The organism is Fibrella aquatica (assembly GCF_041321135.1).
Classification (GTDB): domain Bacteria; phylum Bacteroidota; class Bacteroidia; order Cytophagales; family Spirosomataceae; genus Fibrella; species Fibrella aquatica.
Genome location: NZ_JBGGWF010000015.1, coordinates 61,050 through 118,720 on the forward strand (window position 1 = coordinate 61,050; position 57,671 = coordinate 118,720).

A 57,671-nucleotide genomic window follows, 5' to 3' on the forward strand; every position below is an offset into this window, starting at 1 on the left:
GCCTTCTTCGGTTTTGTTCGACGCAACCGGGTGTTGTTGACCGTAACCTTCTGCCTCCAGGCGGGTGACTGCTACACCCAGGCGCACCAACTCGGCAACAACGGATTCAGCACGGCTCTGCGACAGGTTTTTATTGTCGGCGGCATTACCCGTATTGTCGGTATAGCCCCCGATTTTGAGCGCCACAGCCGGGTACGCTTTCAAAATGGCGGCCATATTTTGTAATTGCTCCCGCGATTCGGGTCTCAGTGTGGCACGGCCCGTTTCGTACAGCAGCCGGTCGAAATTGAACCAGGTCGTTTTATCTACCCCCTTCAACGAGTCTTCAATGAAGGCTATCAAACAACTAGAGCCACAGGCATGGCCTTTAAGCTACCCCGTCACGCTGTCGATATAGGCAGGCGTATGACGACTCGGTACGCTACCCGCCCCAATCGCTAACCCGGCAGGCATCAATGCGACAACCGCCTCACGCTGACTCCCCGGCAAACCAATAAGTGCGAACAACGCTATTTTGCACTATCTTACAAAAAAGTTAGCAGATTCGAAAGTTAAAGCAATTTGCTATTAAGCGAAAGTTCTATATAAATAAAGTACAATGTCACCAAAAACGTTTATGCTTCTAAGAAATGACCGCTTAGCGGGAGAAGCTATTAGCCATTTTTTATTGACTAAAGGATTACAGTGCTTAGGCACTCACACTGACCAAAACGATGCGTACCAAGCTGCCATACGCACCACTCCTGATTTCTTTATAACGGAAGCAGACCTTATCGGTACTAATGGCTACGAATTAGTAAGATTATTAAAAACTCAACTAAAAATAGATTGCATTATTTGTGTATCATCATCAGCAACTTATAAATATGAAACTTTTAATATAAACATGAGTGGATATGTATCACCGGAAGGTGGGATTCAGGAAATCCTGGAATGCATTCACACTATACAGCTTGGGAAACGTTATATTAGTTCTTACCTATCCGAGATACTAATGCCTCAAACGGCTTTACCTCTATTACGACGAATGGGCGATCAAGAAATAAATGTACTAAGGTTACTGGCCTGTGGGTTAGAGAATGAAGACATTGCATCTAAATTGAACATTAAGCTATTTACACTAAATACTCATTTCAAAAATATTAAGACGAAGTTGAATTTATCAACAACTCGTCAACTAGCAATTTTCGCGGCTCAGAATTTTTTAAAAAAGCCGATAACATCTACTATAAAATAGTAATAGTACGTATTGAATACTATTTACGATTAATGAATAATAGGTATAACGAATTTATAGTATTGTTGGCAGTAAGCATCATCAGTGATCTTTGTTGTGTACAAATCAGGGCCCATATCGCAAATCCCAGATCTGATGTACTACACTAAATATTCACTCACAAATCGTAAACTGCTATGAATTTCATTAAAAAGAAAACACTCAGTAACTCATGGCTGCGTTTAGCCATTCTTATTCCGATCATTAGTTTCATAAACGTATCTTGCAAAGAAACTTCATACCGGGATCAGGATATACCTCCCCAACTGCTACCCGAGGTCGCCACACTAATTTCTCCTTTTTCAAAAGCGCAGATCGATAACTTTGCTTTCGCGCTCCATTCGTACGTAAAAATTCAATCTGAGTTAAAAGGTAAATCTGCGGATGTAGTTGACCAAGCTTTTCGTCAACGCATGGAGATGCAAGGAACAGTGAGCAAAGCAACAATCATGGAGGTATCCGAAATTGCGAAAGCACTTTTGCCTGTACGCGGCAATTCGTCCTCCAGGTTGATTACCAATGGCCAACCTGTTGTAAACTCAAGTTCATCTCAAGAGGCAGAAGCGTCATCTGATAACTTATCCTCGGGGGTTCAATCGGCTATCAACTTCACGACTAATGCATTAAATAGCGTGGCAGGACCGTCGGAAAGTGTAAGCCCAGATGACTTTTCGATGGTAGGACGCCTTCAAAACCAGATCAATATTGCGGCAAGTAATGCTCAATCCATATATCATAATGGTGGAATGACGCAGGAGGAACTCACCGTAACGCTTGAAGCAATGTATGGGGCGCAAGCAAATCTGGAGGCGATATACCACTTCATCACCTTTAATTACAACGCAATGGAGGACGGAACTGCTGAGGTAGAAGGCTACCCGAGTAGTCGTAGAGGGGCATGCTGGCGTTGTTTCTGGCGTGCTGTAGCTCGTGTTGCTGTAGCGATTGTTGTTACTGCCGTGATTGTGGCTATACCCGTTGCTGCGATGGCGGCAGCGAAAGGGCTGGCCCTTTTCGGAAAAGTAAGTGTTATGAGCTCTATTAAAACCAGTCTAGTGAAAGGAGTGCTGATCCAAGAACTTAAAGTCACTGCCGCGCTCGCCTCTGGTTTTGCAGCAGGAATTAAGAATGCAGCGCAGAACTGGAATTTTGGCTGGAAAGGTATTGCCGAGTGGAAGTTCGGGGTAAAACTAACCCCAATAGCCTACCATTAACTGTTCAAATTTAGTCGGACCTATCGAGTACATATAACATATGAATTCGATAGGTCCCATCATTTTAAATCAAAAAATGATATGAAATATATACTCGGTCTCGCTCTTTTTTTGTCACTTTTAGAAACGTCATTTGCTCAGCAATGCAACGTAATCAAACAAGTCAGTCCAATAGATACGGTAACTGTTGAATCTGTAAATGGCAGAATAAAGGACTTAACGATCTACAAAAATCATCTCGACTCGAGTTCGTTCCTGTTCAGAATGGATTTAGTAGGTGATAAGAATATATATACCAAACTTGGGGACAGTTTAGTATATACACTAGAAAATAATCAAAAGGTTACTATACTCTGTGTGCAGGAGAGTAGTAGTAGACCAACGACTGAGCGTGTTCCATATAGAATTGACTATTACTCTATCTATTTTATTGGCTCGATAAACCGAAACGATTTACGGACTCTTGCTGCTAATAAACCCAAACTGACGACCCTTTATCTATCACTCGTCCCCAATTCAAGGAGTTACAAAACGGATATCCTTACTCGTATGACCTACAAAGTTGAGTATGGCGATACATTTGTCATATTAACCACAAAGGAAAAAAGAAAAGCCTACATGAGGAGGATTCAGGAAGCGGCTAAATGTGCCTTATCCTCCTTATAAACCGACTTTCCAGACTATTTCTTCATCACCCTCACAGCGGTGCGGCGGTTTTGGGCGCGGCCTTCTTCGGTTTTGTTCGACGCAACCGGGTGTTGTTGACCGTAACCTTCTGCCTCCAGGCGGGTGACTGCTACACCCAGGCGCACCAACTCGGCAACAACGGATTCAGCACGGCTCTGCGATAGGGTTTTGTTGTCGGCGGCATTACCCGTATTGTCGGTATAGCCCCCGATTTTGAGCGCCACAGCCGGGTACGCTTTCAAAATGGCGGCCATATTTTGTAGTTGTTCCCGCGATTCGGGTCTCAGTGTAGCGCTGCCCGTTTCATACAGCAGCCGGTCGAAATTGAACCAGGTTGTTTTATCTACCCCCTTCAACGAGTCTTCGACAAAGACGATCAACTTGTTCTCGATGCCATTGGCGGGTAGGTTCAATTCAATACCATCGGGCAGTTTTTTGGGGCTGAACGTACCCAGTGCGACGTTGGCCAGCGAATCGCTTAGCGCTTTTTTCGCCAGGGCCACATCGGCCGAATCGACCAGGACGGCGGGATTGGCGGCCACCGAATCGTCAACAACCGTAGCATCTGATACCGAAGCCGACGTGGTGTCGTTGGTGATTGTGTTGATGGTATTGCTGTCAGAACTGCCGTTTCTCGTCAGCAGGAAAAACAAGCCAACGGCGGCAACGGCGGCCAACAGCCACGGCCAAACCGGGCGGCCTTTGCGGCCATCGGTTATGCTGTCACTATAGGCCGGTGTATGACTTGTGGTGACCGGCCTGCTCTCCGAACGAACCGCCAACCCGGCGGGCATCGACCCGGCAACCGCCTCGCGCTGACTCGTCAGCAAGGCCGACAGGCCAACCGGCGTGCCGTCGCCCTGACTTGTTATCTGCCCCCCGATCAGGCCCATTATGACCGAACCGGCCAGGCTTAACAAACTGGTCGCCGAGGCTTTTTTTACGCCCGAAAACTGAGCAAGCGCCTCGCTAATAGAATCGGTCTTTGCCGCAAAGACCGCGTTAATCGGCTCCTTTCCGCTGGTAATCAACACCGCCGGGTCGTTGGCGTTGGTAGCGTCAGCGGCCGAATGAGCCATAAACCGGTCCACCATTCCCGATAGTTGGGCAACGCCATCGGGTGTGTTGATCCGCGACAGCATACCATTCAGAAAAAGGGGAAAAGCTCCGGTCAGCGCTTTCTGAATAGCTTCCGGACTTTCGTTCAGCAAACCACTCAGGCGGCTGATAACGGCATCGGTTACAAAACTTTTTGCCTGTTCAAGTAAGTTGACGGTCATAACAAAAGGGGAGTCAGGTGTACGATTAGGTACGTTATCAAGCAAAAATGCGGTTCATTCAGATAGAAAACGGGCGGCGTAGCTCATAAAGTAATAATGTTCGCTTATTGTTCGCTACCAGAAACCGGGTTGTACGCTTAAATAGCTAATTTTCGTCTCCTATTCCAACCCATTTCTGTGAGTCAACGTCTGAAAACCAGCCTATCTATCTGGCTCCTGCTGCTTGGCGGCTCATTGCACCAATTGACCTATGGGCAACGCATTCAGGTGGGTGCCCTGCCCCGAACCTTTTGCGCCGGAGCCACCATACCCATCAGTTTTACGGTTAACGAACCCTTTGAAGCCGGAAACACCTTCCGCATCGAATTGCTCAACCAGTTTGAACAGATCCTGATTACCACCACCGAAAACGTACTACCCAGCGGCACATTCATTCGCATTCCGCCTACGTTGGCTTCCAACCCCATCGAGTACACCATACGGGTGGTAGCCACTAAACCCGTTGCCTACAGCGACGGCGTGCCGCTGATCTTCAACAACGTACCCAGCGCCACGCTGCTCCCCGCCACGGCCAATGCAGTACTTAATCCCGGTGAACCGTTCAACGTGCCGGTAGCGCTGACCGGCGGCGGGCCGTACTCGCTCAGTTTCACCGACGGCACCACCCGCGACATCGACGATCTAAGTCAGACAACACTACAGCTTTACCCCGACCAGACAAAAACCTACCAGTTGGCCTCGGTCACCAATCGATGCGGAACAGGTCAGGTGAGCGGAACGGCCCGCGCCCTTGTGCAGTCGGCCGGTTTGCTGGTTACCCGCCTGTCGACCACAGAGCCATGCGCGGGCAAACCTCTCGACATCTTCTTTTCGACCGACCGCCCCCTACCCGCCAACACCCGGTTTAAGGTTGATTTTCAACCCCTTACGCCCCAGGCCCAGGCCTACACCATTTCGGCCACGGGCAACACCAGCCCACTTCGCATTCAGGTACCCGCCAATGTAGCCGGCCGTGGTGCCTATCAGCTCCGCCTCTATTCGGAAGACGCCAATGTATCGGCCTACTACCGCAATTCGCTTGGCGATATAGCCAGTCCGGTTTTGGTACAACCCGCTCCCAGCGTGCGACTGTCGGGCAACAAACAAGTCCGTTTCGGCGAAATCGGTTATCTGTCGGCCAGTGTAACGGGTTTGGGCAACGGGACTATCACCTTGAGCGATGGCACCGTTGCAACCCTGTCGACGCTGGAGCAGGATGGCGAACGGCTTTTACCGGTCAATCCAGCCCAAACCACAACCTACACGGTTCGGTCGGTCAGCACGGGTTGTGGCGTGTATGGGCCGGAAGCGGGTAGTGGCAGCGCCGTGGCGACGGTTCAACCTGGTTACCGAATCGACTCTCTATCGAGCCTGTCGATCTGTGCCGGTCAACCGCTTCGGGTATTTTTCTCGACCAGTGAAGCCGTTTCTCTCGATGCGGGCAGTTACCGGTTTCGGGGCGGCACGCAGTTCAGCAACAACCAACTGGGCGGCGCATCCATTGATTTTACGGTGCAGCAGGTGGTAGCAGGCAGTCGACCCGGCACCGGCATCCTCACCGTTTCGCCCCGTTCGCTCCCCGCCGACTACCTCACCAATAGCGCGTATGGCGTAACGAGCCAACTGGGGGCGGGGCAGTTTTATAGTCAGTTAAGCCGTAACGGACAGGCGGGGAATGTATACGACAAACCATTGGCGGTAGCCGACAAACCGCAGCTTTTTCTACAGGAAACACCCTTCAACGTAACCCGCCCCCAAGTAATTGCCTTACCAGCCCAACTGGTCAGCCATGCCAGCCCTACCAACGTCGTACTATCTGACGGTAGCCAGCTGAGCGTGCGGGGCGAGATTGGTTTCGGCCAGAAAAGCAGCCTCGTTTTACTGGAAGTCATTGCCAGTCAGTCAGGTACGTTCCGGGCAGTTTCGGTGCAAAACAGCTGCGGAACCGGCACGGCTCAGGGCAGCGTATCGGTGCAGGTACGTAGCGACACCGCCGGTTTGTTCATGCGCCCCATTCCAAACCAGCTTTGTTCAGGTTCGTCGGTGGCCGTATCGTTTATGGCGGTGGGTAACCTGGGGGCGGTAGCCAGCTACCGGGTCGAGATGATGGACGATGATGGCCTGTATCGGGGCAACTACCTCGCCACCGGAACCGGCAGTCCCATCACCGTGACCATACCGGCGGGACGTCTGCTCTACAACCGCATTCAACTACGCGTGGTGAGCAGTCCGGCTTCCGGAACGGTGGTGTGGCAAAGTGCGTCCCGGGCCTTTACGTATCTGGATGCCGCGCAGTTGGTTCGGCTATCGGTAGCCGGAACGGGCGGTACCGAAACGGTGATCCGGCCGGGTGAAGCGGCATCACTCCGGCTTTTTTCGGGAACCGGTAGTGTAGCCACACCAACGCGGGTAACCCTGTCGGACGGGCAAACGATTGCGTTCAGCGCCGTGGGTATCGACGTACCCGTGCGGCCAGGCCAAACCACGACCTACACCATCCGGTCGGTACAGAACAGTTGCGGGGCAGCAGCGGGCGTCGGTACGGTTACCGTGCGGGTGCAGCCGTTCAGCGTTCATCCATTGCTTCAGAAACGTGTTTACTGCGAAGGCGATTCGTTGCAGGCGGCCTTAGTCATTCAGGGCGACATACCCGCTCAGGCCAGTCACGGGCTTCAACTGCTATTAAACGGGAACGTGGCGCAGACGATCCCCGCCCGGCTTACCGACAATCGGCTCACCGCCAGCCTGCCAACCTCCTTATCAACTGGCACTTCATATACCATTCGGGTGCTGTCGACGGTAGGTAACGACCAGTTTTACAGCACACCCAGCACAACTACTTTCCAGACATACCGCCAGCCACGCCTGCAACTAACGCCACCCAACAACCAAACGGCGGTGGTACTGGAGGCGCAACAGGCCAGCCTGACGGTGCAGCTTACCAGTTCCACCGCAACCACAACAACGCTGTTGCCAACGCGCTACCACTACCGAATCAATAACCAAACCTATAGCTCGATCGACAACGTACCGGCTTCGGTTCCGTTGTATGCCACCAGCACCACACCAGCCTCCTACAGCCTGTCGGCGGTATACGATGCGTATTGCGGATTCGGGATCGCCACGGGGGCGGTGCGCATTTCGTACCAGCCGGGCTTGCGGTCGCTGACGGTCAACAAAACCCAGTTTTGCCGGGGCAACGATCAGTTAGTGGTTAGCTACGAAGTGGCCGGTGATTTTGGGGCCGATACCCGCTTTCCTGTTTTCCTGACCAACGCCGCCGGGGTGCGTACCCGTGTGGCTGAATCGGCCAGACAGGCCGATCGGCTCACGGTGCCTATCGATAACTCCCTGGCTCCGGGTACGTATCGGGTGTCGGTCACATTACCATCCGGCCTGCCCGCCTATTCTGATTTTCCGACCATCACCATCGGCGACCGGCCCACGGTGATCATTGCCGGAGGCAACAGCGTGCAGTACAGCGACCAGACCGTATCGGTAGGCATCCGGGTGCTCACAGGCTTTCTTCCCGTGTCGATGACGCTGACCAACGGCGTTACCCAAACCCTGTTCGAGACCGATAATCTGTTTACGTTTTCGCCTCAGCAAAATACCAGCTACCAGATTGCGCAGGTACGTAACGTATGCGGCACAGGCCAGGCGAGCGGGGTGGCATCGGTGACTATATTGCCACCCCTGGCCAACGAAATACGGGTGGCCTCGGTAGGGCCGCAGGGAGAGGTTACGGGCATTTGTCAGGGTGGGTCTATTCGGGTGGGTATCACGCTGAAAGGGACATTTGCTCCCGGCAACCAATTCACCATTTACCTTTCCGACAGTACCGGACAAAACTACCGGCCGCTTCCAACCCAAACACTGGATGCCAGCACTTTAACGGCCGCACTACCCGACAATGCGTTGCCCGGCACCGGGTACCGCGTACGGATTGGTGCCTCTAATCCCGCTTTGCTGGGTGCTTCCTCAGGTACGTTCCTGACCATTCGGCCCGGTTTGGTGGCTACCATTTCGGGCAGTAAAAACATTCTGCGCGACGAACTGACGCCGGTCATTTTCACGATCAATAATACAGGGCCGTGGTCGGTTTCGCTCAACCACAGCATTTACGGCTTTGAAACCGCCGTTATCGACAGCTCTCCTTTTCTGTATCAGGTACGTCCCGACGCCACAACCACGTACACGCTCCTGGGCGTTTATAGTCCGCAATGCGGCAACGGGAAAGTATCCGGGCAGGTTACGTTCACCGTTTCTGACCCGCTGTCGGTCGACCCGCTGCTGCCGGTTTCGGTTCGGCTGATGCCCAATCCAACGCGCGGACGGGTACATCTGGAGGGAACATTGCCCCTACCGCGTGTTGTTACCATTCGGCTCACCGACGCAACGGGCCGCACCCTGCAAACGCACTCACCCGGTCTAATCAACTACCTAAGCCACGACCTCGACATGGGTGAGTATGCCGCCGGTCTTTATCTACTTACGGTAGAAGCCGACGACCGGCGAACCGTATTCAAGGTGGTGAAACAGTAAATATGAACAAGAACCTACATAACCGGCGGGGTTTTCTCCGAAAAAGTGCCCTGGCTACGCTGACTACACTGGTGGGTGCCGAGGTTGTTTTTGCCGACAATATGCCCCGTCATTATCGGCCGCTGGGTTTCGATTACAACCCGCTCGACGGTAAAAGTCCCGATATGAAAGTGCTGGGCGATAAACCCTGGAACGTAGAAACGCCCATTCATTTGCTTGATGATGCCGTGACGCCAACCAGTAAAATGTTTATACGCAACAACGGCCTAATTCCCGAAGCCCCCGCCGACGTAAACGCCTGGACGCTGACCATCAACGGCGAATCGGTGAAGGCCCCCAAAACCTACACGCTGGCCGAACTGAAAAAACGCTTCAAACCCTATACCTATCAGTTGGTGCTGGAATGTGGCGGTAACGGCCGGTCGGGGTTTGAGCCGCAAACATCGGGTAACCCCTGGGATCAGGGCGCGGTGAGTTGTGCCCAATGGACGGGTGTTCGGCTGAAAGATATTCTGGCCGATGTGGGTCTGAAAAACGACGCCGTGTACATTGGCTACTATGGAAAAGACCCGCACCTGAGCCTCGACCCGGCTAAAGTGGCCATTTCGCGGGGGGTACCGATCAAAAAGGCGCTGGAAGACGAAACGTTGATTGCCTGGGCCGTAAATGGGCAGGATATTCCGTTGGCCCACGGTCATCCGTTGCGGCTGGTCATCGGCGGCTGGCCCGCGTCGGTATCGGGCAAATGGCTGCATACGCTGGCCGTACGCAACAAAATTCACGACGGAGCCAAGATGGAAGGCCATAGCTACAAGGTGCCGGTGAGGCCGGTACAGCCCGGTGAGAAAATTCCCGAAACGCCCGAAAACTTCCGCATCATCGAGTCAATGCCGGTGAAGTCGCTGATTACAGCCCCGGCTACGGGGGCGATTTTCGACGTTAAAAAGCCGTTATCTCTCCGAGGCCACGCCTGGGCGGGCGACCGGGCGGTGTCGAGGGTAGAAACATCCATCGATTTCGGCGTTAGCTGGCAGTCAGGTACGTTGCAGCCTCCCAAAAATCGACTGGCCTGGCAACGCTGGACTGCCGACATTGCGTTTCCTAAAGCAGGCTATTACGAAGTCTGGGTACGTGCCATCGACAGCGCCGGCGTTACACAGCCCATGGTTATTCCACAATGGAACCCCGGCGGGTACCTGAACAACGCCTGCCACCGAATTGCGGTGAAGGCGGTGTAGAAGTGCGCCATCATCAGAGGTAAAAAGAGCTATAACACAGAGTTGCACAGAGGTCCACGGAGTTACACAGAGAATTATTTTATGCTGGCGTAAAAGAGGTATAACAGCGTATCAAGTTAGGGCTTACAAAAAAACTCCGTGGACCTCTGTGCTTCTCCGTGCAACTCTGTGTCAAAACCCCTTTTCTCCGTGTCAAAAACCCTCTTACGCCAGAGCAAACTAAACCTCCCTGTAACTCTGTGGACCTCCGCGTAACTCTGTGTTATAGCCCTTTTTCCCAACCAACTATGAAACCGTTCCATCTGCTCATTCCCCTCCTGCTAATCACCGCGTTGGCCAGTTTTCGGGACGTACCTGCACCGATACGTACCCAGCCTGTCATGATGGCCGATACTGTAAAAATTGATCCCGAAAGTGGCCTGATCGATGCCCCTAATCTGATAATGGTGAAGGCGCAGTGCACTTCATGCCACTCGACCAAACTGATTTTACAGCATCGTTTCACCCGCGCGGGCTGGACCGAGCGTATTCGCTGGATGCAGAAATACCATAAACTGTGGGATCTGGGCGAAACCGAGAAACCCGTGCTCGATTACTTGTCTACCCATTACGGCCCCGCCCCTGCCAGAGCACAAGGCCGTCGGGCACCGCTCCAGAACGTAAAATGGTATACGTTGTAACACGGACTTCAGTCCGTAGACTACTTGCTAACAAATTAACCTTTGTTCAGTGACAGCTAGTATACGGACTGAAGTCCGTGTTACAACGTGTACTGAATTGGAATACGCACGCGGATGATGGTGCCGGTACCGGAGCGCGTTTCTACATCGAGGCTGGCGTTCAGTAACTCGCAGAGGCGTTTCACGATATAAAGGCCAATGCCTTCGCCTTCACCGGCTTGTGCCGACATGGGGCCTATGGCCGGGGCCGGGCGCGGGCCCGGCAAAATATCGGGTGTGTTCTCGTTAAATACCGCGGTAGACTCTATGGCTGGTCGTAACTGATCAGAGAGCCACAAGGCAGACCCCGCCGACAAACCGGGACCAGTATCCTGAATACTGAGCATCCACCGGAATTGATTCTCCCGCGACCAGGAAACCGACACCCGGCCCTTGTTGGTGCTCTTCAGTGAGTTGGTCAGCAGATTCTGCACAATACGATCTACCTTGGTTTGATCGCCCATTACGAGTAATTGATCGGGACCATCGCCGTTCAGAAACAGATTACGCTCGCGGGCCAGTGGCTGAGCCGCTTCGACCAGATTCCGAAGCAACGCCGCTGCATCGAACGGTTTCACCTGTAGCCGCTCCCGACCAGCTTCCAGGCGGGCCAGATCCATCAGTTCGGTGAGCATCGAGGCGAGCCGGGGGAAATTTCGGTTCAGAATCTGCAACATCTCTGTACGTTCCTGCTCCGTATTGTCGGGCATATCGAGCAGGGAAGCCGCGCCCTGAAGCACACTGAAACTACTCCGCAGATCGTGCGACGCCACCCGCAGTATAGCCCCGCGCTGCCTCACCAGCTCGTTTACATTGTCTAAAGCCCGTTGCAGATTGACGGCTCGTTCAACGGCTTCTGCCTTCTGAAACTCATCGTACTGGGCAATACTGCCACCGATGGCCTCGTGCATCAGCGAACTTAACCGCTGATGTGCACTCAACAACACACCCGCATCGGTGGTCGGATGCTGTTCCCAAAAGAGGCGCAACTCAGCCTGAAGACTTTCGTGCAGATGGGCAATTTCGCTCAGTAGTTCATGCAGTGAGTAGCCCTTATGCCACCGATGAAGGCCATGCTCCTGCGCAATCTGGTAAGGTGATAGCCCCTCTTCATCTGAGTTCAGAAGCCGTTCCAGCGCGTTCAGCATCGAAGGCACCTGATCGGTAAACTCTTCCCGGGTCAATCCTTCAACAATACGCAGGCTGGTGTCACCTTCGCAGATCATCCGCCAGTTAGTTAGAATTGCCTCTCGTCTGCTGAATAAAAACGTGGCCAGTTGCGCTAGTTGGGCACTTTGTGTAGGTGCTTCCTGAAGCATTAGATAAGTATAAAGTTAGTATACATGAATGGCCAGTTCTATGAGGCTGTATTTATAGAACTGTTAACTAAGTTACAAGAAAAAATACTCATGTACTGTTAAAATTTTGACTCGCCTAACCGGGTCGCCATGCTTTTTTTAGCAGTGTGTTTGTCTCTATAGATGCCAGTGCGGAGTATTCAAAGCTAATAAAGACCCGTTATATTTGCTTAACACCGTCAACCTAAAGGGCTCCAAGTATCTGCGTCCCGTTCACTTTTTTAACGTGTATCACTACCTGTGAATTCTAACAATCGTAACCAGACCTTATTAGTTGTTGAGGATAACCCTGATCATCAGGTGCTTCTCCGTTATGTTATTCAGCGTAGCCTGGCCAATACCACTCCCGTATTTACCGATTCTGCCGATGAGGCACTCGCTTATTTAAATGAGTGCGTGACCAACAAAGTATCTACGCCTAAATTAATCTTGCTGGATTTGTACCTTCCTAAGGCCGAATTTGGCTGGCAGTTCCTCCGGCAGGTCAAGAAAATGCCCGCTCAGGTACGTCCGCCCGTTGTGGTCTTAAGCATCTCACGCGAGGAAGATGACATTGCGCAGGCTTACCAGTTAGGCGCCAGTTCATTCATCTCAAAACCCATCGGTGAAGCCCAATGGCTCAACTATTTCGAAACCATCCGCCGCTATTGGTGGGAAACCGTGGTGTTGCCGAATCAATAAGTTCTAAGTTTCAAGTTCCAGGTTTCAGGTTTCAAGTGCGTTGCTAATCCAACCTAAAGCGAATGTAGCAGCGCACCTGAAACTTGAAACTCCCTTCTTCCATGAAAAACCTCCTCTTTCTCACCCTTCTGCTTGCGGGTTGCCAGCCGGGTTATCACCTGACGAAGCAACAGAACAACCGACTGGCGGTAGATGCTTCTGTTGCCGCCGATAGCAGCACTGTGCGGTGGTTGATGCCTTACAAGCAGAACCTCGACAAAAGCATGAACGAAACGCTGGTTACGTTCACTGAGCGGCTGGAGAAAAAAGCCCCCGAATGTGCGCTCGATGATGTGTTGGCCGATGCGCTGCTGTCTCAGGCCAGTAAACGGTATGGTAAAGCCATCGACGTATCGCACCTGAACTATGGCGGCATTCGTAACGGGTTACCCGCCGGGGGCGTTACAACGGGCCATATTTTCGAGGTCATGCCTTTTGACAATCAACTGGTGGTGCTCACCCTGACCGGCACGCAATTGATGCAATTCCTGAACCACTTTGCCGCCAATGAAGATGCCCTGGTGGTAGGCGGCGTGCGGGTGCGAATGGCCAATAAAAGCATTAAAAACGCCACCCTTGATAACGGACGAGTCATTGTGCCCGGCGACACCTACGCCGTGGCCATGAGCGATTATATTGCCAACGGCGGCAGCGGAGCCGAATTTCTGAAAACAATTACCGCCCGCGACAACGTCAACTACCTCATCCGCGATGCCCTGATCGATTATTTCCGCGAACAGGGCAAAGCCGGTAAAGCCTTATCTCCCCAAGCCGATGGACGCATTACACTCGAATAGACGTCAGTTTCTGAAACACGTGGGTGCGGCGGCGGTCGTAAGCGCCCTACCCCTGACCGATTTACTGGCTGGCAGTAACAAAGCGCCCACCTCGCTGACCATTTTACACACCAACGACGTTCACAGCCGAATAGACCCGTTTCCGATGGATGGAGGCCGAAACGCTGGTCGCGGGGGCGTTGCCCGGCGTATGACCCTGGTACAGCAGATACGTACCCAGAATCCCAACGTGCTACTATTCGATGCGGGCGATATTTTTCAGGGAACGCCTTATTTCAACCTGTATAAAGGTGAGCCGGAAATTCTGGCCATGAACCGACTTGGCTACGACGCGGGCACCATTGGCAACCACGATTTCGACGGCGGTATCGACAATATGCGCGACCAGTTCGGCAAAGCGACATTCCCCTTCCTGATTGCCAACTACGATTTCAAGAACACGGTCATGGACGGACGTACCCAGCCGTATCGGGTGTTTAAGAAAGGGGGTGTTCGGATTGGTGTGTTTGGCCTCGGTATTCAACCCAAAAGCCTGATTCCCGATAACCTTTACAAAGAAATGCGCTATATCGACCCCATCGAAACCAGCGCCGACATAGCCCGTACCCTCCGCACTAACGAACGCTGCGACTACGTGATCTGCCTGTCGCACCTCGGTTATAAGTACCAGGACAGTACGGTGTCAGATCTGGTGCTAGCCTCGAAAAGCCAAGATATAGACTTGATTATCGGTGGGCACACGCATACTTTCCTCGATGCGCCTGTTTCGGTTAAAAACGCCGACGGCCAGCCTATTTGGGTAAATCAGGTCGGTTTCGGCGGCATCAACCTCGGCCGCATCGACCTCACCTTCGAAAAAGGCAAAGCCACCGTTACTAATGGGCAGGCGGTGTCGGTGGGGTGATTTGTAGTCTAAAAAAGTCGGCAGTTCAAAGTCTGGAAAGTCGGTTTAGTGTTGCTTACGCGTGAGCAATTCGCTTGCGTAAGCAACACTAAACCGACTTTCCAGACTTTGAACTGCCGACTATCGACTTTTCACCCCTATTTTTGTGCTATGAAATTTGGCGTTGTAGTATTTCCCGGTTCCAACTGCGATCAGGACGCGGTTGATGCAATTGAGCTGATGGGTCAGCCGGTTGTGAAACTTTGGCACAAAGACAATGACCTGCAGGGCTGCGACATGATTATTCTGCCCGGTGGTTTCTCGTATGGTGATTACCTGCGTACGGGGGCTGTGGCGCGTTTCTCTCCGATCATGAACGAGGTGATTGCCCACGCCAACGCGGGCGGTTACCTGATGGGTATCTGCAACGGCTTTCAGATTCTGGCCGAAGCACATCTGGTACCTGGCGTGCTGCTGCAAAACAACAGTCAGCAATACGTTTGTAAGAACATCTTTTTAAAGCCACAGTCAAAAGAGTCGCTGCTGACAGCCAATCTTGAAGACCGCGCCTACCGCATTCCGATTGCCCACGGCGATGGCCGCTATTTCACCGATGCCGACACGCTGGCCCGCCTCAACGACAACGAGCAGGTATTGTTCCGCTACTGCGACGAAGCGGGTAACATCACCGAAGCCTCCAACCCGAACGGTAGCCTCGACAATATTGCCGGTGTTTGCAACGACCGCCGCAACGTATTTGGTATGATGCCCCACCCCGAACGCGCCGCCGACCCAGCCCTCGGCAACACCGACGGCCGTTACATTTTGGAACAACTGCTGACGATGGCGTTGGCTTGATAAAAATTCAATGTTCAAGGTCTAATGTCTAAAGTTGCTTCGCTACACCACCATAACCGTGTGTAGCGAAGCAACTTTAGACATTAGACCTTGAACATTGGACCTTGTTTAACGTCCAAACTTATTCCGGCTATCATACGCCAGGCCGAGGCCGACGCTGGAGAGCTTGTTTTCGTCGGCGATAGCGGCGTTGGGGAACAGGCGTCTGAATTCGGTTTGCACGGAATGTACTTCCGTTGAGCCGCCGGTTAAAATCACCAGTTCGATCGCCTCATTGGTGACGCCCGCCTCCTGAAGGCACTGACGGGCCGAGGCCGAAATTTTCGCTACTCCTTCCCGAATTGCTTCTTCAAACTGGGTACGTTGCACCGGAATCAGGAACCCTTCTTCTATAAATTCGAGCGATGCATCGTGAGCTTCGTAGTCGGTAAGGGCAATTTTCGTTCCTTCAGCGGCGGCCAGCAACGTGTGTCCGGTTTCTTCCTGAAGTACCTTCAACAGTCGGCTAAATCGCGGTTTATCGTGCGACTGATGCAGTAACTGTTTCATTTGCATGATCAGCCTAGGCGTGTATAGCAGATTCACCTTACTCCATTCGGCCAGGTCGTGATACGGTTTCAGCGGTACGTCGAGTCCCTTTTCGCCGTACGTACTGCGGTAACCAATTTCGGGCATGATCGCCGCCAAACTCAGGTCTTTATCGAAGTCGTTACCCCCGATTCGTACGCCCGTATTAGCCAGAATATCCGACGACCGATCGGGCTTGTGAATGGAGCTATTCGATAGTTTGATGACCGTGAAATCGGATGTACCACCGCCCAAATCAGCCACGATGGCCAGCTTTTCGCCGCTCAGTCGGGCTTCATGCGCAAAAGCAGCGGCGATGGGTTCAAACTGAAAGTCGATGTGTTTAAAGCCAATGCGTTGGGCAATAGCCCGTAGTTCGTCCTGTGCCCGGACATCGGCGGCGGGGTCGTTATCGACAAAATGCACAGGCCGTCCCATCACCACGTGCTCAATTTCCTGACCAGCCTCTGCATCGGCTTTTTCTTTCAACTGCTGAAGAAACGAAGCGATGATGGTAGAGAAATTCATGGACATCCCATTCACGAGCGTACCCTGATTCATCAGCGACGTACCCAACACCCGTTTCAGACTACGCATAAAACGCCCCGGCTCCCGGTCGAAAAAGTGATGAATAGCCGCGCGTCCGTAAATCGCTTTGTTGTCGCGCTTCTGAAAAAAGATAGCACTGGGAATAGTTACCGATGCGTTCTCAACCGGCACCAGGCTGATCACCCCTTCACTGTCAATGGCTATGCTGGAGTTTGATGTACCAAAATCGATTCCGCAGGAAAGTGTTGTCATCTCGGTTGTCGCGCAAACGAAACCGAGCAGTCGTTTATGTAAATAACTGCCCGGTTTCAGTGGAAAAAGGGCGCAAAGGTACGTAACCCGGACTTTAGTCCGTCCGTTTTTCAAGACATATCGGCTTAATCAGCCGAAGCATTGCTGACGAGAATTACGATAACCCGGCTGGCGCGAGCATGTGCTCGTGCCTATAATGTCGCAAGCATTCGCTTGCAGCGCGAATGCGCAACACGGTAGAGAAAGTAAAGTATTTGCCCGGCTACTCAACCAGCTACAATTGCGCATTCGCGCTGTGCAAGCGAATGCTTGCGACATAAAAGGCACGAGCATATGCTCGCGCCAGCTGAGAATTACGATAAACGTTACCTACGTTGGCCGAAATTGACCAGGTAATAACCAATCAGTTGGTCGGCCCGGCCGGCGGGGGGGCGATTGTATACGAACACTTCGTAGACATTCTCGGTCTGCGAAAAATCACCTTCAATCAGCGTTTCGTTTCCATCCAGCTTAATACCCGAGCGGGTAAAGGGAGGCGCCATGCCGGTCACCGAGTAGTTGTAATTGTATACGCCCTGCTTCAGCCAAACCCGCCCCTGATAGCCACCCACAACGGGGTTGTAAGTGAGCTTGTTCCCGTCAGTCAATGCCCAGAAATTAAAAGCACCATTGGCATATACCTCAGCGTTGGGCAGTTCATCGACCAGCAACGTAAATACCGTTTCGATATAATCGGCTCCGGTAGCGCCATCACCGGTTTCGCGGTGGTCGATGACGTAAAGGCCGTTAAAATCATCGAATTGCGTGTAGGCCAGATTACTGCGAGGGCGGTCGGCCTGCACAAAGGCCACCGTCCGGTCATCTTTACGCTCGACACGCTCGACGTAGTTGCCGCGCGACAGTACGGTGCGGGTATCAAAGAATCGGTACTCATTTCCTCCCGGAAACGTGTTACGCAGATCGATGGCGTTGTATTCCAGCACCTGATCGAACGACCGCACATTGGTTGGCCGTAGGTCAGTCACCGTTCGATCATCGCGAAAATTCTGACGAATCACCACCTTAAAATCGTCCTGCGGCGAAGTCACCTGACTCTGGTAGGCCCGGTAGCCAATCGTCAGATCGACCTGCTGATCATTGAATTGCCGACTCACATCGGTTGAAAAACGAACGGCAGCGCTTACACTCAACAGATTGGCATACACCCGAAACCGGCGCGTAAACAGGATTTCGTTACGGTTCTGTTCGTTATAGACAACCAGAACGTAGTTACCCGGCAATTTCAGACGGGGCAGGCTGTATTTGTAGTGATAATAGGGAACCTTGGTACCAACCGACACCTGATAGTCGGTGATCGCGATGTCGTTATACTCGTAGGTATATTCGATATCGTTGAGTACCGACCGCTCCCAATTGGCATTGCAATGAACGATCTTCGACCGAAAATTTCGGTAGTTCGCCGTCAGATCATCAAACTCCAATTGCAACGGCGACTGCGCCTGATCATCGAATTTCACCATCGGTACATTCAGCGTCTGTGCCGAATTGCCAACCGTGCTCCCGACCTGCGGATACAAGAGCACCGTGGCAATTTTAGGATCGATGATCGTATCGGTGGTTTGAGCCTGAGTCAATGAACAATTACCAATTATCAATGAACAACAGATCAGGCTCAGCCAAATCCACCTGATTAAGGAGTGGCCAGGCCTATAGAAAGCTGACTGTTGGTAATTGATAATTGATAATTGATAATTGATCATTGTTTCAGGATACCTTCCAGTTCTTCCGCGTCCATCATCGCTGATTCCCACTGTTGCTGGAGGGCGTTGAGGTCTTTGGTCAGACGTTGATAATCGGCTTGTCGGGTTTGTAACGCCCCGTTGGTTCCGTATGTTGCCGGGTCGGCCAATTCGGCTTCGAGTTTCTTTTTCTGCCCTTCCAGCACACCGATCTTCGCTTCCGTTTCTTCGGCGAGCAGCGTCGCTTTTCTCAGCGCCTGTTGCCATTCTTTCCGTTGCGAATCGTTTGGCTTAGGGGTTGTTGGGGCCTGGGGCTTGGGGGTTGGCGCGGCGGGTTTATTTTCCCCCTGCCCTATGCCCTCAGCCCTACGCTCAGCCATCCACCATTCGTACTCATCATACGTACCCGGATATTGCTTGATCTGCTCGTCTTCGATATACCAGATTTTGTTGGCAATCTGCGACACGAAAAACCGGTCATGGGATACCACCACGTAGGTACCCTCATACTGGTCGAGTGCCTGAATCAGGATGTTCACCGACTGCATATCGAGGTGGTTGGTTGGTTCATCGAGCAGCAGGAAGTTGGCTTGCGAGAGCAGCACCTTCGCCAGCGCCACCCGTGATTTTTCACCACCCGACAGCACCTTGATTTTCTTGAACACCTCATCGCCCGAGAACAGGAAGCAACCCAATACGCCCCGAAGTTCGCCTTCGCTCTTATAGGGGTTGGCCGATTTCAGTTCTTCGAGCATGTTGTCATCTACATTCAGCGACTCTAATTGGTGCTGGGCATAGAAGCTAAACGACACATTATGACCCAGTTGCCGACGTCCTTCGTTGACGGGTTCAGAACCCGAAATAATCCGCAGCAGCGTTGACTTACCCCGTCCGTTGGCCCCGATCAGCGCCACTTTATCACCCCGTTCGAGGCGGATATCGGCGTTGGTCAAGATCTTCTTTTCACCGTAGGCTTTCGAAATATCGTCGAGGTGCAGAATATGGCGACCGGGTTGCGTGGTAAAATTAAACTTGAAATTTACCCGCGCCGCGTCATCAATTACCGCATCAACGGTCTCCATCCGGGCGAGTTGTTTCACCCGGCTTTGGGCCTGCTTGGCTTTTGAGGCCGTTGCCTTAAAGCGTTCGATAAACCGCTCAGTCTGCCGAATTTTGGCTTGCTGATTCTCGTACGTACCTTTTTGAATTTCGTTCCGCAGGGCTTTTTCTTCCAGGTAGAACGAATAATTGCCGGGGTAATAATTCAGCTTTCCACTCGACACCTCGACCGTTACATCGATCACATTGTCCAGGAATTCCCGGTCATGGGAAACCACGATCACGGCCCCTTCGTAGTTCTGGATATACTTTTCCACCCACTGAATCGACGGTAAGTCCAAGTGGTTGGTTGGTTCATCCAGCATCAGCAGGGAAGGCTTCTGCAACAGCAGTTTGGCCAGCATCACGCGCATTCGCCAGCCACCCGAGAACGTGCGGAGGGGGCGCTGTAATTCTTCGGTGCTGAAACCGAGACCCTCCATGATCTCTTCTGCCTTAGCTTGCACCGAATAGCCATCAAGGGCTTCAAACTCTTCCTGCGCCTTACCAAGTTTATCCACCAGATCATCGGTGTAATTGGTCTCCATCTCGTGCAGCAGCTCATCGATCAGCTTTTGCAGCGCATTCTGCCGGTCGAAAGCCTGCATGGCGACGGCTAGAATCGAATCATCGGTCTGGTACGATAGCAAATCCTGGTTCAGGAAGCCAATGGATACGTCGCCCGCTTTAGAAATTGTACCGCCATCGGGCTGGTATTCACCGTCAATGATGCGAAGCAGCGTCGATTTGCCCGTGCCGTTCAGCCCGACAAGGCCGATCTTCTGAGCCGGTTTTATATGCAGTGATGCGTTATCATAAAGCGCACGGCTGCCGAGGAAATACGATAGGTTCGTAATGGAAATCATGCCGCAAATTTACCAAATTCACGGCACGATGCTTGCTTACAATTTTACGAAAAAGCTATATTTGCACCCTATTAAGCAAATTGCCTCCTTAGCTCAGTTGGTAGAGCAACGCATTCGTAATGCGTAGGTCGTAGGTTCGAGTCCCATAGGAGGCTCAAACGATATACAGTATAAAAACCCTCTCAGTTAGTTCTGGGAGGGTTTTTTCGTTTGTCGCCTAGCCATGTACAGTCTTTCGGCAATGATATACAACTTTTCCACGCCCCCTATTATGAACTGCAACAAAAGACTGTACGCACACCAATTTTATGATTACTACTAAATGCAAACTTGACAAACGAAAGCAGATCGAAAAGGCAACTGCTCAGTTTTCCTACAAGCCTACTTCAACGGCCAACGATTTAAACAGTCTGCCGGAGAAAAATGCAAACCTAATGAATGGAATGAAAAGCAAGGGCGATTCCAAAGTTCTTATAAAGACCACGAAGAAGCCAACGAATCGTTAGAGTTACTCGAGGTACGGTGCTGGAAAGTGTACCGTGAGTACTGGTACGGAATCTGGGTGGTGACAGTAAGGCGGCGCAGGAGGGTGTGATAGCTTTCGCCGCGGCATTCATTCAGGCTCGTTTGTCGGGCAAACAAAATACCTTCGCTGCTCATTCACTCCCGGCTTTTGTCTTGTTTATTGTGCGCGAAAAAGGACAACCCGTTCCGCTGGTCAACGCATCCGAAGATCCTATTAAGCCGTCTGCTACCCGGGGCCAAAGCATAACCGACGGTGCCATTGCCGCCCTTAGTACGCATTATGGGAAACTAAAAAAATGTACGGTCTAAATGGACAAGCTTTTTGTGTGCTTCTCGACGATGCCGCAACGGCAGTGACCCAGGGCGTTCAGCTGAAAGAAGACATACCTGGCCTGCTGACGTCGCTGCAAGAAAGCTTCTCGTTTTAAGCGCATCACTATGAGCTATACACTCATTATGCGACTGGACGGTCCTATGCAGTCGTGGGACGTAAGTAGTCGATTCTCGATTCTGGGAAACGCTCAATTAACCGTCTAAAAGCGGGGTAATTGGACTGTTCTGTGCCGCCCTGGAATAGGATCGCGCCGCTGAGACGTTTATCATCGCTGGCAAAGAACGGGCATTAGCCGATCTGTCGGCTCTCCGATTTGAAGTGCGGGTGATGAAGCAAGGTACGGTTCGGCGCGACTACCATACCGCCCATAATGTACTGCGGGCTAAAGCTAAACTGCGTCCCGGTAAGCAGACCGCTGAAGGTGATTTACAACAGACGGTGTTGTCAGAACGGTATTACCTCAGCGATGCTCATTTTTTGGTGGGCTTTGAGAGTGACGACATGGAGTTGCTCCTTTCACTGGATGCCGCGCTGAGTAACCCTTTTAGCCCTTCTAGGTCGGAAAGCGTTTGTGATAAGTGGGTCAATCCGCTTTTCCACAGCTGGCTTGTCAGGCGTAAGCAGTCAAACACTGGTCAACGCTTTGCTAACGGCTTATGATCCCCTGTTAACAAGTCGCCGTGAATTTTCGGAAAAGGTAGTCGCTAATCCACATACTCGTTCTTTGACATCGAAAAACCGCGAATTCATGTAAATTTCCAGTCTATTCCCCACGAGCGTGGGGATGAACCGAACGTTGTATCAATGATGTCAGCCGGTGCCTGACCTGAATTAGTCTGGTTGGTCATTAATATCCCGCCTGAGACCGCCGACAGTTGCTGACTACCGGCTAAGAGCGGTACTGAGGGAGTGAAACTGGTAACCGTACTTATGTTATAGCTCACGGCATTGGTGCTGCTGCTCACAAACTGAGCGGTTTATACCCCGTAGAGGTCACGCCCACGGCTGTCAGACTTAGTACGGCCTCAGCCGCTACTACGAAGGAGCAACGCGTATTACTCGGTTGGAGCGATTATCATAGATGTACAGGTAGCCGCCTTTGGAGTATATGGGAATTTCTTTACTAACACAGAAGCAGGTATGCACGAACACTAATCTGGTAAACTGGCAAGATTTTAATGGATATGGATACCCATCAGGCCAGGATGATCTCGAAGACCGTACCCTGGCCTTGCTGACTGCTTAATCGTAATGTGGCGCCATTCTTTCTGGCAAAATCAGTGATCAACACCATACCTAACCCCAGCCCGTGCGTACCCACCTGTGGTTTAAGCCTGCCTGCAAAAACCTGTTGCAGGTATGTCAGTTGGTCGGGGGCAATGCCTTTCCCATTGTCACGTACCTGAATTATAGCCTGCATCGTATTTGCCAGTGGAACGGTAGTAGCCGTCAAGGCTACACTTCCGCCACTAGGCGTATGCTTAAGCGCATTGTCGAGCAAATTTCTTACAATTAAAGACAGGTCCTTGGGATTGACTAACAACGGAAAACTGGCTGGAAGTGACACCGTCATCGTGATGCCGTTAGCTTCTGCCAGTACTTTATACACTTGAGTGAGTTCCTGTAACAAAGGGGTGGCATCAATTTGCTGGGCTGTTGACGATTGCTCAAAATAATTAGTTTTTCCCCATTCAAGTAAGTTGTTGAGGAGTAGGCTGGTATGTTGCCCCATGAGGTTAATCTGGTTGGTTACTTCTTCTATTTCCTCACTTTTATTTTGCAGAATAAGGTGTTTGAGTAGTGTACCAACACTCATCATGTTATTGATGGGCGCACGCAAGTCGTGCGCAATAACGGTATACAGTTTGTCTCTCGATTGCTGGAGGCTACGTAGTTCTGCGTTTGTTCGGCGAAGCCGGAAAGCCAAAACACCTATGACTCCACTGACCAATAGAGCAACAAACAATCCACTCATCATGAGTCTGTTTCGATAACCGATGCGCTCTTTCTCTAATTCGAGTATTCGGATCGTGGCTTCCTTTTTCTCGGTTTCATATTTGGTTTGCAGGTTGAGTAGCTCGCGTGCTTTTAGGTGTTCAGTATAAGCTATTCGGAGTGAATCATAAGTAACTAAATAGGGGATTGTACCGTCGAATTTTTTAAGTTTTATATTATTCATTACCATGGAAAAATTCACTTCAATCATTAAGTAATCGTTAACATGGTTTTTTGGATTGTTTGCTGCTAAAATTTTCTTTAGATAGATTTCAGCCTTAACATTATCATCTAAATTATTATATACAGCAGCTAAATTTGTGTAAATCCCTATTAAATTATATTCGCTACAATGACTAGAATTAGTTAAGCATAACTCATAATTGGTTACCGCTTTTTTAAATTCTTTTCTCTCATTATATAAAAAACCAAGATTTAGATATAGATTTTTTAATATAAACTTCATTTCTGGATGCTTCTTTATCAATTGAAGTATACCTCCATAAGCGGCTGTTATTTCTGCAAATGGTCTTCCTTTATAAAACTGATTCTCGTAAGATAAGTATCCAGGAATCAAACTTATTTTGTCGCGATCATCGCTGGACTGAGCAATAAGATTGACTACCTTATCGTAATGTATTTTTGCATCACTCATACTACCAACTTGCTCATCCAAGTTAGTAATATTCAGACGCATGAGCGCAAAATGACAATGAGCCATTCCTGCCGTATCCTGAACTGATTCAAAATACATCAACGCGTCCCGAAAGTGGAGGTGAGACTTGGGAAGATCTTCGTTTTTATAGCGTAGACCAACTATATAGTTGTACATCGCTCTGGCGAGCCCTGATTTTTGTTGACGCGTCAACCGGTTGACTTCTTCAAGATCGTCACCAAAACGATCAGAGATTGTGAAACGACTATACTCCAGCCAGATCAGGTTGTGCATATACTGCGCCTGATCTCGTTTTCGAGCGTATATTTCTTTCTCAAGGCTGTCTGGATTCATGTTCACGACATAATAGTCCCGAAATGATCGGTAGGTCTTATTCTGAGCTATAGCGGATACAACTAGACAGGCAAAAATGGATGCAATAAAGATGGTTTTCATATGAAGTTACGAGCTACGGATGGCAGTGTAATAATACAGGTAATTATGCTCATTTTTACTCCCTAAAAATGGCTTAATTACATGGTTGTGCAGCCATGCTTATTATTCGCTAATTAGACTTAACTAGTTGACTGGGCAACGCATACCATCTCTATCTGATCATCCGTTCTTTGCCCCGGTAGGGGCTTAATAGCGCAGCGTCGGTAGAAAACCAATAATGCCTCTCATCGTTCAGCGTGCCGTAGGTACGCAACCCAGTCATGTGGCGTACCTACGGCACGCTGAGGATCGGGAGGACTTGGTTTTCTACCGACGCTGCGCTGTTAAGCCCCTACCGGGGCAAAAAGCCTCGCTGACGTCAGGCAAACTCAACGCGGGAATGTTGCTTATTTATTTCGTAAAATCGTAACTGTTTATAGGTAGAGTGTGTCGTCAGGTCGGAGACCTAACGTTTTTTTGGGTCCCCGACCCGATCGAAGGCTACTCAACGCTCGAAGAACAAACCTGCGGTGGTTGAGTTTACTTTAGCTGGGTCGGGGACCCCTATACCTGTCAGGTCGGAGACCTGACAACACTCTACCTCAACAGTTACGTAAAATCAATCAGGAATCGGTTGGCCTGACCTAAAGGCCAGGTAACAAAATCCCTTGAAACAGGTCGCATTAATCTTCGACACCAGCTACACAAGAAAGCCCGGCTTCAAGATGAGCCGGGCTTTACAGTAACTACTTATCTAGCATTAATGTCAGATTCGGCGACTACTGGTGTTCGTCGCCAACTAAGGTTTATCGACGTACTACCTTCTTCACGGTAACCGGGACACACTTAACCGGTGGGCATGCACATTGCGCCGGTGGAATGACCACCACCACATCGCTGTAACAACCGTTGGCTGCATACACCCGAATCGTATAGCTGCTGCCAGGAGCCTGCGCCGGATTCGGCTGGTTCACCAACAACACCCCACCAACAACCGCCAATAAGGGCTGATTGCTGGCAAACAGCGGTGCCGAGTCCGTGAAGCTGGTACCCGCACTGATGTTGTAGCTTACCGCATTGGTGCTGCTACCCACCAGACTGATACTGGCATTGTTGAGCGGGGTAGCTCCGGTACAGGTAGCGGCCACACCCACGGCTGTCAGACTTGGTGCGGCATCGGCCACCACCACGAAGGGGCAACACGTACCACTCGGACAGGCAGCGGCATTCGTCGTCGAGACGGTGTATTCGCCAATGGCCGTCACGTTGTAGACACCACTGGTTGCCCCCGGAATCAGTACACCGTTGCGCGACCATTGGTAGGTGCTATAACTAGCCGGTGCCGTAAGTTGGAACTCAAACTCAACGTTGGCACAGACATGGTAGGGAACCGTCAGACAGGCCGTAACGGTTTTGCCATCTGGAGCCGTAGCGGTATTATAAGTCAGGCCCTCTTCGTTGATCTGCACCTGGAAACTCAATGTGGCCACCTGACCGGCCGCCAGCGAGGCAATGCTCCAGTTCCCCGAGTTACCCGCCGGGCTGAACGTACCTACCGAAGCGGTAGGGCTACCCACGAACGTCACCGCCGCAGTGCTCAGCTGATCGCCCACCACCAGATTGGTGCCCGTGGCGTTGCCAATGTTGGTCAGCGAGATAGTATAGGTAACGATGCCGCCTTTCTCGACCCGGTTCAGGTTCACCGTTTTGGCAATGGCATAGGCCGGTGCGCCAGCTGTGCATGAAGCCGGTGTGGTGTAGGTGGTGCCGGCCGAGGTGGTGCCTAGTAAAGCACTCACCAGTTGCACCGTTGGCCCATTGCTGATACCCGTCAGGCTAAAGTTGGCTGAGGTCTGGCCCGCCGTGACGTTAATTATCGCTACGGTGCTACCATTGTCGGTGATGGTCAGGCTGCCCGCCGGGCTATTGGTCAGCGAGACCGTACCCGTGGCCACGTAGGTGTTGGTGGCCGAGTTACAGACAGGACTGTTGACTACGACCGCTATCGCCAGGTCTGGTGCCATATCGACCTGGAACGTCGAGAGCAGCAGTAGAACGGCGCAGCCACGGGCATCGGTCACCACCAACGTGGTTGGGAATGCCCCACTGATGGCAGGAATTCCTGATACAATGCCGGTGGTTGGGTTGAGCGATAGACCCGCTGGTAACGTACCTGCGCCCACCGAGAAGCTGTAGGGCAGTGTACCACCAGTGACAAGGATGGTCTGACTATAAGCTACGGTAACCTGTGCTTTGGGAAGCGTGTTGGTCACTAAACTTAGCGAGCAGACCGTACAGGGGGCTGGTGCCGTATAGGTCACACTGGCCGAGGTGCCGCCCGTTAGCGTGGCAACAAGGGTGTGGCTGCTGGCATTGCTACTGCCCGAGGTGGCGAAACTAGCCGTGGTTTGTCCCGCTGTTAACGAAACGGTGCCAATGGTAATACCATTGTCGGTCAAAGTCAGCGTCGTACCTGCCTGAACGTTAGTCAGGCTGACACTGGCTGTAGCGGTGTAGTTGTTTGTCAGTGAGTTACACACCGGCGCACTGCTTACCGTGACCGTCAGACCAGGCGTGATGAGGTAGAAACCAGCATCGAGCGTGGTGTTGTTCTCGCCACTGGTCAACGTTACCGGGGCGGTAATGCCACCCACCGGGTCAGAATCTGTTGCATCGTTGCCCGAGTTAGGCGTGGTGGCCGTGTAACCCGCTGGTGTGGTGAAGCTTACCGAGTAAGGCTTGCCAGGGGTTAAACCCGTGAAGCTGTATAGGCCGCTGCCATCGGTAGTAGTGGTCGCCACGACCGTGCCGTTGCTGACCAGCGTGACGATCACACCCGGAATGGGGGACTCGCCCGCATCCTGCTGACCATCCTTATCGACATCCACCCAGACGTAATCACCCAGTGACGCAGGCCGGTAATAACCCATGTCCACCGTCGGGTTGTTCTCGTTGGCCGTCAGCGTGTAGACGCCCGTCAGACCCGTAGCTGGGTTGCCATCGCTGTCCAGCGCATCATCGCCGTTATTCTGAACCGTTGCCGTGAAGCCTGCCGGAGCCGTGAAGCTCACCGAATAAGGCACACCCGGTGTTAAACCGGTGAAGCTGTAGAGACCGCTGGCATTGGTGGTGGTCGTGGCTACCAACGTACCTGACGAAAGCAGGCTCACCGTTACACCCGGGATGGGTTTGTCAGTTGACTCCTGAATGCCGTTGGCGTTCACGTCTTCAAACACATAGTCACCTAAGCTGGCTATAGCCGGACAGGTACTGGCGATCACGATTACGTCGCTGGCCGAGTAACAGTTGGCCGGAGCGGCTGTTTTCTCGAAGAGGTAGTACGTACCCACGCCCACCGACAGATTGGTAATCAGCGTAGCAGCATCGGTGTTGTTGGCACTGTGCCATTCGAGCGTGTTGCCCGGTACCGAGGGGGTACCCTGAATGGTGGCGAGGTTAAACGTACGGGTGGTACAATCCACTTGACCGTTGGCGGTAATGTTGGGCGTTACCGGTTTGGTCAGGGTAAGCTGCGCCGTGGCTCTACAACCCAAACTATTTTGGGTAACTACGAAATAGGTCGTTGTCTGATTGACCGTTACGGCCGTTGGAGTCGTTACCACTACACCACCTGGGTATACGTCTTTGTACCAGACGGGATTGGTCAGCGTGGCATAATTGGTCACAAAACTGGTTAGGTCCTGCGCGCCGGTTGAGGCACAGGCAACCGACGTACTAATCGTAATAGCCGGTAGCGGATTGACTACCACCGTCACCTGCTCATCGGCCGAACAGCCCGTGATGGGATCGGTATAGGTTACCTGATACGTGGTGTTCACCGTTGGCGCGACGAACGGACGGGCAGCGGTAGCATCACTGATAGTATTGCCTGCGTTACTCGGGTTCAAGGCCGTCCACAGATAATTTAACGAAGTTGGGTTAGTCGTTGCACCTAACTGGACGGAGCCACCGAGACAAACGTTCTGGCCCAGGCCGGCAATGCCCGTTACTACCGGACTTACTCTGACGATAACATCGTCAAAAATAGAACAGCCATTAGCGGTGGAGGTGAGTCGATAGACATATTGGCCCGAAACGGGGGTGCTTTGCACAAAATTGACCACGGCACCACTCGTACCGCTCAAATAACCCAGCATTTGCCCCGAGGTCATCCCTGCACCAATGGCGGTTGGGGTCGCTGCCGATAAATTGGCCGTGTACCCCCTGGCCGTCCAGGTGAGGGTGCCGCTGCCCGATGCTCCGATGGGAATAGGCAGGGAACCGGGACACCAGGCTTTATCCGCACCGGCATCGACTGCTACACCTGCCGGTGGGTTTACTACCACCGTGGCCGTTTGCACGCAACCCGTCAGGTCATTTTTGCGGGTCACTGTGTACGTGGTGATCACGTTAGGGGATTTTACACGTACCTGAGACAGATTCTCACCGGCATAGGCTGTTGTTCCATTGGTGGTTAACCCGGAATACGGCGACCAGCTGTAGGTATAGCCGGGCAGGTAGGTTTCGCCAATTAGATTATTGGTTGATCCACAGGCAAATGTATAGGGACCACCTAAGTTCATGGGTGGGTCATTGTTGATGGTATAATCGGCAAAGACCGACCCACAAATTCCTTTGGTGAGCGTCAGGCGGAACACGGCCGGGCCGTTAAAGTCAGCGGGCAGCGTAATGGTGGGGTTACGTACCGAGGTGGAACTGAGCCAGGCCAAATCGGCCGAGCCACTTTGTACCGTCCAGGCGTAGGTAGCTCCCGTCAGCGAACCGGCAGGGCCAACGGCAAACGTTCCATTGGCACATCCGACATACGTTGCCGCTGCAATGGCCGGCGGAGGCGTGCTGGTTACGCCAATGGTCATATTATCCATGGCCTGACAACCCGTTTCCGCATCGGTTACGTTGACGGTGTAAGTCAGCGTAGCGGGAGCCGGGCCGGGAACCGTGAGGTACGGCTGAGCCACCGTGTTGTTGGGCGTGCCGATCGGGAAGTTTAACCCCGCCGATGGCGTCCAGGTATAGCTCAGATCGGGTTGAGCCGCAGTGCCCAACTGCACCAGTGAACCGGGGCAAATGTCGGTCAGATTAAGGCCGGCATTTGCAATGACGGGCTTTACCTTCACCACCAGCGTGTCTCTGGCAATACAGCCCGTTGCCGGATCCTGCGCCGTTACCTGGTACGAGGTGGTAGCCCCCGGATTAAAGGTTGGGAAGGGCGTGGTGCCACCGGCGGTGATGCCGGTAGCAGCCTGGCCGTTGGCTAACGTCCAGGCCCAGTTGAAGGCCGAGTTGGGAGCCTGCGTGTAGTTGGCACCCGTCAGGGTATAAGGACCTGCGTTGCCCGCCGTACCCACCCGAGTACCGGGTAAGGGAATGGTACAGATTGCCAGATCAAGCACCCCGATCTTAGGTGTACCGTTCAGGCCTGAAAAGACCTGCTGCCGGGCTATACAGGTCAAGGGACCGTTACCGATACCATTGCCTAAATCGTAGGTTTGGGTCACCTCATACACCACCACGTTATTACCCGACCAGCCCCAGGCGGCATTGTCGAAATCAACAATGACCGAGGTGGGATGTGGACCGCTACCCGTAATGGCAGCTCCCTTTACCCCGTTGTTATTCACAAACAAGCCTTTCGGAGCTGTACCGGCGGGCTGAATTACGCCGTTGACGCTGTAAGTTGTCCAGACGTAAGTGGCTCCCTGAATGGGGTTGATGGACAGTTGGGTGGTGGCTCCGCTGCACACCCCGGTGGTGCCTTTCAAATTGGAGCTGAATGTGGGACAAACCGGTTGGTCGCCACAGCAAGGAATAAATACCCGCACCGTATCGGCCGTAAAGCAACTGTTGTTAAACGGGGCATAGGAGGCTTTCAGTTGATAATCAATGTAATAGCCTTTATTGCCGTTGGCCGAGCAAAGGGGGAATTTAGCGTTCAATAATTTATTGGTACCTACCTGCTGCCCTACGGCATCCATGCCAAAAGCAGCATTGGCTTTGAGCGAAGCCAACCCGGCGGTAAAGTCGGTCTTGATGGCCGTCCATTGGAAATAGAGTCCCGTGGTTTCTACTCCACCCACTTCGTCTCGTGTGCCGGTAGTACAACCATCGCCGATACGGTCGCTGCCCGCAAAGGCAAAGGCCAATGCCGTATTGGTAACGGTCATGGTGCGTTCAAATACGCAGCCGTCCGACAGGCGAAGGGCCGTAAAGGTATAATTGGTGATGCCAACGGGCGGGCCGCCGGGTACGTTTCCGGGGTCATACTTGGGACTGAAGGCCTGCTGATTGTCGAGGTTGGTACCCGGTACCCACTGGAACACATAGCCCGCCGGGGCCGTACCCGGTAAGCCAATGGCCACCGGGGTATCGTCCTGGCAGAAGGTTTTATTGGTGATATTGGTCAGAGCCGACGCAAACGGTGTGCTGGCCGTTACGACGACGGTCTTACCCGGTGAGCAGAAGGTAGCATCGGTTTTGAGCTTCACTTTTAAGGTATACGTACCTGCCGCAGTAACGGTAGGATTGGGACTGGTAGACGTATAGCCGCTCGGTCCTGTCCACAAATAATCGAAATCAGGGTTGATGGCGGATGGCCCGAGTTTCACACTGATTACCGTGCCGGGGCAAAGGGGCATCGTTGGTGATAAACCCGCACTCGCCGTCTTGGGCGAAATAGACACGAAGGCTTCTTTGCGGCAGCCCCCGGCATCGGTGATCACCAGTCGATAGAAGCCGCCACTCGACACCAGCGTACCCACCTGTGCTGTAAAGTCGGCCTGCGTGCCGGTGCCACTCGATGGCGAGATGATGCCGTTGCCCGTCAGGGGCGAATAGCCATCGTACCACTGCCACGAGATGTTCCCCGAAGCCCCCGTAACGCTCACGCCCAGGTCGGTGCCCGCTACGGCCGGGCAGTAATACACGGGCTTGGCGGGCGTGGCTATTTGCAGGGTAAAATTACCGGCGATGGTGGCCGAAATCACATTGGAAATCGACAACGTATCGCTGCAAAAGCCCAGGATGGTTCGGCGGTATTGTACCGTACCCGCTGCCGGCTCGGGCGCAGGCTTATAGACATCATAAGTGCCATTACCTACGTTGATCCAGTTGGTGCCGCCATCGAGGCTTTTTTGCCATTGGTATTGCACCGCCGGGGAGGCCGGCGTGGGATGAGGTCCAAACGTCGTGTTAGGGATATTGTGGGTGGGCAATGACCCATCGCCGCTGGTATAAAATGCCGTGTTGCCGATGATGGGTCCATCGTTGGGGTTTTGCCAGATGGCGCCGTCCACACAAAAGGTATTGTTGCCCGCTGCAAAATTGGGGATGGTATTGTTGTTGGGAATGGGCTCATGAAACACCGATAGTCCCCACTCTGTTTTGGAAGCCCTATATACCGTTTTTTGGGTATTGGTCTCGAAATCACGGTAGGTAGGCGTTACAGGAAATGTACCAGTAGAGAGAACTTTGGTAGCCACGTAGGCTTCACACTTATCATTGACAGTCAATATATTATCACCTCCTGAGTCGTACCCACTGCTTAAACCTGTACCATACAACACAGTGCCGCCCGAAGGTGATAATACATAGTAATAAGCACCGCCACTGATATTCAAATTACCTGCGGTGAGTGGGGCCGGGATGCCTGAAGGATTAGACCCGGTAAGGTGAATATTACCTTTCTTATCCACGGCGACATCAGAAAATCCGACCGGGAATACACTCACAAAATTGTACTGAGGGGTAAGATCATAGGGTATTTTGGCCACAAAAGCATACTGAGTAGTACTCGTAAGTCCAAAATCATAGTAATTAGCGATATTGGTTACTTTATTGCTAAGCGGATTTCCAAAATTAGTAAACGCGCCCCCTGAGACATAGAGATTTCCCTGAGCATCTGTTGCGAGATTTAGCCCACCAGTACTCAGTCGGCTCCCATATAGAGGATCGACATAGGATGAATAGAGGTATTGCCCGCTTTTACTGAACTTGGCTACGAAGTTGTTAAACGTATTAGGATTACCATCACCATTACTGGAAACTTTCTGAACGGCATTGGCCGAGAGGGGAAAATCCGAGCCATATTCTGTCATGCCCGAAAACCAGAGATTGCCGTCTTTGTCCTCTATTAGAGAGGTGAAAGTCGCTTGATTTCCAGCTCCAAAAAATGTGGAAAACACTAGGCCTGATGCACCGCCCACATTGGTATTGAGACCAAAAAGAACCTGTCGAGCGTCAATAAAAGGAGTAGTTGAGGTAGCCGTCTGGAAAGCACCGTCCGTAATGGGAAAGTCGAGACTTCTACTCGCTCCCCCATAATAAACGATACCATTGGTGACAACTAAACCTCCGGAACCACCACTATCAAATGAATTACCGCCAAAGAATGTAGAGTATTTGAGTGTAGCCCCCGTGCTGTTTAAACGAAGCACGAAGATATCATCCATGGTAGTACTACCAATATTATAAGTGGCGTCATAAGCCGCCGTGGTGCCATTGACCGGGAAATTGGACGAAAACGTGCTACCGCCCACATAGACATCGCCCGCTGCATCTACCGAAACGGCTAATGCCCTGTCGGCCTTAGCACCACCGATGTAGGTACTCCACACCAGGGTGGTGCCATCCTTTTCCATACAGGTAACAAAGGCATCACCCGACAGGTAGAAATCAGTACCAGTAGCACCCCCGAACGTACGACCAAGCGTATTAGGGAAGGTTGTACTTGCGGTGCTACCCACCAGATAGATCCTGCCCGTGGTGGGGTGTACGTAGATGTCATTAACCACATTTGTTCCCTGCATCAGATAGGTACTCCACTTCAGGGCAATGGGGTCAATGATGAGCGGCAGGCTGTGGTCATAGTCGCCAAGTTGGAAACCAATCTCGCCGTCCTTAAGCACATAGGCGGCCGCAACTTCTACCTGCTTGCCATTGATGGTTTGGTAGGTGTAGGGCTTGCCTTTTTGCAGGGTACCAAAGGGGGTGGTAAATTCCAGTTCGCCCTGTACGTTTACTTTTACGTTGGTAGCGCCGTCCAGTTTCAGGCGTACCTGCGCGGGGTCGGCGTGGGGCTGTACAATGAAGTCGTACTTCATGCTGCCCTCGCTTTCGTAAAAATCGGCATCAACGCCCTTCCATAGGCCGTTGTAAGCAATCTTCCGGAAACCCTCCACGTTGGCAAACGAGCCTTCGGCGGTAATGTAGTTGATGGCTCCGCTTTTGGCGTCGAACCGATCAGCCGCTTTAACGGCTACCTCGGGATTGGCGTCTAAAAATTGCAGGGCATAACCCGCCTGTGCGCTGTCTTTTTTACTCGTAATCACCGAGCGTATTTCGCTCTTGGTGAAGAAGTGGGTAGCCTGCTCGTCTTTGGCCGTAAACAGCACGGCCGTATTGGCCAACTGCCCCCGGTTCTGTTCAAACCGCAGGGTAGACTGCGCCTTCTGAAGCGATTTGCCCGCTTTCTTCCGCATGGCTGCTTCAGCCTTGCCGTCCAGCTTTTGAACCTCCGGGGGAAGTCCCGCCCCCGCTTTAGTCGCGCGGTTGGTCGGCCCCGGCCCACCGACATTTTTCCGCGCAACCGGATTGGCCGTAGTAGCCATTGCCTGGTGAGGGGCATTCAGGGCCAGCCTGTCCTGCGCGGGCGTCGTCAGCGTTGGCTGAAGCGTCTGGGCATAGCCACCGGGAGTCAGCCAGGTTAGCAGAAGCATACAGGCAACCACCGTGGTCCTGTTCATCTGATCAACAACCCAGTGGGCCTGTAAAAACGTCATGGCCCGTTGCCAGAAGTTCACCGCCTGATCCTGGTGAGGTCGGAGGGGCTCGTTATCGGCAATTATCCGCTTGAGTAGATAGACAGGTACGTCTGCCAGCAGTTGGCACAGCAAAGCGATTTGCTTCACTAAGCGCATCAGATAGGTGTGTAATCGTTGTTTCATGTGAATGGATCCTGTGCCAATCGCCACTAGATTGTCGATTGGCCAACAGATTGAATTGGTGAGCGTAATTTGACTAAGTAGATGGTGCTGAATTCGGAGCAGACCAGGTCCCTACGACCGCGTGTGAAGCCCGCCTATGTCGGGTGGTACTTGAGGATTTGTTAAGGAACCGATGAGCCACAGCGTAACCTGTCTGAATAAGTGAGTCAGATGGCAAAACGGCCGAAGTTGATCGATGAAATCGTTATGCTGACCAGAGCGGTCAGTAGTACGAATCGCCTGTAAAGAGGAAGTAGAGTGCCGTAATGCGCTTGATGTTGTGTTGAAAGCGCTGAGGAAAGCGTAGAAAGCCAGCTCGCCTGGATAGGCTTTATAGCTGTTTCGATACTTGTTATTGGCGAGATGGCAGTTGGGAAGGCTCTCCATTGGAACAGACGTTTTTGGGTCTATCTGCCCTAAATGCAAATGCGTTACCATGCATTTTGCCTACTAGCTTAATGTTGTTGCCAAAGAATAACACACGGTCAAACGGCAGTCTTTTCACGTTAAAATGCGCCGCCCTCTCTAGTTATTAGTACTTATACAATCGATTATTACGCACAACAGGGACAGGCGACTGACGGGTTGAGCTAGCGGTTTGAAGCGGTCGAGGGTTTATCAATATCTGTACCAAACCGCAGTTTGTACCAGTCGGGTTGGTACACGATGGGTTGCGTAGCGGGGTATGCCAACGGAATATAAGACGGGTTCTGCAACGGGGTATGCGGTGGGTGGCGTACAAAAGGGTGGTTCTGATGGGTTGTTGCGTACCGCAGCGGCGGCCCGTCGCGTACCGCTCCGGCGGCCCGGCTACGGCACGCCAATACTGGCTGGCTGTCCTTTTTTTCTACCGACGCTACGCTATTATGCCCCTACCGGGGCAACACGGCCGAGCGAGCGACCTATCCCGTAGGAATTACACAGCGAAGCGTCGGTAGAAAGCGATTGGTTCACAACGCATACACAACGACGTGCCGTAGGTACGTAACCACCACGTACGGCACGCCTAAACTGGCTGGCTTGCCTTGTTCTACCGACGCTACGCTATTGTGCCCCTGACGGGGCACTCTATTCAAGCGGTTTAAATAAGAATTGCTCATCATACTCAATACCGAATACATCCAGAAATCGGCGGTATTCATCAAGAAACGTGCGGGTTTTGTGGTGTTCTTTTTGTTGGTCAATGTATTGAATAACGGCCGGTAGCTGACTTTTACCGTATGAAAAAGCACCATACCCTTCTTGCCAGGCAAACCGCCCAGACGTTCGTTGTTTTTCATTAATCCATTTCGATGAATCCTGTTTGAGTTGTTGCATCAGATTGGACAGCGATTGGGTCGGTCGCATACCAATCAGGATATGAACGTGGTCGGGCAGACCATTGATGGCAATGAGCTTGTGGTTATGATTCTGAATAATCCCTGTCATGTAGTTATACAGTTCATATTTCCAGGTAGGCCCGATAACTGCGGCGCGATGTTTAACGGCAAAAACAAGCTGTATGTGAATTTGGGTGTAGGTGTTCGGCATGCTTGTGACGGTGTTGATCCTGGCTAATTTCAGCAAATTAACACAATACCGATTGCCTCTTAGGTGCATAGAATATCCAAAAACACAACGGCGGCCCGTCGCGTACCTACGGCACGCTGGCAATCGGGGGCGTGGTTGTTTTCTACCGACGCTGCGCTGTTATGCCCCCATGGGGCAACGTCGGCATGACCAACCCGACGATATCATTTCCGGTGAGCAATGTCGACGTTACCGACGCTGCGCTGTCATATCCCAATGGTATAATGCCCGGATTAATGCCCCAGCGGTATTGCCCCATCGGGGCATAACAGCGCAGCGTCGGTAGAAAATGCGTGATCCACAACCCGTACAACAGCGTGCCGTAGGTACGCAACTCACGCGTACCTACGGCACGCTGTTGTGCACGATTACCTCATTCAGGAAACAATGCTGACCGTATTTTCACGATTAGAACAGGAGCGAAAACGTGGTACCCTGAGTGGGTTGGCTCGTCAATCGTAGAATCGCCTTATTCTTTTTGGCGTATTCACTGATCAGCACCATGCCTAACCCCAGACCGTGGAAACCTACCTGCGGTTTTTGTTTACCGGCAAATACCCGTTGCAGATACGCCAATTGGTCGGGGACAATACCATCACCAGTATCCCGCACTTCAATACTACGCTGGCCCACAGGAGTCTCCTGGGCAGCGAGTTCGATAGTACCACCTTCCTGTGAGTGTTTGATGGCATTATCGAGCATATTACGAATAATCAGCGACAGGTCTTTGGGATTAGCCATAAGCGGAAACGTACCCGGTATATTCGCAAACAGCGTGACTCCCCTCGACTCGGCTACTACCTTATAAACCTGACTCAATTCGTTTAGTAAAGGCGCAACGTCCAGTTGCTGCAGCAGTGACTGTTGATCGAAATAATTACTCTTTCCCCATTCCAGCAGGTTGTTGAGCAGCAGATTGGTTTGTTGGCCCATCCGGTCAAGTTGCTGCGTCACCTCGCTGATCTCCTGGCTTTGCTTGTTTTTGATCAGGTGACTCAACAAGGTACCTACGTTCTGCAGACTGTTGATTGGCTCGCGCAGGTCATGGACGATGATCGTATAGAGTTTGTCCCTAAACCGCATTAGCTGCTTCTGCTTAACGACAGATCTGTACAATAAAAACAATAGCAAACTCACTAGACAGAATACAAACAGGCTAGCGATCAACCATGTTCTATATTGCCTGGCTTGTAGTTCAATGGACGTATTCGCTTGACGGAGCGATTGGTTGTCAAGTTTCTGCTTGTAGCTCAAGGCCTGACTTTGAGTTAACTTTTGCTTATCAATTAGTGCGCGAATTTGACCTTCTTGTTTTATTTTCTCATTATTTGCTTCGATTACTTTATTTTTCTCTAGTAATAACTGATTTTGAGCTTGTTTTTGCTCCGTATCGTACTGCGTTTGTAATTCCTCAAATATACTGTCTTTCAATTTTTGATTTCGTGCAATACATAAATCAATTATTTGTCCACGCACTTTCCAGGCCTCCTCGTATCGCCCTTTTTTAGTCAATATATCAGCGTATATGCTATAGAAACCTATTAATATACTATAATTTACTGTAAGTGAATTTTCCATTTTTGGAATCTGTAGTAGTACAATCGACTCTGCTTCGTTATACATATGATTTTCGTAATAAGCCATCGATAAATTATATTCCAATGTATAATACGGTTTTGCATCTCGCTTTTTAAACACTTCGCTTGCTAAAATCATATACTGTAGCGAAGTACCATGCTGCTTATGCCTGTCATAAAAAGCAGCAATAGCCATCAACAAGGTCAGCTTAGCTGGCTCTAAGTAGGGGTACGTTCGGATCAGTTCTAAAGAGATCTCAACCAAATCTGTCCGTTTTTGAAAGTCTTGCACTTTTTTTATCCTTCTCTCAAAGTGAAAGATCGTCTCATACGCAATCAACCTATTGAGGGGATTCTTTGCATGATACCCTATGGCTAAAATGGCATCGAAATAGAAACCAACTGTCTGTACTTTATTGACAAAATAGCCTTTACGATCTGCGTTCAGAGCAAGAAAAGCCACATAACTGGCGAGTATTCCAGTTGTGTCATTCATCTCTTTAAATAGACGCAGTGCTTCAAGTTCACTTCGGGTAGCACCAGCTAAGTTGGACTCCCGCACTTTTAAGGACTCCAGATAGTGATACGTTGCTGTTGAGAGCGGTTCTTCATACTTATTAGCTAATTGCTTTATGGTGGCTAAATCCACACCAAAGGAATCTGAAATACCGCGCCGACTCATTTCCAGCCACAGCAACTGATGCAAATAGTTTTTACTATTATCTCTATAGTCATAAACTACTTTTTCAAGACTATCCAGATTCATGCATTTTATGTAGTAGTCCTGAAATAATTTAAACTCTTTAGGTTTAGCAACCGAGAGTTTACAGAGACAGACAAGCAGTCCTGCTATGAGAATCGCTTTCATTAAGTTCCAGATTTAGTTACGGTTGTTGGTGGTAATAATACATTATACGATCTTAGTATCAAGCACGCTATGTACCATTTTAACTATCTACCCGTTACAGTGCATCTAACCGTAGGTGTCCTTTGCCAAAACGACTTATTTAAGTGCCAAAACAACTGACATTACCATTTGTATGCTTAAGCACAATGTTGTTTGATAAATTACACTAAGTTTACATTATACACATATGTACAAAAATAAGTAATGAAAACCGTGCGCGTACTCATCCTGGAAGACAGTGCTATCGACCGTCTCACATTACAGATGATGTTGGCGGAGTCTGTAAGTAAAGCTGTTCAATTTGAGGTGATCGGTATATTTCAAGCCTTACAACCCTTGCTTACGTTTTTGGATGTTAATGAGGTGGATATCATTATTGCGGATGTGTACATACAAGAAAAACCGGTGGGTTTGCGTATTGCCGAGCATATTGGTCATCGCCCTATCTCGCTTCTTTTTATATCGAGCGCTCCGTCTGATGAGCTTTTTGCTCAGATACAGCAAAAAGCCTTTGCCCGATTCATCGCCAAGCCAATAAATGTATATACGTTGCACTCAACGCTGAATAGTATTTGTGAAGAAAATAGTCAGAAGCTACAATACAATTTGCTTGACCGACAGTATCTTTTTTTGAGTGGCGTAAAAGGGCAGCACGAGCAAGTCTTGCTGAGTAATATACTTTATATAGAGTCTGACAAAAATTACTGCTACCTATTTAGTGTACATAAAAAGTATGCGTTAAAAAAGGCATTGAGCACGTTGCTCGACGAAGATCTTACGGCGCTCTTTGTCCGTATTCATAAGCGATTCATCATCAATATGGCGTTTGTCATGTTGGTCGGTGATTCGGAAGTTACGCTCAGCAATCGGTCTGCGTTGCCCGTTGGCCGGAGTTACCGGAAGGGATTGTTCGATCTTTATAAAAAAATAGGATAGCTTGGGTAGGCCAAGTACGCACCTTAAACAGAATATAGCCGATTTATAGCGTTAGGTAGCCTGTTTAAACGAAACGCGTTGACTCTGGACGATAAGCATAGTGACTTTGATGCTCGCATTGAATAGTCTGGCTTGCTTATGTCCACCAACAAGTTTCTGATCACAGTTAGCCATCTCACCGGTACCTCTATCGGCTCTGACAGTATACCAATGGTCTGGTCAATAAATGATTCGTCAACAGTATACTCAGCTGATGCCTACCTAACGTATGGCTGTGCCTTAACAACAGATAAAATTGATCGGGCCGCTTTTTTGTCGATTATACAGTCTCAGCTATACGGTGAATACGTTGTGATTGATATTGAAACTGACCTTCTTCCTCATTTTTTATTATTACTAAAAAAAGACTGGCTGGAAGAATATTCTTTAATTGATAAGGAAAATATCGATACTGCCCTGTCGAAGGTAGTCGACACATGGTTAAGTTCAACAAGTCTTGTACGGCTTAGGCACAAGGTATTTGTTGCTTACTACCTGGAGGAGACGTTTAAGCAGGTATCTGTTCAATCGCATTTCTTAGACCTTATATTCAGGTTACTTACTACCATTTACATAGAACCAAACACCAGATCGAAAATCAGATTCAAAGAAGATGATATCGATGATATACTTCGTGTTGGAGATGCAATCATCGCTGACCTCCATAGCCCAATTCCAACTATTTCACAAATGGCCTTGATGGCACATATGAGTGTTAGTAAATTCAAAAAACTATTTCAAGAAACGTTCAAGAAAAGTCCACACCAATATATTCAAGATCATAAAATGGCATATGCTAAAGAACTGTTAAAATCCGGGGAGTATAATTTTACCCAAATAGCGTATAAAATTGGCTATAATCATACCTCTGGTTTTTCTCGATTGTATAAAAAGGCGCACGGTAAAGATTAATGAAGTGTCTAAATTATTTGATATAATTTTTTACCGTGGTCATTATCTTCGCTTTATTAAAATACTTATGTCTTTTTTTGTTCACGAACTTTATTTCAGTCAGGATATCACCTGTTTTCGGATACAGTATCCGCCAAAAGAGACCGTGCAGTTCGCCACATTATTAGGGCAACATTCGGGCCGGTGGCAATTGAGATATATGATTAGAACATCTGAAGGTAATTCAGAAGGTACACGTACGTACGGTAGTAGCCCTGTATGGGTCAATCTACTCACCCCCGACGATCGACAAAACGACCGGGTCGTTCAGATTCCAGCCAACGAATCGCTCGACTTAGTGTCTGTTTATTTAGAACCATCCTGGGCTAGAGCGAATGTATTTGATAACCCCTCTTGTACTGAGAAAGTCTGTTTCTCAAGCGATCGACTAGCGAGTCCGTCGGAGCGAACTCAGATTTGTAATTTATTAAAAGAGGCAAATGCCTTTAATGAAGATAAATACGAAGACTGCTTTTGGCAGTTAATGCGAGTATTTAAGAAATATTGCATTGAGAGTGTACTTTGATAATTACAGCCCTCTTTTCAGAAAGCCATCGCGGTACAACATCTGTCACATCATGTCGTAGCACTCGCACCCCGATCATGGGGCTGTAGGATAAGGCCTGGCCAATGGGATGGTTGGGTTTAGCAACACACAAAACTTGCAAGTTTTTATAGTACTCGCTCTCAACCTGTTCAGGGATTTTACAGCCCAGCAACGAGTGCTTATACACTCGATTATAATGGCTTTCAATGTATTCAAAAATTTCTGTGCGGGCATCATCCACCCCCAAAAGCAGCCACCTCCTAATAGTTCTGCCTTTAGGCGGTTTCAAAACAATTCCGCAAAGACGTTGCCGTAAGGATCGTCGGGCTCCGTGGCGCGGCCCGGCTCATGCTGGGCCTGATACGCTGTGAACTAACCAACTTTTGCAGATTATTGGAAACGTAAGCTGCTGCCTGACCACTGTTAAGCATTTTAAGGACTTCGGCTTTGAAATCGGCCGGTTCCCCAGTTCGATCGTGCTTACGCCGTGTTTTGAGGCTTTTTTTAGTTGTATGGCCTTGATAAGTCAGCCAAAGTCTGTGTCCCAATAAACCCTACCATTTCACAACAGATCGATTACTTGTATGTCTATGGTAAATAAACGGCAATGATAAAGTTGTCATCAAACGCACTATATATACATAAATAGATAATAGTGAAACCTAACATACCCTTATATGTACATCAAATGGCTCTCCTATACCGATAAGTAAACAAGTTGCTGACTAGCAATATGATAAAGCCCCATACCCTCAAAAATGGCACTACATTCGCGGGTAATTTGTTATGTATATTTGAGAATAGAAATTGCGTCCTCTATTTCTAATACATTGAACCGCATTACAGTAGCATTTATGTCAGAACAACAAAAAGCTCGCATAATATCATTTGATCCGCAAAAACAGATTGGTCGCCTGTGGACTGCTGAATCAAACGGGGCATATGTGGTATTCGCAATTAAGACAGGAAACGCAAGGTTTGCGGCTAACGATGAGGTTACTTTGCCGACAGGACTCAGTGTTGGGCAGAGAGTTACGGTAAAGCGTAAGGGTAGTAACTTACATATAGCTAGCCAACTCAGAAAGATTCTGTCATCAGGTGATACACAGATTAAGATTATAGATTTTGCGCACGAGAAAAAGGGAGAGGCTGGAGAGATTGAAAGAACCCTTTTAGGGGGAATTTCAAATTTCACCATAGCATCTAGACTTAAAAGACGCATCGTAAGGCGACCATCTAGTGGATACCGAAAGCTTCTTCTTAAATTAAGTAATACGGAAAAGACAGGGCATCTGGCTCAGGAAAAAGATGGAACTGAGGCAATCCCCCACTTCGGAGACATTTGGAACTCGATTGCAAAAAATATTTTCTCAGAAAAGCGCGATTTTCTTGAATGGTTGCTTACCCCAAACGAATCTTTACAACAGGAAAAACCCATATCCTTACTAGTGGAGGGAGGGGATCTTGATTTGTTAAAGCAGTTATTGGGACGATTTGAACACGGCATTATGGCCTAATATTTAATAATGCACGTATTCAGAATCTCTAGTAAAAAATACATTCGTGACTTATCGGGAAAAGGAGCAGAACTGAACGGAGGGCGGTGGAACAGTGTGGGCGTCCCCGTCCTATATACAGGGTCAAATCCCTCTGTATGCGTGCTAGAATACTTGGCTCATCTAAAGAATGCTGAGCCCAAGAAGAACCACTACGGTAAAGCAGTTATTGAGGTGCCTGACGGTTCAGTCAAGGAGGTTAATATAGTGGACCTGCCCGATGATTGGCAATTGGACAGTGCAAGTGCGACTCTCTCTAAAATAACAAATGATTGGATTGCAGAGAATCTCTATCTATGCCTGAAAGTGCCTTCCGTAGCTTCGCCGGGAGATTGGAATTATTTGATCAACCCTAAGCATAAATTATTCAAAAAGGTGAAGAGAATCGGAAGACCGATCGACTACAGCTTTGATGAGAGAATACACCGAAAGTTCGAGAAGAAAACGCTCGAAGAGTTGCTTAATGAGGCACAAGCAGAATTGGCTAGACTACGTAAAAGTCCAACCAAAGAGCATAAGACTCCTTAACGTAATCTTACTGATACGACGAAGCTACCTCGCTCTACGAGTATTCCGGCACTAAGTAGGCCAGTCTGAACTGAAGGCTTGGTGTACAGCGGCTCCGAGTCTTCGCTTGAAAAACTGACCAAAACCAGTATTTACGAACTGTATTTCGCGCCAGACCCGTCTGTAGTTGCCAGCAGTCGACCACCTATATGGCTCGGGGCACCACCTACATAACAGCTAGCGCATAAGTACTCGCCTCCATGGCCCGGCCCGGTCACGACTAATGATCTCCACACCGGGGTAACTATCCAGCCATTTTCTGAGCGTTTGCCTCTCCTGATCCGGCAATAAATCAATTACACTTGTGGCTCCATATTCACTAGGATGGTGCTGTAGGTTTTGCCTTTTCGAAAGGCCCAGTCGTCGACGCCCAACATGTGGGGCGCAGCAATCACACCCGGCGCCTGTTGACGCACCCGTCTCAGTAACGTCGTGCCACTGACGAAGAGGCCAAAGAGCCGATCCATTCCACTACCCAATCGCCCGTCCAAATTCAACCCGATCTGTCGTAGCAGTTGCTGACACTGATCAAACTAGCGCCCATAGGGTTTCTGATGGCTGAATCGATAGGTAAAGATGCCTCGCTGGCAGTCGGGATTATTGCAAAAAACCTAGCGGAGAGTCATAAGCGGAGAACATGTCATAAAACTACTCGCTTTCACCAAAAGTGTCGAAGAACCAGTTGTCGGAGTACACGTTAATCTCCTGTAACGGCCGCCGCGTAACATACCGTCAATGATACAGGGTAAAACAAGAATTGAACAGCCTAAACCATCAAATAAGTCAGACAGTGTAGTACTTACTTATATTTTATAATCGACCCTTGTAAAAGGTATTGTCGTTGCTTATCTTAGGGGTCTTCGCGCAATAAAATCAATTACGCCCCCTAACGGGCACCCGATCTATGCGTAACAATTTATAATCTACTCATTATGAGAAGGTTATCGCAATGGTATTGAGCCTTCAAGGAGGCTCTATAGTTGAATAAAGGCTAATTCGTTTCAGAGCAATTCCGCTCACTATGAACGAGTTAGCCTTTTTTCGTTACTACACGTTTCGGGAAAGAGTGAAGTACCGTCAACTAAAACCGTCAACCCACCCGTCAACCGGATGACAATTCAACGTAACTTGGTCCTGATCAAACCAGCGAACGTTTAATGAAAGCCGTACAAAGCGGAGCCGTCAGGTTTCTACTGAAGGACCCTCGGGCTACCCGTCCGACGCTCATCTCCCTTTTTTAACGCTACAGTAACCAGCGGTTCGTGTATTCAACCGGCCAGCTTGTCGAGCCCTTCCAGTGGAAAACGGCCGATCAAAGGGCCTATACAAACCAGAAGAATAAGGTAGTACGAGCTGAGCATGAAACGATCAACGCGAACCTGGACCGCTACCGCGCTGCACTTGTTCGGGTTGTAACACGCCTTCAGATGGCCGCTGTCCCGATCGATAATACCGTCATCAAAGAGCACCTTGATCGTGAACTCGATAAGGTGAAAGCCAGGCCGGCAGAGGCCGTACCTGTTCAGGAAACGTTTACCGCTTACATTGTCAGGTTCGTCGAGGAGGCCCGCGTCGAAAAGCGGCTAACGCACAAAAGTTTGCAGTATACCGACTACACCCTGGCCGGGTATATGAAACTGGTCCTGCAACAGATAAAAGGGGGAGATCGGAAAGCGTTTTCAGTATTGGTGAAGCAATACCAGGGGCTGGTCTTTCATGTTGTCCAGCGAATCGTGACGACGCCCGAAGACGTCGAAGATATTAGCCAGGAAGTGTTCATCAAGGTCTACAGGCAACTGAATACCTTTGCCTTTGAGTCCAAACTAGCCACCTGGATTGCCCGTATCGCTTATTTGACGGCGATCGATTACCTGAGAAAATTTCCGTCTAATTCTACCGACTGCGCCCAGCCTGTTGATCAGCTACAGTTTACGCATGACACCCCCGAGCAGCTATTAATTCAATCCGACGTTTCGTCGTACGTCCAGAAATTAATTGACACCTTGCCCGAATCTTACCGGGTGGTGCTGACTTTGTATCACCTGGAAGAGTTTTCGCACGCCGAGATTGAACAGATTACCGGTATGCCTGTTGGTACCATCAAAAGCTACTTGTTCCGCGCCCGTAAGTTGTTGAAAGACCGACTGGCGATTAGCCTTAAAGAAGACTCATGAAAAGCCACTTCACTGATCAGCAAATTCAGCAGATGCTGGAGGCGGGATTACCATTGGCCGATACCAACCCGGTAGCTGATGCCAATGAAGTTCGCCTATACCAGCGGGTATTTGATGAAATTAAACAACCACTGCCCATCCAGGCCACGCCCGACTTTTCGGATCAAGTTATGAGCCGACTTGACGTTCATCGACCGGCTCCAGCTGATGTCGCAGGGGTGTATAGCTGGTTGATATTGAGGGGAGTTTTGTGCCTACTGATCGGCACCGTTTTACTACTTCCTTTTGATGGAGAAACCACCGATCTGCTAAACGGCCTTCTGTCGATAAAGCCATTCAAGGGAATACTCCTTTTCAGCTTGTTCAGTCTGTTAGTGTTTCAGTTTTTAGATTGGAAACTAGTTCGTGAGCCTTCTTTACCGACAATCCAATAGCAGGACACGCCCCTAGGGCGTGTCGCTGTTAAGGTCAGGGCAGCAGTTGCCTGAGCTTGTCGTCCAGCGCTTTTCCGTGCAGCCCCCGGGCAATAATGATGCCTTTCTCGTCCAGCAGAAAGTTATCCGGAATTCCATTGATGCCGTACGTTAAGGCGACTACATTCTTGGCACCCCGCAGATCGGTCACGTTCTCCCAGGGTGTTTTGCCCATCTCAATCGCCTTGAGCCACGCCGCTTTGTTGTTGTCCAGGGATACCGCTACCACCGTAAAACCCTGGTCTTTGTACCGGCCATAAATCTCTTTGAGGACAGGTGTCTCCTCCAGGCAGGGGCCACACCAACTGGCCCAAAAATCAACCAGAGTGTACTTACCTTTCGCCTCAGATAGTTTGACTAGGCGTCCTGCCGGATTCGGCTGCTCAAAATCCAGGAACTGGTCACCGATGTTTCCTCCCCTATAGACTGCCAGGTACTGCTTCACTTCCTGGCCAAGCTGGCTGGCTTTCATTGCTGCGCTGAGGTGATCGTACAACGGCTGAACCATAGCTACTCCCCAAGAGGTGGCGTAGGTGTTCAGCAGTTCCGTAGCAAACAAGGAGCCGGGATGCGCTTTGATCCAGTCAGTATCGATTTGCGTGTTCCTTTGCGCCAGTTGCTGGCGTTGAGTCAATAGCTCTTTGCGGAGGACAGGGTCCTTAATCGTTTGTCGGTACCGGTCGAGGCTATCGATAAGGTGATCGATGGGCTTGTGCAAGGCGGCTAGTCGCTTGGACTCATCCTGCGTAGCTGAACCACTAATGCGTCCTTGCTTGAAACCACCAGCTTGCAAGCTCAGGCTGAGGTGGGTGTTCTCCAGCCAGAAGCTGACATAATTGGTAAAGCCCCGGGTATGCAGCAGCACCCGTTTCGCTGGCTCAGCTAGCCGACCACTCATGGTAAATTGCCCGCTGAAGACCTGACAGGAATCAAATGGTTCATTCGTACGCAGGTAGAGCCAGGTACTGTCAGGCAGCCCCATCACGGTACCTTTAATTGTATACCCCTGCTGGGCCTGAGTGGGGCTACAGGTCGTGAATAGCAACAAGGTGGTGGCAAGCAAACTAGTGAAAGAAGTCATAAATAGGCGTTGTTTTGGGCAAATGTAGGTGCCTCTTTCGCGTTAGTACCGACGTATTCGACCAGCCCCCTGGTAATTTCGACTAAGGGCGTCGGGACGGGTTTCGTCTAAAAAAAAGGGAGGTTAGTCGAAACGTGGGAAGGCTAAGCGGGTGACCTGATCGGAAATGCCTACTTTTCGGCATGGATACTGGCTACCGGCTACTAAGCCGCCCTTACCTTAAACTGGAATGTCTCTTCCTGCTTTTTCTCTGCTTTGGCCTGTCGCTCATCAGTGATCTGGAGTACAGCACCTATGAGGAGCATGACGTCAGGAAGTTTACCGAAAGTCTGGGCTACCGGGTAGTAACCGACTTTTTAAGACTCCTTCCTTACGGGCTATACTACTGGGGCTTCTTGAAGCGCTACGTTTTTCAGCGTAATCTGGTGGGCATACTGCTCGCCACGCTTGGGTTCGTGGTGGTCTATCATGTCTTCAATCAATACGTTATCAACTGGGCCGTCGCCGAGGCCGACTTTGTCGCCGATGACCTGCAGCGGCGGGCCCTGCGTAGTTTGAAGCGGCCTATAATTGGCTTCCCCATCAATTACCTGTTGATCGCGGCGATCATTCCACTGCTGGGCCTGGCTTTTCTGGTGCGGTCCTTAACGCAGGCGGCTCAACTCAAAGCCTTAACCGAGCAGCAACTAGTAGCCGAACTCGGCTACCTTAAAGCCCAGATCCAGCCGCATTTTTTCTTTAACACCCTGAATAACATTTACGCCCTGGCCCTGAAACAATCCGCCGACACGGCACCCATGATAGCCCGACTAGGAGAAATGATGCGGTATGTGCTCTACCAAACCACGCAGCGCACCGTTCCCCTTCAGGGAGAGGTTAACTTTTTGGGCGGCTTTATCGAACTGGCCCGGATTCGGTATCCGCCCACTAGTCAGATTCATTTCGAGGTGCAAGGCATTCGCCCCACATACCAAATAGAGCCCCTACTGCTGTTACCCTTTGTAGAGAATGCCTTTAAGCATGGCCTGGAAGAGGAAGTTGAGCATGGTTTCGTGCACGTGGTGCTTTGCCAGACGGAAAATGAATTGGTCCTGGTCGTTCAGAATAGTAAATCGGTGTCCCCAAAAATAGGAAGTAGCCGGGGGGTAGGTCTGGCTAACGTGCACAAGCGACTCGACCTGCTTTATCCTGGTCAATATCAACTCGACGTGCTGGACGAGTTAGCTACTTACCGAGTCACGCTGACTCTACAAACTGCATGATCCGCTGTCTGATTATAGACGATGAACCGCTGGCCCAGGACGTGCTAGAACACTTCATCAGTCGTACGCCGTCTCTGGAGCTGGTCCAAACCTGTAGCAGCGCCCTTGAAGCCTTTGAGGTGCTGCATCGTCAGCCAGTAGATTTACTGCTGCTTGACATCAAAATGCCGGGCATCAACGGCCTGGATTTTATTCGGTCCTTAAAGGCTGGGCCCGCCGTCATTTTTACGACTGCCTTCGCGGAACACGCGCTGGCCGGCTTTGAACTGGATGCGGTTGATTACCTGCTCAAACCGATTGCTTATGAGCGTTTTTGCCGAGCCATTGACAAGTTGTTGAAACTATATCCTCCCCCGCTAGCAGTGCTTAAAACCCACACCTACTTCAAAGTGGACGGCCAACTAGTAAAAGTAGCGCATACGGATTTGCTCTACGCCCAGTCGGTCAAGGACTACATTCTCCTGCACACGACCGGCGGGAAGCTGTTGACGCACATGACCATGAAATACCTGTGCGAGTTGCTGCCAGCTCCGCCTTTCCTGCGGGTGCACCGGTCGTATCTGGTCAACAGCTCGTTCGTCCAGCTCGCCGACAAGAGTCGTATCACCATTGGGCAAACGGCCATCCCTGTAGGGGAAAGCTACAGACACATCTTGAGCCAGCTAAGCTGATTGACGCTATTCTGTTGCTTACCTCGAACAGTTCTTTATCCAATTTACCCTGCCAGCGGTGTTTGAACGGATCCAGGACTAGAGTCGACCGGCAGAGGGGTGATTTAACGAGAAAAGCCGGGGTAAGTCCCAGCTTTTTAATTGTCCGTGTAACGCACTACACTATCAATTATTGAGCAGCTTCTTTTTCTGGGCATCATACTCACCCTGCGTGATTGCCCCCGCATCAAGTAGCTGTTTGAGCTTTAGCAGCTCGTCGGCCACCGATACTGGTTTAGCCGATTCCGCAGGTCTGGCGCCAACTCGTCGACTGTTCACAGCAATGATCTCCCCGGATTCGATAGCCGGCACAAGGTCAACGGCAAAATTGTAGCCGCTAAACGGATTAACGACCGCTACCGTCTTGTTCCCTGCGTTTTTGACCGACTGTACCTTGAAGTGTTTGACGATGGCCCACTGGCCGGTGTAACGACGGTCAAGAGATTGCTCGCGGGTACCTGCCAGCATGTTCAGGGGTTGAACAACGTATTTGAAATCCCCATAAGGCGTCGATCCCTTTCCCCAGTGCAGGGTATCTCCAGCGTTCACGGTGATTCCGTCCGGTAAAGTAACAGGCTCCTTGCTTTGCTTACCTGCAATTTGAGCTTGACTGTCACTACCCAATAGGCCTACTAAGCTCAGAGTCAATAAAATTTTATCCGTAATTGAGTCAGATTTTTTAGAACTGTTACAATCTTAATAAATCTATTTGAATAGTAGGTTAATTGTATTCGCTACTGGTTTTCTCTTTACTGCATAATCGACGTCGCCAGCTTGGGCCAATAAAAAAGGTCGGGGGAACCACCCACCCGACCCTGATGCACTCGCAACAACCGGTACGTTAGCGTTTGATCACTCGCTTAACTGTCTCTTCTAACTGGTCAATCCGTTTCTGCTGCTGCATCATATCCCTTTGCTGCTGACTCAACTCCTTCTTTTGCTGAAGTAAATACAGGGTCAGTTCCTCCACCTTCTCAAGCAACAGGGCATTCATCTTAGCCAGGTCAACGCCCTCTTTCACGACCTCCTCGGCCGATGGTATGCCAGGCAGATGACCCTTATCCCGCACGTAGCTCTCCACTGACTCCAAAGGCCGAAGCTGATAGGCGGGCGCAAAAACCTTATCGCTCCATTCGCTAGCCTTGTTAATACGCAGCTGGTAGCGAGCCTTAATGATATCTCCCTGATCGTTTACCGTTAGAAACTGATCCGTACTATGTGCGATTGGACTACGGGCCGTCAGATGGCTCAGGCGCAGACCGCTGGTATTGATCTCGGAACTGACTACTTCTAATCGTGTGGCAGGCGCTGAGGTGCCTATTCCCACATTAACGTTATTGCCTAGTACCAGCGCGTTACTGATGGCTACTTTGGCTCCCGATCCGATCGCTGTGGAGTTGTGCAGATTAGTAGCCAGCAGATCAGCATCAGGATCGTCCGCAGTGATCATAGATCCACTCTGCCCTTGTTCCGTGTTATAGCCGATGTACACGTTGTCATCAGCGTTGCCGCTGACTGGTCCGGCTCCATTCCCCACGAATGTATTATGGCTACCGGTAGCATTACCCCGGCCTGATGCCGTACCAACAAAGGTGTTTCCCTTACCAGTTGTGGTCGTATAGCCAGACCGATTGCCCACGAACGTATTGGAGTCAGCTACGGCATTATACCCCGCCTGGTAACCAAGGAAGGTGCTTTGTAGTCCCGTTTGATTAGTAAAACCAGCTTTGCTACCGACATACAGACTACCAGATACTTTATTGTTGATACCTGCAGAATCACCGATTGCCACGATGTTAGCACCTGTCAGATTATGCTTTAGCGCTTCCCCACCCAAGACAGCATTACTGTATCCTGTGGTAGTGGAAATCCCTGCCTGGTTACCGATGAGAGTATTGTTGAAGCCTGTCTTATTCTGAAAGCCAGCCCTATTGCCGTTAAATACATTGTTGTCACCCGTTGTGTTATTTAAACCAGCTGCCTGACCAGTAAATGTATTGTAACTCCCCGTAGTGTTAAAGAGACCTGCTTCTTTTCCGCTGAATACATTCCTCTCACCCGATATATTTTTACTGCCTGCCGAAGAGCCAATAAATACATTGCTGTTACCTATATCATTAGAAGTACCAGCCTGTTCGCCAATAAATACATTATAATTACCCGTCGTATTTCGTCGTCCTGCAGAAGGGCCAGTGAAGACGTTCTGGCGACCGGTGGTGTTGGCATAACCTGCGAGAAACCCCGTAAACACGTTTTCGGAGCCCGTTGTATTACTTCCCCCTGAGCCGCCGCCTGTAAATACATTTCCAGAGCCCGTTGTGTTAAGGTAACCCGCACTGAATCCATTGAAGACATTATTGGAACCTTCTGTATTGGAGGCACCAGCTTGCACACCACTGAACACGTTTGCACCTCCTGCAGTGTTTTGTTGTCCTGCAGTTGAACCCAAGAAGACATTTGCGGAGCCTATTGTGTTTCTCTGCCCTGCCAGAAAGCCAACATATGTGTTACTATTACCTGTTGTATTTCTGGAGCCTGCACTACTGCCTGCAAACACATTAGAACTACCCGTTGTATTATAGTTGCCTGCATTCGTGCCAACGAATATGTTCGAAGACCCTGTCGTTGAAGCGTTCCCCGCATTAGGACCTATTATTATATTGCTAATGCCTGGCGTATCTGAGTTAGCTGTATTAACCACGTAGTTAGTCTGTGCTAACAGTTGAGAGCAGCTTGTAATTGAAAGAAGAAAGATAATGAGAAGGTAGTTGTTTCGCATGAGCTAAAAAGATAAACTTCTATAGATTAACTGTAGCGTAAATATATAGTAAACACGTTACATCCACCTGGATAAAGTAGACTAGCAGTCGTTCTTCTAAAACCCATCCGCCTTGTGCCCGCTTATTAGTTGAAGTCAATACCAGGGAGACTCGTCAGTGGTATTTGGTAGCTTTCGAATGACTAGAACTCACTTATAATCAAGCTAAAATGACTTAGAATGAACGGACTAACCTTTTTTTCTTTGTAAGGCAAAATCAAAGCGCATACGAGGGAGTAAATTCACCCTTTGGTAGAACATAGCTCTATGAACACCCTTATCATCGGCGCTGGCCCGGCCGGACTGGCAGTAGCAGGCAGACTGGCTAAACTGAATCAACCGTTTACGTTGCTCGAAGCCACCGATAACGTAGGGGCAGCCTGGCGTAAGCACTACGATCGGCTTTGTTTGCATACGGTAAAAGAAGAATCAGCCTTACCACACCTCCCCTACCCGGCCAATTACCCCACCTATGTGTCGCGCGACCAACTAGTAACGTACCTGCAACAGTACATTGCTCATTTCGACATTAAACCGCTGTTCAATCAGTCCGTTCAAACGCTGGAACGTACCCAGGATGGCCGCTGGAGGGCCATCACAAACACCCAAACGTTCGAGTCTGATAAAGTAGTGGTATGTACTGGCTATAACCGGGTTCCCTTTCAGGCCAACGTACCTGGCCTCAATGGTTTTCGGGGCAAAGTGCTCCATAGCCGCGAGTACAAGACTGGAGAGGCCTTCACGGGGCAACGGGTGCTGGTTGTAGGTATGGGTAACACCGGGGCCGAACTCGCCCTCGATCTGCAGGAACAAGGCGCTTTCCCCACCATTTCGGTACGCGGGCCGGTCAACATTGCCAAGCGCGACACCTTTGGCCGACCTACCCAACCGTCGGCCATCAAAATGAGTAAGCTACCCAGTTGGCTCTACGATTTGGCTGCTCGTGTCTCGCAGAAGCTGACGATCGGCGACTTATCGAAATACGGGCTCATCACGCCACCTTATCCGTCATCGTACCAAATCCGGGTGTTGGGCAAAATTCCCGTCATCGATCTTGGCACCATCGATCAGATCAAAGCAGGCACTATTGCCGTACGTCCCGGTATTGCGCAGGTGAATCAGAACACCGTAACCTTCACCGACGGCCGCGAAGACCCGTTCGACGTTATTGTACTGGCTACGGGTTACCGCACTGGCCTTTCCGACATTTTAGCCCCCGATCTAAGCCGAAAAATACTAAACGAGAAAGGCTATCCCCGCGGCCTTTGGGATACAAACCCAGCCCTGCAAGGCCTTTATTTTCTGGGCTTTGCCCTGCCCCTAACAGGCATCCTCCGCGGCATCCGCCTCGATTCAGAGCGAATTGTAGAGGAGTTAGTACGTTCGTAACGCGGACTTCAGTCGGGGACGCCCAGTCCGCATTGTTTATCACACGAAAAATGCGGACTGGGCGTCCCCGACTGAAGTCCGCGTTACGAACGTACCCAACAAAGAAGCGTCGACCTCCAATCTGGAGATCGACGCTTTTTCAATCGTAAATCACAATTCGCATCGCAGCGGCGAACCGTTCGTAAATCCTAGTATCCGCCGCGGTACGTATATGTGCTCGCTACTTTTTCAATGGCAACCATGTAGGCCGCCAGGCGCATAGGCACTTTGTATTTTTGCGACGTTTCGAAGACGCGATCGAAGGCATCTTTCATCACGCGATCGGCGCGGCGGTTGATGCGGTCGAGTGTCCATTTGTAACCGATCCGGTTTTGTACCCACTCGAAATACGATACCGTTACACCACCGGCGTTGGCCAGAATGTCGGGCACCACCATAATGCCTTTGCTGTTGATGATCTCATCGGCCGAGGCAGACGTTGGGCCGTTGGCACCTTCTACGATCATGCGCGCCTGAATAGTATGCGCGTTTTCGTCGGTGATTACGTCTTCTTTAGCCGCCGGCACCAGCACGTCGACCGCCAGGGCTAGTAGCTCTTCATTGCTGATTTTCTCGGCACCCGTAAATCCTTCCAGCGTGCCTTTGTTGGCATTCCGGTAAGCCAGCGCAGCGGTGATGTCGATACCCCGGTCGTTGTAATAACCACCCGAAATATCGCTGATCGCGTTGACCGTTACACCCCGTTCATGCAGCAGTTCGGCCGCAAACGAGCCCACGTTGCCAAAACCCTGAATAGCCGCCGACGCCCGGTATGGGTTCATTCGCAGTTTATCCATCGCCGATAAAGCAGCTACGGTAACACCACGTCCGGTAGCTTCCGTACGCCCCAGTGAACCACCCAGAACAAGTGGCTTACCAGTCACTACCCCGTTGACAGTCATGCCCTTTGCTTTCGAATACTCGTCAACAATCCAGGCCATTTCGCGCGGACCAGTACCCATATCAGGGGCCGGAATGTCGCGGTCGGGGCCAAACACGTCGAGCATCTGTACGGTATAGGCCCGAATCAGTCGTTCAATCTCACCGGCTGACATTTCGCGTGGGTTACAGGCAATACCACCTTTGGCCCCACCATACGGAATGTCGACAACGGCGCATTTCCAGGTCATCCAGGCAGCCAGAGCGCGCACCTCATCGAGGTGAACATCCGGGTCGAGGCGAATTCCACCTTTCGATGGGCCAAGAATATTGGAGTGTATAACGCGGTATCCTTCAAAAACCCGGATGCTTCCATTATCCATTGTAACGGGTAAGCCCACAATTACTTGCCGGGCCGGTACCTTCAGAATGTCATACATCTCGTCGCTAATGCCCACCAGCCGGGCCGCTGCGTCGAAACGCGACATCATGGATTGAAGCGGATTTTCTTTGTCTTTAATTGGAGCTGGTTCAATATATCCCATCACTAGTTGATTTTAGTCTGTGCTGATTTCTGTGCTATAACGCAGAGAAGCAAGATGTTAATAAGCAAAATCGTGGCCAGAAGGTTCTTTTTTTCTTATTGTTTGTCTTGTACGCTCATACCTTTAGAAGCGCCGTAAACATACCAAATATGTACGAATCAGTAATAAAAGCCTATTTTATCTTTGATTCGTTTAATATAACCGCAGCGTATATTGTTCGCTATCTCTTGTCTTTGGCCGAATAGTTCTCTTGCAAATGAACTCAATTCAGAATATTGGTTTGCTCTTTGGTTAATAATCAATTGGGTAAGTTTTCTGAAAAAGTTTGAGCGGTCTTATGTTTTATTGAAAAGACGATAACAGCATTGTATTTTTGTTGTGGTATTCACCGGACAGTACCCAACATATAATACAACCCACAGATGGTTCAGGAAGAGAGAAAGCGTTATTCGGAAGAAGATTTGAAAGAGTTTCGGGAGCTGATCTCGCAGAAACTCGAGGCCACCCGTAGTGAATTAAACTACATTAAGGAAGCGCTTAGCAAACGGAACGACAGTGGTACCGACAACACATCGGGCAACTCAAAACCACTGGAAGATGGAGCCGATACCAGCGAACGCGAAAACCTTAGCCAACTGGCGGCGCGCCTGCAAAAATTCACCAACCAGCTCGAATCAGCAATGGTGCGCATCAAAAACGGTACCTATGGCGTTTGCATCGACTCGGGCAAACTGATTCCAAAGGAACGCCTTCGCGCCGTTCCGCATACGCAGCAAACCATCGAAGCCAAGCTTCGCCGGTCATAAATAAGGCTGTCTTCGACAGTAAAAACAGGTAGGCACTGATTTACCCGGCGTTACAGGTACGTTCCGGTTAAGTCAGTGCCTCTTTTTTGATAGAAAAACCCTTATTCCCGAAAACTGTAACTTTGTGCCTGTATGGGAATTCGCTCAACTTTAAGTAAACCGCTGGCCCAGTGGGTTCGGCAACGGCAACAGGCATGGCGCGAACAGCCCGGTGACGCGCAGCAACGCTGGTTTAGGCAACTGGTCGATCGTGCGGCGCAGACACAGTTTGGCCGCGATCATCATTTTGCCGACATACGTACCCAGGCCGATTTCCGGCAGGCCGTGCCCATACGGGATTATGAAGCCCTGAAACCCTACATCGAGCGTGTTACCCATGGCGAACTCGATATTCTGTGGCCCGGTAAACCGGCGTATTTCGCCAAAACGTCAGGAACGACCTCAGGAACAAAATACATTCCGCTGACAAAGGAGTCGCTACCCAACCATATTAACTCCGCCCGCGATGCGCTGCTTTGTTACGTCGATGAAACCGGTAATTCGGCTTTTCTGGATAAGAAACTGATCTTTTTGTCGGGCAGCCCGGAGCTGAGCGAGAAAGCGGGCATTCATACCGGACGGCTGTCGGGCATTGTGAATCACCACATTCCGGCCTACCTGCGCTCGAACCAGATGCCGAGCTACGAGACGAACACAATCGAGGATTGGGAAACCAAACTCGACCGAATTATCGACGAAACGCTGACTGAAGATATGTCGCTGATTTCGGGGATTCCGCCCTGGGTGCAGATGTACTTCGACCGTATTCAGGCGCGAACGGGCAAGGCTATCAAAGACGTATTTCCCAATTTCTCGGTGTTTGTCTACGGCGGCGTGAATTTCGCTCCCTACCGCGACCGGCTCTTCGAGAGCATCGGCAAGCGCATTCATAGCATCGAAACGTACCCAGCCTCAGAGGGATTCATCGCCTATCAGGATTCGCAAACCGCCGAGGGACTACTACTTTTGGCTGATAGCGGCATCTATTTCGAGTTCATCCCCGCCGACCAGTATTTCGCCGAGAACCCACCCCGCCTGAGCATCGAAGAGGTTGAGCTGGGGGTCAATTACGCTGTGATCATCAACAACAACGCGGGCTTGTGGGGCTATTCGCTGGGCGACACCGTGAAGTTCGTCAGCCGCAATCCTCACCGGATTGTGGTGACAGGGCGCATCAAGCACTTCATCTCGGCCTTTGGCGAGCACGTTATTGGTGAGGAAGTCGAGAAAGCCCTACAATTCGCCATGCAGGAGCAGCCCGAAACAGAGGTCGTTGAATTTACGGTTGCCCCAATGGTCAGCCCGTCAGAAGGGCTACCATATCACGAGTGGCTCATCGAATTTGGCCAGCCGCCACGCGACACAACCCGTTTCATACAGGATCTGGATTCGCAATTAGCCAAGCTGAATGTGTATTACGAAGACCTCATCAGCGGCGCTATTCTGCAACCGTTGAAGCTAACAGCCCTGCCACGCGGTGCCTTTCAACAGTACATGAAAAGCCAGGGAAAGCTCGGCGGACAGAACAAGGTCCCCCGCCTCAGCAACGACCGCACCCTCGCCGACGGGCTTTTGCAGGTAATGCGTTAGCTTTGAGTTATGGAAGCGCAGCCACCGCAACATCTATGACAACGCAGCAAATCGACTCTACTTTTATTCTGACAACGCTGAGTAAGCTCAAACAGCGCCTGCAGGCCGAGTTTGCCGTTTGTCAGATTGAATTATACGGCAGTTTCGCCCGTAATGAGCAATCACCGGCAAGCGATATCGATCTGATTAACGAAAAGGTGATGAACCCATTTGTGAAGTACGCCATGCAAAAATGTTCAGTAGTAGAACCTGATCTACATCTGTACTATTCTGAAATGCATCGAAAAGATAACGATCTATATCAAAGGCTTTTCTGAAGCAGACGAGTTTGTTTGGGCAAACGATCAACTTAATTATAACGCCACCTAGAGTTTGCTTCTCGTTATTGGCGAAGAAACAAAGAAAATTGACAGAACGATTAAAGCTCCTCACGTTACTGTACCCTGGCGGCAAATGGCCGGTATGCGTGATTTTTTAGCACACGATTACAGGGGTGTTAATGCTAAACCGGTTTTCAATACCAGTAAGCGTGAACTCCTGCCGCTTAAATCCATTCTCCTACCCATGCTAGATGAGGTTGATTACGA

General features: G+C 50.4%; 43 protein-coding genes, 1 tRNA gene and 1 pseudogene (1 of these 45 only partly in view). 29 read left to right on the forward strand and 16 right to left on the reverse strand.

Going from position 1 to position 57,671, the window contains the following annotated elements; all coding sequences use genetic code 11:
* On the reverse strand, positions 1-342 hold a 342-nt coding region (locus tag ACAW87_RS23320), incomplete at its 3' end, for an OmpA family protein (protein WP_370726066.1).
* Between the two features lie 274 nt (positions 343-616).
* Between ACAW87_RS23320 and ACAW87_RS23325 the strand changes: the two genes are divergently transcribed.
* On the forward strand, positions 617-1,237 hold the full coding sequence (locus ACAW87_RS23325) for a LuxR C-terminal-related transcriptional regulator (protein WP_370726067.1): 621 nt from the start codon (positions 617-619) through the stop codon (positions 1,235-1,237).
* A 176-nt stretch (positions 1,238-1,413) separates the two neighbouring features.
* Complete coding sequence (locus ACAW87_RS23330; RefSeq protein WP_370726068.1) at positions 1,414-2,490, forward strand: hypothetical protein; 1,077 nt, start codon at positions 1,414-1,416, stop codon at positions 2,488-2,490.
* 680 nt (positions 2,491-3,170) lie between these two features.
* On the opposite strand, the gene ACAW87_RS23335 is transcribed toward ACAW87_RS23330, so the two are convergent.
* The gene (locus ACAW87_RS23335) at positions 3,171-4,457 is read right to left on the reverse strand and encodes an OmpA family protein (RefSeq protein WP_370726069.1); all 1,287 of its coding nucleotides are present in this window, start codon (positions 4,455-4,457) and stop codon (positions 3,171-3,173) included.
* Positions 4,458-4,634: 177 nt separating this feature from the next.
* On the opposite strand from ACAW87_RS23335, the gene ACAW87_RS23340 reads away from it, so the two are divergent.
* From ACAW87_RS23340 to ACAW87_RS23350, 3 genes are all read left to right on the forward strand, one after another.
* Entirely contained in the window at positions 4,635-9,041 is a 4,407-nt protein-coding gene (locus ACAW87_RS23340) for a T9SS type A sorting domain-containing protein (protein ID WP_370726070.1), read from the forward strand.
* Positions 9,042-9,043: 2 nt separating this feature from the next.
* Entirely contained in the window at positions 9,044-10,279 is a 1,236-nt protein-coding gene (locus ACAW87_RS23345; protein WP_370726071.1) for a sulfite oxidase, read from the forward strand.
* 287 nt (positions 10,280-10,566) lie between these two features.
* Positions 10,567-10,959 (forward strand): hypothetical protein, encoded by a 393-nt coding sequence (locus tag ACAW87_RS23350; protein WP_370726072.1) that lies wholly within the window; start codon positions 10,567-10,569, stop codon positions 10,957-10,959.
* Between the two features lie 80 nt (positions 10,960-11,039).
* Here ACAW87_RS23350 and ACAW87_RS23355 read toward each other — a convergent pair whose 3' ends face one another.
* Positions 11,040-12,317: a sensor histidine kinase gene (locus ACAW87_RS23355; protein ID WP_370726073.1), complete on the reverse strand. Its 1,278-nt coding sequence runs from the start codon at positions 12,315-12,317 to the stop codon at positions 11,040-11,042.
* A 279-nt stretch (positions 12,318-12,596) separates the two neighbouring features.
* Between ACAW87_RS23355 and ACAW87_RS23360 the strand changes: the two genes are divergently transcribed.
* From ACAW87_RS23360 to purQ, 4 genes are all read left to right on the forward strand, one after another.
* Positions 12,597-13,037, forward strand: a complete 441-nt coding sequence (locus ACAW87_RS23360) for a response regulator (RefSeq protein ID WP_370726074.1) — start codon at positions 12,597-12,599, stop codon at positions 13,035-13,037.
* Between the two features lie 101 nt (positions 13,038-13,138).
* A complete protein-coding gene (locus ACAW87_RS23365) occupies positions 13,139-13,873 on the forward strand; it encodes a 5'-nucleotidase C-terminal domain-containing protein (protein ID WP_370726075.1) in 735 nt (244 codons plus the stop codon).
* Positions 13,851-14,777 (forward strand): bifunctional metallophosphatase/5'-nucleotidase, encoded by a 927-nt coding sequence (locus tag ACAW87_RS23370; RefSeq protein ID WP_370726076.1) that lies wholly within the window; start codon positions 13,851-13,853, stop codon positions 14,775-14,777. The genes ACAW87_RS23365 and ACAW87_RS23370 overlap by 23 nt, the downstream gene beginning before the upstream one ends.
* A 150-nt stretch (positions 14,778-14,927) precedes the next feature.
* A complete protein-coding gene (gene purQ / locus ACAW87_RS23375; RefSeq protein ID WP_370726077.1) occupies positions 14,928-15,614 on the forward strand; it encodes a phosphoribosylformylglycinamidine synthase subunit PurQ in 687 nt (228 codons plus the stop codon).
* 108 nt (positions 15,615-15,722) lie between these two features.
* On the opposite strand, the gene ACAW87_RS23380 is transcribed toward purQ, so the two are convergent.
* The 3 genes from ACAW87_RS23380 to ACAW87_RS23390 all read right to left on the reverse strand — a co-directional run bounded on the left by ACAW87_RS23380 (position 15,723) and on the right by ACAW87_RS23390 (position 20,685).
* On the reverse strand, positions 15,723-16,982 hold the full coding sequence (locus ACAW87_RS23380) for an Hsp70 family protein (RefSeq protein ID WP_370726078.1): 1,260 nt from the start codon (positions 16,980-16,982) through the stop codon (positions 15,723-15,725).
* Between the two features lie 365 nt (positions 16,983-17,347).
* On the reverse strand, positions 17,348-18,616 hold the full coding sequence (locus ACAW87_RS23385) for a type IX secretion system plug protein (protein WP_370726079.1): 1,269 nt from the start codon (positions 18,614-18,616) through the stop codon (positions 17,348-17,350).
* Positions 18,617-18,738: 122 nt separating this feature from the next.
* Complete coding sequence (locus ACAW87_RS23390) at positions 18,739-20,685, reverse strand: ABC-F family ATP-binding cassette domain-containing protein (RefSeq protein ID WP_370726080.1); 1,947 nt, start codon at positions 20,683-20,685, stop codon at positions 18,739-18,741.
* A gap of 82 nt (positions 20,686-20,767) precedes the next feature.
* Here ACAW87_RS23390 and ACAW87_RS23395 point away from each other — a divergent pair.
* The 5 genes and pseudogenes from ACAW87_RS23395 (at position 20,768) to ACAW87_RS23415 (ending at position 22,204) form a co-directional block, all read left to right on the forward strand.
* Positions 20,768-20,840: transfer RNA gene (locus ACAW87_RS23395), tRNA-Thr, on the forward strand.
* A 242-nt stretch (positions 20,841-21,082) separates the two neighbouring features.
* Positions 21,083-21,280, forward strand: a pseudogene (locus ACAW87_RS23400) (hypothetical protein); the annotation flags it as partial.
* The gene (locus tag ACAW87_RS23405; protein WP_370726081.1) at positions 21,277-21,519 is read left to right on the forward strand and encodes a type I-E CRISPR-associated protein Cas7/Cse4/CasC; all 243 of its coding nucleotides are present in this window, start codon (positions 21,277-21,279) and stop codon (positions 21,517-21,519) included. The pseudogene ACAW87_RS23400 and the gene ACAW87_RS23405, both read left to right, overlap by 4 nt.
* Positions 21,507-21,638, forward strand: a complete 132-nt coding sequence (locus ACAW87_RS23410; RefSeq protein ID WP_370726082.1) for a hypothetical protein — start codon at positions 21,507-21,509, stop codon at positions 21,636-21,638. Before ACAW87_RS23405 ends, ACAW87_RS23410 begins: the two co-directional genes overlap by 13 nt.
* 233 nt (positions 21,639-21,871) lie before the next feature.
* Positions 21,872-22,204 (forward strand): type I-E CRISPR-associated protein Cas5/CasD, encoded by a 333-nt coding sequence (locus ACAW87_RS23415; RefSeq protein ID WP_370726083.1) that lies wholly within the window; start codon positions 21,872-21,874, stop codon positions 22,202-22,204.
* Between the two features lie 535 nt (positions 22,205-22,739).
* Here ACAW87_RS23415 and ACAW87_RS23420 read toward each other — a convergent pair.
* Positions 22,740-24,650 carry an ATP-binding protein gene (locus ACAW87_RS23420; RefSeq protein WP_370726084.1) on the reverse strand — a complete coding sequence of 637 codons (1,911 nt, stop codon included), beginning with the start codon at positions 24,648-24,650 and terminating at the stop codon, positions 22,740-22,742.
* A 217-nt stretch (positions 24,651-24,867) separates the two neighbouring features.
* On the opposite strand from ACAW87_RS23420, the gene ACAW87_RS23425 reads away from it, so the two are divergent.
* Positions 24,868-25,059 carry a hypothetical protein gene (locus ACAW87_RS23425; RefSeq protein WP_370726085.1) on the forward strand — a complete coding sequence of 64 codons (192 nt, stop codon included), beginning with the start codon at positions 24,868-24,870 and terminating at the stop codon, positions 25,057-25,059.
* A gap of 376 nt (positions 25,060-25,435) precedes the next feature.
* Here the strand turns inward: ACAW87_RS23425 and ACAW87_RS23430 are convergent, their stop codons facing one another.
* Together ACAW87_RS23430 and ACAW87_RS23435 are read right to left on the reverse strand one after the other, a co-directional pair.
* Positions 25,436-34,591: an SdrD B-like domain-containing protein gene (locus ACAW87_RS23430; RefSeq protein WP_370726086.1), complete on the reverse strand. Its 9,156-nt coding sequence runs from the start codon at positions 34,589-34,591 to the stop codon at positions 25,436-25,438.
* A gap of 111 nt (positions 34,592-34,702) precedes the next feature.
* Complete coding sequence (locus ACAW87_RS23435; protein ID WP_370726087.1) at positions 34,703-35,017, reverse strand: hypothetical protein; 315 nt, start codon at positions 35,015-35,017, stop codon at positions 34,703-34,705.
* A gap of 298 nt (positions 35,018-35,315) precedes the next feature.
* On the opposite strand from ACAW87_RS23435, the gene ACAW87_RS23440 reads away from it, so the two are divergent.
* Positions 35,316-35,543, forward strand: a complete 228-nt coding sequence (locus tag ACAW87_RS23440; RefSeq protein ID WP_370726088.1) for a hypothetical protein — start codon at positions 35,316-35,318, stop codon at positions 35,541-35,543.
* A gap of 155 nt (positions 35,544-35,698) precedes the next feature.
* Here ACAW87_RS23440 and tnpA read toward each other — a convergent pair whose 3' ends face one another.
* Positions 35,699-36,160: an IS200/IS605 family transposase gene (gene tnpA / locus ACAW87_RS23445; protein ID WP_370726089.1), complete on the reverse strand. Its 462-nt coding sequence runs from the start codon at positions 36,158-36,160 to the stop codon at positions 35,699-35,701.
* 447 nt (positions 36,161-36,607) lie between these two features.
* The gene (locus ACAW87_RS23450; RefSeq protein WP_370726090.1) at positions 36,608-38,644 is read right to left on the reverse strand and encodes a sensor histidine kinase; all 2,037 of its coding nucleotides are present in this window, start codon (positions 38,642-38,644) and stop codon (positions 36,608-36,610) included.
* A 243-nt stretch (positions 38,645-38,887) separates the two neighbouring features.
* On the opposite strand from ACAW87_RS23450, the gene ACAW87_RS23455 reads away from it, so the two are divergent.
* From ACAW87_RS23455 to ACAW87_RS23470, 4 genes are all read left to right on the forward strand, one after another.
* Entirely contained in the window at positions 38,888-39,619 is a 732-nt protein-coding gene (locus tag ACAW87_RS23455; protein ID WP_370726091.1) for a LytR/AlgR family response regulator transcription factor, read from the forward strand.
* Positions 39,620-39,757: 138 nt separating this feature from the next.
* A complete protein-coding gene (locus tag ACAW87_RS23460) occupies positions 39,758-40,570 on the forward strand; it encodes a helix-turn-helix transcriptional regulator (protein ID WP_370726092.1) in 813 nt (270 codons plus the stop codon).
* Between the two features lie 1,344 nt (positions 40,571-41,914).
* Positions 41,915-42,673, forward strand: coding sequence for an MbcA/ParS/Xre antitoxin family protein (locus ACAW87_RS23465; RefSeq protein ID WP_370726093.1), 759 nt, complete (start codon positions 41,915-41,917; stop codon positions 42,671-42,673).
* Between the two features lie 9 nt (positions 42,674-42,682).
* Positions 42,683-43,240: an RES family NAD+ phosphorylase gene (locus ACAW87_RS23470; protein ID WP_370726094.1), complete on the forward strand. Its 558-nt coding sequence runs from the start codon at positions 42,683-42,685 to the stop codon at positions 43,238-43,240.
* Positions 43,241-43,575: 335 nt separating this feature from the next.
* On the opposite strand, the gene ACAW87_RS23475 is transcribed toward ACAW87_RS23470, so the two are convergent.
* Complete coding sequence (locus tag ACAW87_RS23475) at positions 43,576-43,746, reverse strand: hypothetical protein (protein WP_370726095.1); 171 nt, start codon at positions 43,744-43,746, stop codon at positions 43,576-43,578.
* Between the two features lie 795 nt (positions 43,747-44,541).
* Between ACAW87_RS23475 and ACAW87_RS23480 the strand changes: the two genes are divergently transcribed.
* Together ACAW87_RS23480 and ACAW87_RS23485 are read left to right on the forward strand one after the other, a co-directional pair.
* Positions 44,542-45,453 carry an RNA polymerase sigma factor gene (locus ACAW87_RS23480; protein ID WP_370726096.1) on the forward strand — a complete coding sequence of 304 codons (912 nt, stop codon included), beginning with the start codon at positions 44,542-44,544 and terminating at the stop codon, positions 45,451-45,453.
* Entirely contained in the window at positions 45,450-45,887 is a 438-nt protein-coding gene (locus ACAW87_RS23485; RefSeq protein ID WP_370726097.1) for a hypothetical protein, read from the forward strand. The genes ACAW87_RS23480 and ACAW87_RS23485 overlap by 4 nt, the downstream gene beginning before the upstream one ends.
* Positions 45,888-45,921: 34 nt before the next feature.
* Here the strand turns inward: ACAW87_RS23485 and ACAW87_RS23490 are convergent, their stop codons facing one another.
* Positions 45,922-47,007, reverse strand: a complete 1,086-nt coding sequence (locus ACAW87_RS23490; RefSeq protein ID WP_370726098.1) for a redoxin domain-containing protein — start codon at positions 47,005-47,007, stop codon at positions 45,922-45,924.
* Between the two features lie 182 nt (positions 47,008-47,189).
* On the opposite strand from ACAW87_RS23490, the gene ACAW87_RS23495 reads away from it, so the two are divergent.
* Together ACAW87_RS23495 and ACAW87_RS23500 are read left to right on the forward strand one after the other, a co-directional pair.
* Positions 47,190-48,269 carry a sensor histidine kinase gene (locus tag ACAW87_RS23495; protein ID WP_370726099.1) on the forward strand — a complete coding sequence of 360 codons (1,080 nt, stop codon included), beginning with the start codon at positions 47,190-47,192 and terminating at the stop codon, positions 48,267-48,269.
* Positions 48,266-48,940: a LytR/AlgR family response regulator transcription factor gene (locus tag ACAW87_RS23500; protein ID WP_370726100.1), complete on the forward strand. Its 675-nt coding sequence runs from the start codon at positions 48,266-48,268 to the stop codon at positions 48,938-48,940. The genes ACAW87_RS23495 and ACAW87_RS23500 overlap by 4 nt, the downstream gene beginning before the upstream one ends.
* 165 nt (positions 48,941-49,105) lie before the next feature.
* Here the strand turns inward: ACAW87_RS23500 and ACAW87_RS23505 are convergent, their stop codons facing one another.
* Together ACAW87_RS23505 and ACAW87_RS23510 are read right to left on the reverse strand one after the other, a co-directional pair.
* Positions 49,106-49,528: an SHOCT domain-containing protein gene (locus tag ACAW87_RS23505; protein WP_370726101.1), complete on the reverse strand. Its 423-nt coding sequence runs from the start codon at positions 49,526-49,528 to the stop codon at positions 49,106-49,108.
* Positions 49,529-49,820: 292 nt separating this feature from the next.
* Complete coding sequence (locus ACAW87_RS23510) at positions 49,821-51,371, reverse strand: hypothetical protein (RefSeq protein WP_370726102.1); 1,551 nt, start codon at positions 51,369-51,371, stop codon at positions 49,821-49,823.
* Between the two features lie 693 nt (positions 51,372-52,064).
* Here ACAW87_RS23510 and ACAW87_RS23515 point away from each other — a divergent pair.
* Complete coding sequence (locus ACAW87_RS23515; protein WP_370726103.1) at positions 52,065-53,186, forward strand: flavin-containing monooxygenase; 1,122 nt, start codon at positions 52,065-52,067, stop codon at positions 53,184-53,186.
* A gap of 188 nt (positions 53,187-53,374) precedes the next feature.
* Here the strand turns inward: ACAW87_RS23515 and ACAW87_RS23520 are convergent, their stop codons facing one another.
* The gene (locus tag ACAW87_RS23520) at positions 53,375-54,649 is read right to left on the reverse strand and encodes a Glu/Leu/Phe/Val family dehydrogenase (RefSeq protein ID WP_370726104.1); all 1,275 of its coding nucleotides are present in this window, start codon (positions 54,647-54,649) and stop codon (positions 53,375-53,377) included.
* Positions 54,650-55,071: 422 nt separating this feature from the next.
* Here ACAW87_RS23520 and ACAW87_RS23525 point away from each other — a divergent pair, with 422 nt between their 5' ends.
* From ACAW87_RS23525 to ACAW87_RS23540, 4 genes are all read left to right on the forward strand, one after another.
* Positions 55,072-55,455 (forward strand): TraR/DksA family transcriptional regulator, encoded by a 384-nt coding sequence (locus tag ACAW87_RS23525; protein WP_370726105.1) that lies wholly within the window; start codon positions 55,072-55,074, stop codon positions 55,453-55,455.
* A 132-nt stretch (positions 55,456-55,587) separates the two neighbouring features.
* A complete protein-coding gene (locus ACAW87_RS23530; protein ID WP_370726106.1) occupies positions 55,588-57,084 on the forward strand; it encodes a GH3 auxin-responsive promoter family protein in 1,497 nt (498 codons plus the stop codon).
* A 35-nt stretch (positions 57,085-57,119) separates the two neighbouring features.
* Entirely contained in the window at positions 57,120-57,401 is a 282-nt protein-coding gene (locus tag ACAW87_RS23535) for a nucleotidyltransferase family protein (RefSeq protein WP_370726107.1), read from the forward strand.
* Between the two features lie 55 nt (positions 57,402-57,456).
* A protein-coding gene (locus ACAW87_RS23540) for a HepT-like ribonuclease domain-containing protein (protein WP_370726108.1) crosses the window boundary here: on the forward strand, positions 57,457-57,671 show its 5' portion. 91 nt of this gene lie beyond the right edge of the window; only the first 215 of its 306 coding nucleotides appear in the window; the start codon lies at positions 57,457-57,459; the stop codon falls past the right edge of the window.

Excerpts from the sequence above, each read along its gene's own strand:
- ACAW87_RS23325 (WP_370726067.1), top strand. The coding sequence starts at position 617 with ATGCTTCTAAGAAATGACCGCTTAGCGGGAGAAGCTATTAGCCATTTT.
- ACAW87_RS23330 (WP_370726068.1), top strand. The coding sequence starts at position 1,414 with ATGAATTTCATTAAAAAGAAAACACTCAGTAACTCATGGCTGCGTTTA.
- ACAW87_RS23335 (WP_370726069.1), bottom strand. The coding sequence starts at position 4,457 with ATGACCGTCAACTTACTTGAACAGGCAAAAAGTTTTGTAACCGATGCC.
- ACAW87_RS23345 (WP_370726071.1), top strand. The coding sequence starts at position 9,044 with ATGAACAAGAACCTACATAACCGGCGGGGTTTTCTCCGAAAAAGTGCC.
- ACAW87_RS23350 (WP_370726072.1), top strand. The coding sequence starts at position 10,567 with ATGAAACCGTTCCATCTGCTCATTCCCCTCCTGCTAATCACCGCGTTG.
- ACAW87_RS23355 (WP_370726073.1), bottom strand. The coding sequence starts at position 12,317 with ATGCTTCAGGAAGCACCTACACAAAGTGCCCAACTAGCGCAACTGGCC.
- ACAW87_RS23365 (WP_370726075.1), top strand. The coding sequence starts at position 13,139 with ATGAAAAACCTCCTCTTTCTCACCCTTCTGCTTGCGGGTTGCCAGCCG.
- ACAW87_RS23370 (WP_370726076.1), top strand. The coding sequence starts at position 13,851 with ATGGACGCATTACACTCGAATAGACGTCAGTTTCTGAAACACGTGGGT.
- purQ (WP_370726077.1), top strand. The coding sequence starts at position 14,928 with ATGAAATTTGGCGTTGTAGTATTTCCCGGTTCCAACTGCGATCAGGAC.
- ACAW87_RS23380 (WP_370726078.1), bottom strand. The coding sequence starts at position 16,982 with ATGACAACACTTTCCTGCGGAATCGATTTTGGTACATCAAACTCCAGC.
- ACAW87_RS23390 (WP_370726080.1), bottom strand. The coding sequence starts at position 20,685 with ATGATTTCCATTACGAACCTATCGTATTTCCTCGGCAGCCGTGCGCTT.
- ACAW87_RS23410 (WP_370726082.1), top strand. The coding sequence starts at position 21,507 with ATGTACGGTCTAAATGGACAAGCTTTTTGTGTGCTTCTCGACGATGCC.
- ACAW87_RS23415 (WP_370726083.1), top strand. The coding sequence starts at position 21,872 with ATGAAGCAAGGTACGGTTCGGCGCGACTACCATACCGCCCATAATGTA.
- ACAW87_RS23420 (WP_370726084.1), bottom strand. The coding sequence starts at position 24,650 with ATGAAAACCATCTTTATTGCATCCATTTTTGCCTGTCTAGTTGTATCC.
- ACAW87_RS23425 (WP_370726085.1), top strand. The coding sequence starts at position 24,868 with ATGCCTCTCATCGTTCAGCGTGCCGTAGGTACGCAACCCAGTCATGTG.
- ACAW87_RS23430 (WP_370726086.1), bottom strand. The coding sequence starts at position 34,591 with ATGAAACAACGATTACACACCTATCTGATGCGCTTAGTGAAGCAAATC.
- ACAW87_RS23435 (WP_370726087.1), bottom strand. The coding sequence starts at position 35,017 with ATGGAGAGCCTTCCCAACTGCCATCTCGCCAATAACAAGTATCGAAAC.
- ACAW87_RS23440 (WP_370726088.1), top strand. The coding sequence starts at position 35,316 with ATGCCAACGGAATATAAGACGGGTTCTGCAACGGGGTATGCGGTGGGT.
- tnpA (WP_370726089.1), bottom strand. The coding sequence starts at position 36,160 with ATGCCGAACACCTACACCCAAATTCACATACAGCTTGTTTTTGCCGTT.
- ACAW87_RS23450 (WP_370726090.1), bottom strand. The coding sequence starts at position 38,644 with ATGAAAGCGATTCTCATAGCAGGACTGCTTGTCTGTCTCTGTAAACTC.
- ACAW87_RS23455 (WP_370726091.1), top strand. The coding sequence starts at position 38,888 with ATGAAAACCGTGCGCGTACTCATCCTGGAAGACAGTGCTATCGACCGT.
- ACAW87_RS23460 (WP_370726092.1), top strand. The coding sequence starts at position 39,758 with ATGTCCACCAACAAGTTTCTGATCACAGTTAGCCATCTCACCGGTACC.
- ACAW87_RS23465 (WP_370726093.1), top strand. The coding sequence starts at position 41,915 with ATGGCACTACATTCGCGGGTAATTTGTTATGTATATTTGAGAATAGAA.
- ACAW87_RS23470 (WP_370726094.1), top strand. The coding sequence starts at position 42,683 with ATGCACGTATTCAGAATCTCTAGTAAAAAATACATTCGTGACTTATCG.
- ACAW87_RS23475 (WP_370726095.1), bottom strand. The coding sequence starts at position 43,746 with ATGGATCGGCTCTTTGGCCTCTTCGTCAGTGGCACGACGTTACTGAGA.
- ACAW87_RS23485 (WP_370726097.1), top strand. The coding sequence starts at position 45,450 with ATGAAAAGCCACTTCACTGATCAGCAAATTCAGCAGATGCTGGAGGCG.
- ACAW87_RS23490 (WP_370726098.1), bottom strand. The coding sequence starts at position 47,007 with ATGACTTCTTTCACTAGTTTGCTTGCCACCACCTTGTTGCTATTCACG.
- ACAW87_RS23495 (WP_370726099.1), top strand. The coding sequence starts at position 47,190 with ATGGATACTGGCTACCGGCTACTAAGCCGCCCTTACCTTAAACTGGAA.
- ACAW87_RS23500 (WP_370726100.1), top strand. The coding sequence starts at position 48,266 with ATGATCCGCTGTCTGATTATAGACGATGAACCGCTGGCCCAGGACGTG.
- ACAW87_RS23515 (WP_370726103.1), top strand. The coding sequence starts at position 52,065 with ATGAACACCCTTATCATCGGCGCTGGCCCGGCCGGACTGGCAGTAGCA.
- ACAW87_RS23520 (WP_370726104.1), bottom strand. The coding sequence starts at position 54,649 with ATGGGATATATTGAACCAGCTCCAATTAAAGACAAAGAAAATCCGCTT.
- ACAW87_RS23525 (WP_370726105.1), top strand. The coding sequence starts at position 55,072 with ATGGTTCAGGAAGAGAGAAAGCGTTATTCGGAAGAAGATTTGAAAGAG.
- ACAW87_RS23530 (WP_370726106.1), top strand. The coding sequence starts at position 55,588 with ATGGGAATTCGCTCAACTTTAAGTAAACCGCTGGCCCAGTGGGTTCGG.
- ACAW87_RS23535 (WP_370726107.1), top strand. The coding sequence starts at position 57,120 with ATGACAACGCAGCAAATCGACTCTACTTTTATTCTGACAACGCTGAGT.